49 protein-coding genes and 11 tRNA genes (1 of these 60 running past the window's edge) are annotated in these 57,671 nt (G+C 40.6%); 21 read left to right on the top strand and 39 right to left on the bottom strand.

The genetic code is table 11. The annotated features are described in order from the left end of the window. Positions 1–36: 36 nt before the first annotated feature. The 21 genes from csm6 to H5203_RS01300 form a co-directional block, all read right to left on the bottom strand. Entirely contained in the window at positions 37–1,173 is a 1,137-nt protein-coding gene (gene csm6, locus H5203_RS01200) for a CRISPR-associated ring nuclease Csm6 (RefSeq protein ID WP_182819235.1), read from the bottom strand. Positions 1,174–1,348: 175 nt separating this feature from the next. Continuing rightward, positions 1,349–1,438 (bottom strand) — tRNA-Ser (locus tag H5203_RS01205). A gap of 149 nt (positions 1,439–1,587) precedes the next feature. After that, positions 1,588–2,628 carry a quinolinate synthase NadA gene (nadA, locus tag H5203_RS01210; RefSeq protein ID WP_182819236.1) on the bottom strand — a complete coding sequence of 347 codons (1,041 nt, stop codon included), beginning with the start codon at positions 2,626–2,628 and terminating at the stop codon, positions 1,588–1,590. Between the two features lie 419 nt (positions 2,629–3,047). Then, positions 3,048–3,123, bottom strand: a tRNA-Lys gene (locus tag H5203_RS01215). A 71-nt stretch (positions 3,124–3,194) separates the two neighbouring features. Then, a tRNA-Lys gene (locus tag H5203_RS01220) sits at positions 3,195–3,270 on the bottom strand. A gap of 71 nt (positions 3,271–3,341) precedes the next feature. Then, positions 3,342–3,417, bottom strand: a tRNA-Lys gene (locus H5203_RS01225). A gap of 71 nt (positions 3,418–3,488) precedes the next feature. Beyond that, positions 3,489–3,564 (bottom strand) — tRNA-Lys (locus H5203_RS01230). A 71-nt stretch (positions 3,565–3,635) separates the two neighbouring features. Further along, positions 3,636–3,711: transfer RNA gene (locus H5203_RS01235), tRNA-Lys, on the bottom strand. 71 nt (positions 3,712–3,782) lie between these two features. Then, positions 3,783–3,858, bottom strand: a tRNA-Lys gene (locus H5203_RS01240). 82 nt (positions 3,859–3,940) lie between these two features. Next, positions 3,941–4,016: transfer RNA gene (locus H5203_RS01245), tRNA-Lys, on the bottom strand. Positions 4,017–4,184: 168 nt separating this feature from the next. Beyond that, a complete protein-coding gene (ybgF, locus tag H5203_RS01250) occupies positions 4,185–4,928 on the bottom strand; it encodes a tol-pal system protein YbgF (RefSeq protein ID WP_182730648.1) in 744 nt (247 codons plus the stop codon). Between the two features lie 12 nt (positions 4,929–4,940). Continuing rightward, positions 4,941–5,483, bottom strand: a complete 543-nt coding sequence (pal, locus tag H5203_RS01255) for a peptidoglycan-associated lipoprotein Pal (RefSeq protein ID WP_145233097.1) — start codon at positions 5,481–5,483, stop codon at positions 4,941–4,943. A 35-nt stretch (positions 5,484–5,518) separates the two neighbouring features. Next, complete coding sequence (tolB, locus tag H5203_RS01260; RefSeq protein WP_145233096.1) at positions 5,519–6,877, bottom strand: Tol-Pal system beta propeller repeat protein TolB; 1,359 nt, start codon at positions 6,875–6,877, stop codon at positions 5,519–5,521. Positions 6,878–6,886: 9 nt separating this feature from the next. Then, a complete protein-coding gene (gene tolA, locus H5203_RS01265) occupies positions 6,887–7,813 on the bottom strand; it encodes a cell envelope integrity protein TolA (RefSeq protein WP_145233095.1) in 927 nt (308 codons plus the stop codon). 1 nt (position 7,814) lies between these two features. After that, a complete protein-coding gene (gene tolR / locus H5203_RS01270; RefSeq protein WP_145233094.1) occupies positions 7,815–8,249 on the bottom strand; it encodes a protein TolR in 435 nt (144 codons plus the stop codon). After that, positions 8,236–8,940, bottom strand: coding sequence for a protein TolQ (tolQ, locus tag H5203_RS01275; protein WP_145233093.1), 705 nt, complete (start codon positions 8,938–8,940; stop codon positions 8,236–8,238). Before tolQ ends, tolR begins: the two co-directional genes overlap by 14 nt. A 947-nt stretch (positions 8,941–9,887) precedes the next feature. Continuing rightward, complete coding sequence (gene ruvB / locus H5203_RS01280; protein WP_145233092.1) at positions 9,888–10,895, bottom strand: Holliday junction branch migration DNA helicase RuvB; 1,008 nt, start codon at positions 10,893–10,895, stop codon at positions 9,888–9,890. Between the two features lie 7 nt (positions 10,896–10,902). After that, complete coding sequence (gene ruvA, locus H5203_RS01285; RefSeq protein WP_145233091.1) at positions 10,903–11,520, bottom strand: Holliday junction branch migration protein RuvA; 618 nt, start codon at positions 11,518–11,520, stop codon at positions 10,903–10,905. A 1-nt stretch (position 11,521) separates the two neighbouring features. Next, positions 11,522–12,046 (bottom strand): crossover junction endodeoxyribonuclease RuvC, encoded by a 525-nt coding sequence (gene ruvC, locus H5203_RS01290; protein ID WP_145233090.1) that lies wholly within the window; start codon positions 12,044–12,046, stop codon positions 11,522–11,524. Between the two features lie 121 nt (positions 12,047–12,167). Continuing rightward, positions 12,168–14,669, bottom strand: coding sequence for an ABC transporter permease (locus tag H5203_RS01295; protein WP_182819237.1), 2,502 nt, complete (start codon positions 14,667–14,669; stop codon positions 12,168–12,170). After that, positions 14,659–15,372, bottom strand: a complete 714-nt coding sequence (locus H5203_RS01300; RefSeq protein ID WP_145233088.1) for an ABC transporter ATP-binding protein — start codon at positions 15,370–15,372, stop codon at positions 14,659–14,661. The genes H5203_RS01295 and H5203_RS01300 overlap by 11 nt, the downstream gene beginning before the upstream one ends. Between H5203_RS01300 and H5203_RS01305 the strand changes: the two genes are divergently transcribed. Further along, positions 15,373–15,993, top strand: a complete 621-nt coding sequence (locus H5203_RS01305; protein WP_145233087.1) for an arylesterase — start codon at positions 15,373–15,375, stop codon at positions 15,991–15,993. It abuts the gene before it with no gap. A 106-nt stretch (positions 15,994–16,099) separates the two neighbouring features. Continuing rightward, a tRNA-Pro gene (locus H5203_RS01310) sits at positions 16,100–16,176 on the top strand. A gap of 51 nt (positions 16,177–16,227) precedes the next feature. On the opposite strand, the gene H5203_RS01315 is transcribed toward H5203_RS01310, so the two are convergent. The 5 genes from H5203_RS01315 to dapB form a co-directional block, all read right to left on the bottom strand. Continuing rightward, positions 16,228–17,274 (bottom strand): S66 peptidase family protein, encoded by a 1,047-nt coding sequence (locus H5203_RS01315; protein ID WP_182819238.1) that lies wholly within the window; start codon positions 17,272–17,274, stop codon positions 16,228–16,230. Between the two features lie 128 nt (positions 17,275–17,402). After that, positions 17,403–17,879 carry a transcription elongation factor GreA gene (greA, locus tag H5203_RS01320; protein WP_145233085.1) on the bottom strand — a complete coding sequence of 159 codons (477 nt, stop codon included), beginning with the start codon at positions 17,877–17,879 and terminating at the stop codon, positions 17,403–17,405. Positions 17,880–17,928: 49 nt separating this feature from the next. Next, entirely contained in the window at positions 17,929–21,147 is a 3,219-nt protein-coding gene (gene carB / locus H5203_RS01325; RefSeq protein WP_182819239.1) for a carbamoyl-phosphate synthase large subunit, read from the bottom strand. A gap of 16 nt (positions 21,148–21,163) precedes the next feature. Next, entirely contained in the window at positions 21,164–22,300 is a 1,137-nt protein-coding gene (gene carA / locus H5203_RS01330) for a glutamine-hydrolyzing carbamoyl-phosphate synthase small subunit (protein ID WP_145233083.1), read from the bottom strand. A gap of 207 nt (positions 22,301–22,507) precedes the next feature. After that, positions 22,508–23,305 carry a 4-hydroxy-tetrahydrodipicolinate reductase gene (dapB, locus tag H5203_RS01335; protein WP_145233082.1) on the bottom strand — a complete coding sequence of 266 codons (798 nt, stop codon included), beginning with the start codon at positions 23,303–23,305 and terminating at the stop codon, positions 22,508–22,510. A gap of 271 nt (positions 23,306–23,576) precedes the next feature. Here dapB and H5203_RS01340 point away from each other — a divergent pair, with 271 nt between their 5' ends. Continuing rightward, positions 23,577–24,890 carry a Na+/H+ antiporter NhaC family protein gene (locus H5203_RS01340; protein WP_145233394.1) on the top strand — a complete coding sequence of 438 codons (1,314 nt, stop codon included), beginning with the start codon at positions 23,577–23,579 and terminating at the stop codon, positions 24,888–24,890. Between the two features lie 75 nt (positions 24,891–24,965). Then, a complete protein-coding gene (locus H5203_RS01345) occupies positions 24,966–25,748 on the top strand; it encodes a nucleoside-binding protein (protein WP_182739770.1) in 783 nt (260 codons plus the stop codon). 85 nt (positions 25,749–25,833) lie between these two features. On the opposite strand, the gene H5203_RS01350 is transcribed toward H5203_RS01345, so the two are convergent. The 3 genes from H5203_RS01350 to pssA all read right to left on the bottom strand — a co-directional run bounded on the left by H5203_RS01350 (position 25,834) and on the right by pssA (position 28,290). Further along, on the bottom strand, positions 25,834–26,364 hold the full coding sequence (locus tag H5203_RS01350; RefSeq protein WP_182731288.1) for a GNAT family N-acetyltransferase: 531 nt from the start codon (positions 26,362–26,364) through the stop codon (positions 25,834–25,836). Further along, on the bottom strand, positions 26,365–26,817 hold the full coding sequence (locus tag H5203_RS01355) for a GNAT family N-acetyltransferase (protein ID WP_182819240.1): 453 nt from the start codon (positions 26,815–26,817) through the stop codon (positions 26,365–26,367). A gap of 147 nt (positions 26,818–26,964) precedes the next feature. Further along, positions 26,965–28,290: a CDP-diacylglycerol--serine O-phosphatidyltransferase gene (pssA, locus tag H5203_RS01360; RefSeq protein ID WP_149982341.1), complete on the bottom strand. Its 1,326-nt coding sequence runs from the start codon at positions 28,288–28,290 to the stop codon at positions 26,965–26,967. Between the two features lie 288 nt (positions 28,291–28,578). Between pssA and trxB the strand changes: the two genes are divergently transcribed. The 5 genes from trxB to infA all read left to right on the top strand — a co-directional run bounded on the left by trxB (position 28,579) and on the right by infA (position 34,570). Then, positions 28,579–29,529, top strand: coding sequence for a thioredoxin-disulfide reductase (trxB, locus tag H5203_RS01365; RefSeq protein WP_182717361.1), 951 nt, complete (start codon positions 28,579–28,581; stop codon positions 29,527–29,529). A 326-nt stretch (positions 29,530–29,855) separates the two neighbouring features. Continuing rightward, positions 29,856–32,669, top strand: a complete 2,814-nt coding sequence (locus tag H5203_RS01370) for a bifunctional aconitate hydratase 2/2-methylisocitrate dehydratase (RefSeq protein WP_182717360.1) — start codon at positions 29,856–29,858, stop codon at positions 32,667–32,669. Between the two features lie 178 nt (positions 32,670–32,847). Beyond that, positions 32,848–33,564: a leucyl/phenylalanyl-tRNA--protein transferase gene (gene aat / locus H5203_RS01375; RefSeq protein ID WP_145233076.1), complete on the top strand. Its 717-nt coding sequence runs from the start codon at positions 32,848–32,850 to the stop codon at positions 33,562–33,564. Beyond that, the gene (locus H5203_RS01380) at positions 33,557–34,261 is read left to right on the top strand and encodes an arginyltransferase (RefSeq protein ID WP_145233075.1); all 705 of its coding nucleotides are present in this window, start codon (positions 33,557–33,559) and stop codon (positions 34,259–34,261) included. The genes aat and H5203_RS01380 overlap by 8 nt, the downstream gene beginning before the upstream one ends. 90 nt (positions 34,262–34,351) lie before the next feature. Then, positions 34,352–34,570, top strand: a complete 219-nt coding sequence (gene infA / locus H5203_RS01385) for a translation initiation factor IF-1 (protein WP_002962494.1) — start codon at positions 34,352–34,354, stop codon at positions 34,568–34,570. A gap of 176 nt (positions 34,571–34,746) precedes the next feature. Here the strand turns inward: infA and clpA are convergent, their stop codons facing one another. Both clpA and clpS read right to left on the bottom strand, forming a co-directional pair. Then, positions 34,747–37,011 (bottom strand): ATP-dependent Clp protease ATP-binding subunit ClpA, encoded by a 2,265-nt coding sequence (clpA, locus tag H5203_RS01390; protein WP_145233074.1) that lies wholly within the window; start codon positions 37,009–37,011, stop codon positions 34,747–34,749. Positions 37,012–37,080: 69 nt separating this feature from the next. Then, the gene (gene clpS / locus H5203_RS01395) at positions 37,081–37,389 is read right to left on the bottom strand and encodes an ATP-dependent Clp protease adapter ClpS (RefSeq protein ID WP_179959204.1); all 309 of its coding nucleotides are present in this window, start codon (positions 37,387–37,389) and stop codon (positions 37,081–37,083) included. Positions 37,390–37,598: 209 nt separating this feature from the next. On the opposite strand from clpS, the gene cspD reads away from it, so the two are divergent. Both cspD and H5203_RS01405 read left to right on the top strand, forming a co-directional pair. After that, the gene (gene cspD, locus H5203_RS01400; protein WP_054204685.1) at positions 37,599–37,814 is read left to right on the top strand and encodes a cold shock domain-containing protein CspD; all 216 of its coding nucleotides are present in this window, start codon (positions 37,599–37,601) and stop codon (positions 37,812–37,814) included. A 465-nt stretch (positions 37,815–38,279) separates the two neighbouring features. Beyond that, entirely contained in the window at positions 38,280–40,502 is a 2,223-nt protein-coding gene (locus H5203_RS01405) for an NADP-dependent isocitrate dehydrogenase (RefSeq protein ID WP_182819264.1), read from the top strand. A 148-nt stretch (positions 40,503–40,650) separates the two neighbouring features. On the opposite strand, the gene H5203_RS01410 is transcribed toward H5203_RS01405, so the two are convergent. The 3 genes from H5203_RS01410 to H5203_RS01420 all read right to left on the bottom strand — a co-directional run bounded on the left by H5203_RS01410 (position 40,651) and on the right by H5203_RS01420 (position 44,169). Beyond that, the gene (locus H5203_RS01410; RefSeq protein WP_145233072.1) at positions 40,651–41,892 is read right to left on the bottom strand and encodes an amidohydrolase family protein; all 1,242 of its coding nucleotides are present in this window, start codon (positions 41,890–41,892) and stop codon (positions 40,651–40,653) included. A 12-nt stretch (positions 41,893–41,904) separates the two neighbouring features. After that, a complete protein-coding gene (locus tag H5203_RS01415) occupies positions 41,905–43,287 on the bottom strand; it encodes an amidohydrolase (protein ID WP_149982434.1) in 1,383 nt (460 codons plus the stop codon). 96 nt (positions 43,288–43,383) lie between these two features. Then, on the bottom strand, positions 43,384–44,169 hold the full coding sequence (locus H5203_RS01420) for a hypothetical protein (protein ID WP_145233071.1): 786 nt from the start codon (positions 44,167–44,169) through the stop codon (positions 43,384–43,386). Between the two features lie 352 nt (positions 44,170–44,521). On the opposite strand from H5203_RS01420, the gene H5203_RS01425 reads away from it, so the two are divergent. After that, the gene (locus H5203_RS01425) at positions 44,522–44,887 is read left to right on the top strand and encodes a DUF3718 domain-containing protein (RefSeq protein ID WP_145233070.1); all 366 of its coding nucleotides are present in this window, start codon (positions 44,522–44,524) and stop codon (positions 44,885–44,887) included. Positions 44,888–44,945: 58 nt separating this feature from the next. On the opposite strand, the gene H5203_RS01430 is transcribed toward H5203_RS01425, so the two are convergent. Next, on the bottom strand, positions 44,946–45,641 hold the full coding sequence (locus tag H5203_RS01430; protein WP_145233069.1) for a DUF445 domain-containing protein: 696 nt from the start codon (positions 45,639–45,641) through the stop codon (positions 44,946–44,948). 131 nt (positions 45,642–45,772) lie between these two features. On the opposite strand from H5203_RS01430, the gene H5203_RS01435 reads away from it, so the two are divergent. After that, positions 45,773–46,633 carry a fructosamine kinase family protein gene (locus H5203_RS01435; protein ID WP_182819241.1) on the top strand — a complete coding sequence of 287 codons (861 nt, stop codon included), beginning with the start codon at positions 45,773–45,775 and terminating at the stop codon, positions 46,631–46,633. 183 nt (positions 46,634–46,816) lie between these two features. Beyond that, positions 46,817–47,020, top strand: coding sequence for a CPXCG motif-containing cysteine-rich protein (locus H5203_RS01440; protein ID WP_182819242.1), 204 nt, complete (start codon positions 46,817–46,819; stop codon positions 47,018–47,020). A gap of 18 nt (positions 47,021–47,038) precedes the next feature. On the opposite strand, the gene H5203_RS01445 is transcribed toward H5203_RS01440, so the two are convergent. Then, positions 47,039–47,668: a riboflavin synthase subunit alpha gene (locus H5203_RS01445; RefSeq protein ID WP_145233066.1), complete on the bottom strand. Its 630-nt coding sequence runs from the start codon at positions 47,666–47,668 to the stop codon at positions 47,039–47,041. A 176-nt stretch (positions 47,669–47,844) separates the two neighbouring features. On the opposite strand from H5203_RS01445, the gene H5203_RS01450 reads away from it, so the two are divergent. The 4 genes from H5203_RS01450 to H5203_RS01465 all read left to right on the top strand — a co-directional run bounded on the left by H5203_RS01450 (position 47,845) and on the right by H5203_RS01465 (position 50,546). Then, a complete protein-coding gene (locus H5203_RS01450; protein WP_182731282.1) occupies positions 47,845–49,200 on the top strand; it encodes an MATE family efflux transporter in 1,356 nt (451 codons plus the stop codon). After that, entirely contained in the window at positions 49,178–50,248 is a 1,071-nt protein-coding gene (locus tag H5203_RS01455; RefSeq protein WP_182734306.1) for a DUF3080 family protein, read from the top strand. Before H5203_RS01450 ends, H5203_RS01455 begins: the two co-directional genes overlap by 23 nt. A gap of 111 nt (positions 50,249–50,359) precedes the next feature. Beyond that, positions 50,360–50,436, top strand: a tRNA-Val gene (locus tag H5203_RS01460). A gap of 33 nt (positions 50,437–50,469) precedes the next feature. Then, positions 50,470–50,546 (top strand) — tRNA-Val (locus H5203_RS01465). 205 nt (positions 50,547–50,751) lie between these two features. Here H5203_RS01465 and H5203_RS01470 read toward each other — a convergent pair. Both H5203_RS01470 and H5203_RS01475 read right to left on the bottom strand, forming a co-directional pair. Beyond that, entirely contained in the window at positions 50,752–51,567 is an 816-nt protein-coding gene (locus tag H5203_RS01470) for a class III extradiol ring-cleavage dioxygenase (protein WP_257326135.1), read from the bottom strand. 110 nt (positions 51,568–51,677) lie between these two features. Then, positions 51,678–52,145 carry a DoxX family protein gene (locus H5203_RS01475; RefSeq protein WP_182819243.1) on the bottom strand — a complete coding sequence of 156 codons (468 nt, stop codon included), beginning with the start codon at positions 52,143–52,145 and terminating at the stop codon, positions 51,678–51,680. Positions 52,146–52,300: 155 nt separating this feature from the next. On the opposite strand from H5203_RS01475, the gene H5203_RS01480 reads away from it, so the two are divergent. Then, positions 52,301–53,212 carry a LysR family transcriptional regulator gene (locus H5203_RS01480; RefSeq protein ID WP_145233062.1) on the top strand — a complete coding sequence of 304 codons (912 nt, stop codon included), beginning with the start codon at positions 52,301–52,303 and terminating at the stop codon, positions 53,210–53,212. 744 nt (positions 53,213–53,956) lie between these two features. Further along, on the top strand, positions 53,957–55,006 hold the full coding sequence (locus tag H5203_RS01485; RefSeq protein WP_182734307.1) for a GGDEF domain-containing protein: 1,050 nt from the start codon (positions 53,957–53,959) through the stop codon (positions 55,004–55,006). A 59-nt stretch (positions 55,007–55,065) separates the two neighbouring features. Here H5203_RS01485 and H5203_RS01490 read toward each other — a convergent pair whose 3' ends face one another. Then, positions 55,066–55,530, bottom strand: coding sequence for a GNAT family N-acetyltransferase (locus H5203_RS01490; RefSeq protein WP_257325841.1), 465 nt, complete (start codon positions 55,528–55,530; stop codon positions 55,066–55,068). 481 nt (positions 55,531–56,011) lie between these two features. Between H5203_RS01490 and H5203_RS01495 the strand changes: the two genes are divergently transcribed. After that, a protein-coding gene (locus tag H5203_RS01495) for a TonB-dependent receptor (RefSeq protein ID WP_182819244.1) crosses the window boundary here: on the top strand, positions 56,012–57,671 show its 5' portion. Its footprint extends 1,313 nt past the window's final position; 1,660 of the gene's 2,973 nt are visible here — the first part of the coding sequence; it begins with the start codon at positions 56,012–56,014; its stop codon lies beyond the right edge, outside the window.

The raw sequence follows: 57,671 nt of genomic DNA on the forward strand, positions 1-57,671 counted from the left end.
CTTATTTATTTTTATGCATTTGCAAGCTTGTGAAGTTTAAGCCGTTATATTTATTTTTATGTTATGTGTTACTGCACTTAACCAGTAGCTTGTTTCAAAACTTTGGTTATTAGAGTCAATCGCTATTTTTTTAGCAAGCTCGTTGGGTAACAAATTTTTTATTTTATTGTTTATCCGGCTGCGTGTTTGCTGTACAAACGTTTTTTCCATTACTTTTAAATTACTGTGTAAACCATCTCTAAAGTCTTCTGGTTCTACGCCAAACGTATCACGGAATATACGTAAATCACTGCTATTTTGCTGTAAATGCGTTAGATACTCTTTGCTGTAGCTCAATGTTTCTTCAAAGTTACGGTCAACAATTAAGCCAGTTTTTCCACTTTGACTATATTTGTTTAACCATAAATAAAAGGCGCATTCTTTGGCGGTAAGTTTAATTTCTACCCCTGCAAAGGTAAGTGTTTTTGCCTTAGCATTTACTTCAAGAGCTAAATCTTTTTTATGTGCTGAGTTTAAACTTGCTACTGTTTGGCTAAACGAGGCACTTTGCATATTCGTAATGAGGGTTTCGTCGATTGATTGGCGCATACGTACAAATGGTATTTCGGCAAGTGTAACTTGGGCATTTTTACAGTTAACTTGTTTGCCATTTTTACCGTCGATCATGTGGTTGTATGGTGTTGGGTAGTAAAAGTCTCTTACAAATTCAAACTCGTCGTTTACAAATACGTGGCTGAGTGAATCTTGCTCGCCCCCTAATAATGACATTGCATAACCTAAATAAAACGCCATGGTTTTCCGCCCACCCGCGATTGAGGCATGAATACTAATGTTATTTTTATTAGTAAGCTCAAATACTTTACGGGTAATAAAATCAGCCATATAAGTTTGTTCTATTTCAGATTTTGCATCATCAATAGGTTCGCCTTTGTTGTCTTCTATTAGCCATATATTTTCATCGGGAAGTTTAATATTGGGAAGTTGGTAGTCTGCTATTAATTTAGCTAAGTGACCCTGCTTAAATAGTCCATCAGTAAGCATAGCCTTTGTGCTTTTTGTAGTTATAACAAAAATCTCTTCGGGTATCGGCTTACCCTGCTGATGAAGAGCGTAAAGCGTCTCAGTTAATACTTGAGGGCTTGCACCAGTAACTATTAGTAGGATATGTTTCATCAAGAATCCTTTTGTTGAATATTTAGCATCATAGCCAAATTTGTAACTGAATGGAACTTGTTTGAGTTCAATGAATTAAGTTACTAGATAAAGGGGGGCGTATTGATATATAAAATTAGAAGCTTTATTGATAAGCACAAAAAAGGACGCCATGAGGCGTCCTAATATTGAATAATGGCGGAGGAAGAGGGATTCGAACCCTCGTTAGGGATTAACCTAAACACACTTTCCAGGCGTGCGCCTTCAGCCACTCAGCCATCCCTCCGCAGGTTACCATTTGGTAACGCGGCGTAATAGTATGAAATAGCGCGCGGCGGCGCAAGGTGTTTTTCCCTTTTGCCTGTTAACTGCCTAGTAAACAAACAAAAAAGGCCGCTGATAGCAATACCAGCGGCCTTATCTTTATAACCTAGTTTAGCGTTGGAGTGACGCTGAGAAATCGAGCATACGATTAAGCGACTTGAGTGCGCCTTCACGAAGGTCCATATCTACAAACACTTCTTTGCCAGTTACATCTAATAACGCTTCCTCAATCGCTTTGAGGCCGTTCATTGCCATCCACGGGCAGTGCGCACAACTCTTACAGGTTGCGCCTTCGCCAGCCGTTGGTGCGGCAACAAATTCTTTATCAGGGCATAACTGCTGCATTTTATAAAAAATGCCGCGATCAGTGGCAACAATAAACTTTTGATTGCTCATAGTTTGTGCCGCTTTGATCAATTGACTGGTTGAACCTACTGCATCAGCTAACGCTACAATTTCTGCTGGTGATTCTGGATGAACCAAAACGCCAGCGTCAGGGTAAAGCGCTTTCATGTCTTTTAACGCTTTGGTTTTAAATTCGTCATGCACGATACATGCGCCATTCCACATGATCATATCAGCGCCAGTATTCTTTTGAATATAGGCACCTAAATGTTTGTCTGGGCCCCAAATGATTTTTTCACCCATTTCATCTAGGTGCTCAACAATCTCAAGGGCACACGATGAGGTAACAATCCAATCAGCGCGAGCTTTAACGGCAGTTGATGTATTTGCGTATACAACCACTTTACGATCAGGGTGCTGATCACAAAACGCTGAGAACTCATCAATTGGGCAACCAATATCAAGCGAACAAGTTGCTTCTAGTGTTGGCATAACCACGGTTTTATTCGGTGTCAGTATTTTTGCTGTTTCACCCATAAAACGTACGCCAGCAACGATAATCATGTCAGCATCGTGCTTGGCACCAAAGCGAGCCATTTCTAGCGAATCAGCAACACAACCGCCAGTTTCTTCAGCAAGCGCTTGAATTTCAGGATCAGTATAATAATGGGCAACCAATACGGCATTTTTATCAATCAATAATTGCTTGATACGTGCTTTGTATTGCGCCTGCTCATCATTATTCAATGGAGCTGGTTTAGGAGGAAAGATATAACCTTCAGGCATAATAGTTTGAGCTAAACTCATTTCTCGACCACTTAATCTACAGTGCATTTATGGGGCGGATTATACGAGAATATAAAACTAAATAACAGTAGTGGTCATAAATACCAATCTACTTAAATATTTAATCATTCTAGCAGGCTAAATAAAGCGTTAACTTCGTTAGTTATTTTTTATGTACGACTGCATGGATGTAGGAGGTAGAGCAATGCAGGAGCAATTGCCGAGAACAACTACATGTCAAAATTTAAGCCTTGTTATCACTGTATTTATCTGTAGCTATAAATGGTCAGTAACTTAACACGATTGATATAATAGCAATTTGATTAACGCATTTGTATTTAGCTTGACGATGATTTTTGTAAGTGTTTTTTGCTTTTGATGTAAAGTGATGTGAATTTACTAAATAGGGGTCAGATAAACTGAAATTGAATAAACCAGAATGGTGGGTCATGATGGACTTGAACCATCGACCAATGGATTAAAAGTCCACTGCTCTACCAACTGAGCTAATGACCCGCTCTGATGTGCCTAAGCACGCTGCGTAGATCCGCCGATTATAACCACTCTACTATTCTACGAACAAAGAATGGTGGGTCATGATGGACTTGAACCATCGACCAATGGATTAAAAGTCCACTGCTCTACCAACTGAGCTAATGACCCGCTCTAATGTGCCTAAGCACGCTGCGTAAATCCGCCGATTATAACCACTCTACTATTCTACGAACAAAGAATGGTGGGTCATGATGGACTTGAACCATCGACCAATGGATTAAAAGTCCACTGCTCTACCAACTGAGCTAATGACCCGCTCTGATGTGCCTAAGCACGTTGCGTAGATCCGCCGATTATAACCACTCTACTATTCTACGAATAAAGAATGGTGGGTCATGATGGACTTGAACCATCGACCAATGGATTAAAAGTCCACTGCTCTACCAACTGAGCTAATGACCCGCTCTAATGTGCCTAAGCACGTTGCGTGAATCCGCCGATTATAACCACTCTACTATTCTACGAATAAAGAATGGTGGGTCATGATGGACTTGAACCATCGACCAATGGATTAAAAGTCCACTGCTCTACCAACTGAGCTAATGACCCGCTCTGATGTGCCTAAGCACGCTGCGTAAATCCGCCGATTATAACCACTCTACTATTCTAAGAATAAAGAATGGTGGGTCATGATGGACTTGAACCATCGACCAATGGATTAAAAGTCCACTGCTCTACCAACTGAGCTAATGACCCGCTCTGCTGTTGCAACTAAATGCAACCAAACACTAATACGTAAATCCGCCGATAAAAGACCATTCTATAACTTACTAATGAATGGTGGGTCATGATGGACTTGAACCATCGACCAATGGATTAAAAGTCCACTGCTCTACCAACTGAGCTAATGACCCGCTCTTTTTGCCGCAATTTGAGTGGTTGAACCATTCGTTTGCTGCGGGCGCTTATAATACTTATTTAAAAAATGAGTGCAACAGAAAATGTCTCTTTTTTTAAGTTTTTATGTCTAGCTGACCAATTTTAGACCGCTTATGACAAAAAGCAGTCTAATCAAGCTGATTCTACATTTTTGAAAGGCGATCAGTGGCCAATTTTGCAGCAGTTGTACTTGGGTATTGGTTAAGCAGATCCTGAAAGGTTTTTGATGCTTGATCGGCTAAACCTTGCTCTTGCAATAAAGTTCCAAGCTTTAACATTGCATCTGGACGCTTATTTGAATTTGGAAATTCATTTACAACAACTTTAAAATGTTCCGATGCTTTTACTGCATCATTTTTAATTGTCAGCAATTGCCCTAACCAATAATGAGCGTTGGACGCATAAACAGAATTTGGATACGTTGTTAAAAACGTTTGAAACTCTGGAATTGCCTGATCGTAGCGCTTGTCCTTCATAATTAATGCCACTGCACGCTCGTAAGCCTCATTCTCAGACAGATCCGAACTAATAGCTTGCGATGCAACAGGCTCTGCATATTGCTCTGTACTGGGTTGCGAGTAAGCTTGGCTCACGCGATTTTCAATTTCTTGATACAGCTCACGTTGGCGTTGCAGTACTTTCTCAAGCTTATAGGTCTGTTCTTCGGTGATCCCGCGAACTTGACTCACTTCATCTTGCAGCATATTTAGCTGTTGCTGTAACTCAACTTGTAATAAATTTCTCGACTGCATCATACTTTCAAGGGCAGCAAGGCGTTTTTCTATACTCGATTGTGAACTCGCAGCTTCTGAAACAGGAGCGGGAGCAGCCCAAACTTGGGTGCTCCCGCTCAATATCATAGCTGCCAAAATAATTTTCGGCTTCATAATGTCTCTAATTTAGTAAACTAGTACCGCACGGCGGTTTTTAGCGAAAGCAGATTCAGTGCGTGATTTAACCATCGGCTTTTCTTCACCGTAGCTCACTACTGACATTTGGCTTGCAGAAACACCTAAACTTTGAAGGTATTTTTCAACTGCTTGACCACGATGCTCACCCAATGCGATATTGTACTCAGGTGTACCACGCTCATCTGCATGACCTTCAATTAGTACTTTAACTGATGGATTCTTTACTAAAAACTCAGCATGAGCTCGAAGTAATTCACCGTACTGACCTTGAATCGTCGCTTTATCAAAATCAAAGTAAATTACTTGCTTTTCACGTAATGCTTCGTATTTTTGAGTGAGTTCTTCTTGTGCTTTTTGATCAGGTGTTAATGTTGCCACTTCAACAGTGTCATTATTAGCTGTTTGCTCAACTGTCGCTTGATTTGATTGATTTGCTGCACCTTCGTCGATATCTGAAGATGAGCTACAAGCTGCTAGAGTCATAACAGGCACAGCAATTAGCAGGCCTTTAAGTATTTTATTAAGTTGCATTGAGTAGATTCCTATATTGAGTAAACCAGCAAATATTACTGTAAATAAGGCGACCACGCGGGTGCCTTTACTTGTCCATTTAGCACAGGTAAACGTGCTTTAAAACGACCGTCCATTGATACCAGCGCTAGTACCTGCTTATTATTATGTAGCGTGCTATAAATAATCATCGAGCCATTAGGTGCGATACTCGGTGATTCATCTAGACGCGTTCGAGTTAATACTTGAAACGCTCCAGTAGCCAGCTCTTTCTTAGCAAGATGGTACTGCCCGTTAGTACGGTTAACCATCACTAATTCTTTGCCATCAGGGGTAATAGAACCTGCTAGATTCATATCACCATCAAAGGTCATTCGTTGTGACCTACCTGTTTGTAAATTTAACTTATAAATCTGAGCATTACCACCCCTTTCCGAGGTAAACACGATATCTTGACCATTCGGATGCCAAGACGGTTCAGTATCTATACTACGGTGGCGAGTAAGGCGTGTTTCTTTACGTGTAGCTAAATCTAACATATACACTTCTGTGGCACCGTTTCTGTCTTTTGACAGTACTAATAATAGTTTTTTACCGTCAGGTGAAAACTGTGGCGCACCATTGATACCTTGATGGCTGGTAATGATTTCACGCTTACCAGTGTATAAATCTTGCATATAGATTTGGCTTTGACGATTTTCAAACGTCACATAAGCTAATTTAGTACCATCAGGTGACCATGCTGGGGACATTAACGGCTCTTGAGAGCGTAATAAAACTTGTTCATTAAACCCATCGTAATCAGCAACAACAAGCTGATAAGGTTTTGGTTCGTCATCACGCACAATGACATAAGCAATTTTTGTTAAAAAGGCACCGCGCTCACCGGTAAGTTTTTCATAAATAACATCACTAATACGATGAGCGTAGCGTCTAAACCCAGATTCGCTTATCACACTTTCGCGTGCTTCTTGAACATGATCTTGATTTTTAACTAATTTACCATTGCTCATCATTTGCGTTTCACCGCCGGTGATTTGGCCGCGGATAACATCAACAAGCTCATAACGTACCAAATAACGGCCATCTGTTTGCTGTTCAACTTCACCAACTAAAATTGCTTCAACACCCTTATTTACCCACGCACCATAATCTATATCTGCATTTTTGCTTGGCAGCTGTGGCATTTCGTCAACACTAATTGGTTTAAATTTACCACTGCGCATCAAATCGGCAGCAATAACATCACTGAGCTTTTGTGGAATTGGCCCAACACCTTTATATTTAAAAGGGATGATGGCTATAGGGCGTGCACTATCAACACCTTCTGTTATGACTATTTCAAGCGCAGCATTTGCAACACTGGTAAAGCCAAGAACTAAAATTAAACAAACTGTTTTCAACTGATTGAACATATAATTCCTTTAAAATTGTGGCTTGATCGTTAAGTTAATATTTTTTAATTGCTCAAACACGTCTTGATCTTTAGATACCGGCAGTGTTTCAGCCATACGAACCGCCCTTAGCGCCGCTTCGCATACTAACTTATCACCACCTAAAGATTTCACTTGTGTGACCAGACCATTAAAACCTAAGCGAATATTCACACGGCATTGTTGGTTTTTCATTTTTTCATCAATTAATAAATTTTGCTGAATACGCGCCATAATTAATGCTTTGTATTTATCAACCTCAGTGCCGACCTGTTGCTGACGCAATTTATTTCGCGCGGCTTGCTCTGTGGCTAACTGCTCTTGCAGCATTTGCTCTTGTAATGCTTTTTGACGCGCCTCTTCAGCAGCTTCTGCGCGTTTTTTAGCGGCTAACTCTTCACGTTTACGGTCGTCTTCGGCTTTTTTTAATGCCTCTTCTGCCTGTTTACGTTTCTCAGCTGCCGCTTTTGCAGCTAACTCAGACGCTTCTTTTTGCTTTTCAGCCTGCTGCGCTTTTTCACGTTCTTTTTGCTCTATTTCACGCGCTTTTTTAGCCTGTGCTTGCGCTTGTGCCGTTTCTTTCTCTTTTGCTCGGCGCTCTTGCTCTAGCTTCTTAATTCGACGATCTTCAGCTTCACGTTGTTTACGTGCATCAGATGCTCGGCGCTCTAAATCACGAATGCGTTTATCTTCAGCACGTTTTTTATCATCTTCTTTGCGTTTCAACTCAGCAATTTTTTGTTCAACCATTTTCTGGTCAACAGTCACTGCTGAAACAGCATTTTCAGCATCAGGCATAGCCTTGTTCAAGGTGACTTCCATTACTTTAGGCGGTGAAGTATGAAAACTCGCGGTTCCTACCAGAACGCCTATTATAGCGAGGTGCAATAACACTGATTTTAATACTGAAGCACCCATATTAGTTTTTATTCCCTTCAAACGACTCAGTCATTAATCCAACTGAAGGTACACCGGCATTTTTTAAGAAATCCATCAATAATAATACTTCTTGATACGATACTTTACCTGAGCCTTTGATCATCACTGGAGTTTCTGGGTTTTTCATCAGTTGCAACTTAATAACAGCGGCAACATCTAATGCTTCCATCGGTTCTTCTGGATCAGTACCAATACTGACATAGTACTTACCTTGTGCATCAATTGAAGCAATGATCGGTGGCGTATCTTTAGTATCGACTAAATCTGATTCTTCCATTTTTGGCAAATCAACTTTAACACCATGAGTGATCAAAGGCGCAGTAGCCATAAAAATAATCAGTAGCACCAGCATTACATCAATGTAAGGAACTACGTTTATCTCTGCAACAGGACGACGCTTCTTACGCTGATACATTCGCTTTTGCCTCTATTTGGGTAGCTGCTTGACGGTGTAAAATATTTGCAAACTCTTCCATAAAGTTAATGTAGTTAGATTCTAGCTTTTCAACTCTATTAGCAAAACGGTTGTATGCAATAACCGCAGGAATAGCTGCAAATAACCCCATAGCTGTTGCAATAAGCGCTTCAGCTATACCTGGGGCAACCATTTGCAAGGTTGCTTGCTTAACTTCGCCTAACGCGATAAAGGCATTCATAATGCCCCACACAGTCCCAAACAAACCAATGTAAGGACTGATAGACCCCACTGTTGCTAAAAACGATAAACTTGATTCTAATTTTTCGATTTCACGAGATAACGCAACTCGCATTGAACGATGCGTCCCTTCCATTACAATGCTAGCACTTTGAAAAGAGTTTTTCTTATGGCGAGCAAACTCTTTAAAGCCTGCTATAAATAATGCTTCAACGCCGGTTGAGCTACCGCTACGCGATGAGATCTCATTGTAGAGCTTACTTAAATCAATGCCTGACCAAAATTTTTGCTCAAATCGCTTAGTATTGGATAATGCATCTGAAATTGCTTTTTTGCGCTGAAAAATAATTGCCCATGACATCACTGACATACCTACTAATGCCAGCATAACTAATTGCACAAGAAAACTTGCTTCTAGAATTAAATCTAAAAAATTAAGCCCTGAACCCACATTAAACTCCTAATAAGATTTCTTGTATAAATAACATTTCATTATACGCTAGGTATATGACCGAAAAAATGGCCAAAAGTTGCAACTAGTGTATCGATTCAGCTCAGTACTGACAACGCTATTGCTGTGAATTAGCAACAAAAAACGTTGAAGAGCAGGCTGACATCATTTTTATAACCTTATTAGTCAATCTTAACGCAACTATTTTAGACTGGGCTGTTAAGGTAAATACATGCTGCGGTGCTTATTTATAAACAAAAACTGTGTAAAACACCCCGTTTATTCACTCTTAATGAATAAACAAGCATAACTGACTGTAAGCATGGTCAATGCAACAGTTTAACTAATCTATAAAAAAAACACTCAAAAAAATAAAACATCACAAATTCAACAAATTAATATATTACCGTGAACTTTATGAACAAAAATAAAGCGCTCATAAAAATCTTGCTATTAGTTTTTTTTATCTGAAAATTAAATTTTTCTAGTTTGAACAAAAACCAACTATTGCGTATTATTCTCCCATACCGAGCTAGCGCAGCAATGAATACTTCATTCAGCCCAGTTCTTTGCAATATGATTCTGATTTTTCGTATTGCTATGCTTAAAGTCTTCTTGATAAAACTTGATGAATTTAAGCAGTGTTACTTAGATTACTTCCTTCAACTTGTTGTTTGCCCGCATTTTATGCGGGCTTTTTTTTGCCTGCAAATCACGCACATCACTACCTCGCTATGGCGCATACAATATCGTTTACAAACTTAACAGCATGTGAATTGTATTAGCCCAAATAACTAAATAATCTAAACTTTAAGTAATATGCTAATCACGCGATTAACTTAAACACAGCAAAATAGACATTTGAATAGTGGCTAAAAGAACAGTATAGAAGATGTGTGAGGTGGGTTTGCAGCCATACGCACGCATACAGCTACAATAAATGTACTTTATTCTTGTTTGGGTAATAAGCCAAAGTGATGATAGGCGTTATCAGACACAATACGCCCTCTTGGCGTACGTTGGATAAATCCTTGCTGGATTAGGTAAGGCTCGATCACATCTTCAATGGTTTCTTTTTCTTCACCGATAGCGGCGGCTAAGTTGTCTAACCCTACCGGACCCCCCATAAACTTTTCAATGATCGCGAGTAAATATTTACGGTCCATATAATCAAAGCCGCTTTTATCGACATCAATCATATTAAGTGCCAGCTCTGCTACTTCGGCATTTACAGTACCGTCTGATTTAACTTGCGTGTAATCTCGTACCCGGCGTAATAATCGATTAGCGATACGTGGCGTACCACGAGAGCGTTTAGCAATTTCAATGGCACCTTCATCACACATGGCTAAATTTAAATAATGAGCAGAACGCCCCACTATAGTCGATAAATCTGCCACCGAATAAAACTCTAAACGCTGCACAATACCAAAACGGTCTCTAAGTGGTGAGGTTAACGAGCCTGCGCGAGTGGTTGCGCCAATTAAGGTAAAAGCGGGTAAATCGAGCTTAATGGAACGAGCTGCGGGCCCTTCACCAATCATTAAATCGAGTTGATAATCTTCCATTGCAGGATAGAGTATTTCTTCAACTTGCGGGCTTAGCCTATGTATTTCATCAATAAAAAGTACATCGCCTTCTTCTAAATTGGTCAGTAGTGCGGCTAAATCACCGGCTTTTTCAAGCACTGGGCCCGAGGTTGTTTTAATACTGACATTCAGCTCATTGGCAACAATGTTTGCTAGTGTGGTTTTTCCCAAACCCGGCGGACCAAATATTAATAAATGATCAAGCGCTTCACCCCGACTACGTGCAGCTTCTATAAATATTTCCATTTGCTGTTTAACATGGGGCTGACCAGTATAATCGGCTAATAGTTTTGGTCTAATCGCGCGATCGACTACATCTTCATTACTTTGTTCAGTCGCATCTATTAAACGATCCGCTTCAATCATGGTTTACTCACAACATTGATTTTAGAGATTCTTTGATCAGAACCTCTGTAGACATACCAGGCTTGGCCACTGATTTTACTGTTTTTTGTGCTTGCGCCAATTTATAACCTAATGACACTAACGCAGAGATTGCATCATCTGCCGCATTATTAGCAATAAGTGCGTCAGAGGCGGGCTCTATAACTGCATTATCACTAAATGGCGTGAATAAGTCATTACCCCAATCTTTTAATCGGTCTTTCATTTCAAGTACCAGGCGCTCTGCGGTTTTTTTACCTACACCTGGCAGTTTCACTAAACTGGTGGCATCTTCGTTATTCACACAGCTAACAAATTGCTTAGCCGACATCCCTGAAAGTATTGCTAATCCGAGCTTTGGCCCAACGCCATTGGCTTTTAATAGCTCTCTAAATAATGCTCGCTCAATTTTATTATTAAAGCCAAATAATAACTGGGCGTCTTCTCTTACTACAAAATGAGTATACACAATGGCATTTTCGCCAATGTTTGGTAAATCATAAAAACACGTCATCGGCATGTTAACTTCGTAACCAACACCGCTTACTTCAAGCAAAATTTCTGGCGGTTGTTTTTCTACTAAGATGCCATTTAAGCGACCTATCATGTTATTTCCTTAATCGTCCTCTAACGGTTTTACTGGCACTGCCCGCTAGTTTTATTAAATTTTGATCGGAATGAGCATGGCATATCGCAATGGCTAATGCATCGGCTGCATCCGCTTGCGGTGTGCCTGGTAATTTTAAAATATTTTTAACCATATGCTGCACTTGCGATTTATCGGCACCACCGTGCCCTACCACCGCTTGTTTAATTTGCCGCGCCGAGTATTCAAACACCGGTAACTCAGCCATTGCCGCACCAACAATTGCAGCACCTCTGGCTTGGCCTAATTTAAGAGCTGAATCAGGATTATGCGCCATAAATACTTTTTCAATGGCAAAATGATCGGGAGAGAATTGTTCGATTAGTTGACTGATCCCCTGATAAATCATTTTTAATCGAATAGGAAACTCGTGATCGGCCAGTTTTATACAACCGCTTCCTAAATAAGTAAATTTAGCACCTTGATGGGCAATCACCCCATAACCGGTTAATCGTGAGCCAGGATCAATCCCTAAAATAATAGCCAATACTTGCCCAATCAGTGTAAATAGTTAAGTACGCTAATAATGCCAGAGCACTGTATAAATTACCAGTGCATTATTGGCATAAAAAAGCCCGTAAAAACGGGCTTGTTTAATTGCTAACCTTTTAGGCTAAAGAGCGCAGTAACCCTTGGGTATTTTTACGCATGGTTCTAGCTATCATAAAGTAGCCCAGTGACGCCACAAACACACCACCCACTAATGGTCCAATAAGCCAAATATGCGGGTGTAACTTACCAGCTAAATCAAACATCTCACGTTGCACTATTAATAAAGCCACATCACTGACCAGCGCAGCGACAAAACCAGCAGCGCTGCCCAACAATAAAAACTCATATAAAGTGGCATTTTTTATTAGCCGCCCTTTGGCGCCTAAGGTACGCAATATGACAATTTCCTGCATCCGTTCACCAAGGCTTGCTTGCACTTGCGAAATTAAAACCAAGCCACCACACATCACCACTATCGCCAGTACAAATCCAATTGCTAATGACACTTGCGAAATAGTAGAGCGTATTTGTTTGACAAAGCTGTCAACGTCGATGGCGTTGATTGTCGGGTAGGCACGTAGTAGCTCACTAAAATCGCGTTTTTGATCGGCTTCGATACGCACCGATGAAATATACGTCGCAGGAAAATCAGCCAATACATCAGGGCTTAATATAATAAAGAAATTAGGCTTCAAAGTAGCCCAATTAACTTTACGAACACTGGTGATTTTGGCATCAAATGACTGGGCGCCAATCAAAAATGTTAGCGTATCACCCAGTTTCACATCTAAACGCTCTAGCATAGATTCTTCGATCGATGCTTCAGCGGTTGCATTGTCGGCAAACCACTGCCCGTCTATGATCTCATTTTGCACAGGGACTTGCTCTAACCATGTAAGATTTAGTTCACGGCCAATACCTGCGCGTGCTTCTTCGTCTTTCTTCTCGTTGTCTTGCAATGAGACTTCGCGAGCAACTAATTCACCATTAACAGCGTTTACGCGACCACGAATAGTCGGATAGAACTCAGATACTTGAATATTTTTTTGCTCTAAAAAGCTTGTTACGTCTGGCAATTCAGTTTCGGTTATATTGACTAAAAAAGCATTCGGCGCGTCGCTTGGAAGTTGCGATTGCCAATCTGCGATCATATCGTTTTTCAGCACCACTAAAAATAACAATAGCTTTATTGCCAACGAAAAACTGATCAACTGTACCGCATTAGCATTGGCACGTTTTTGCAACGAAGCAATCGCTAATGACCAACTATTCCCCGGGCGCAATCCTAGTTTACGTCCGCTGCCAAAAATTAACCGAGATAATACAAACAGTATCGCAATCAAAACTAAAGTAGAGACAAACAAAATAGCGGTAATTTTAAGGTTATTACTAAACAACCACATTAATAAAAAGACTGTTAAGCCCGACATCGCTAAATGCACTTTACTTACTAGTAGCTTATCGCCTAAGTTACGGCGTAATACCCTAAGCGGTGGAATATCAAATAAATCTAATAACGGCTTGATTGAAAACATCACGGCACAGATAACGCCAGTACTAATCGCCACAAACCACGGTTTTATACCCGCTGCAGGAAGAGTATTGTTCATTGATTTAGCTAAATAACTAGTGGCTATCTCTTGTAAACCATAGCCAATGGCTAAGCCAAGTATGACCGACAAAGCACACACCAGTGATAAATGCAGTAAGTAAATTTTGCGAATTGTCGATCGGCTACCACCTAAGGTTTTCATCATCGCAACTGGGTCATATTGGCGTTCGCAATAACGCTTTGCAGACACGGCAATAGCCACCGCCGCTAAAATAATGCCCAATAACCCCGCTAATAATAAAAAGCTTTCAGCGCGGTTTAAGCTATTTGCAATCGGCGACTGTCTGTCTTTAACACCATACCATTGCTGGTTTTCTTTCATTTGTGGTTTTAGCCAGCTATAAAAGTCAATAAGGTTACTCTCATCCCCTGCATACAACTGGCGGTAAAAAACACGGCTGCCCGGCTGGATCACTTCAGTTTTGTCTACATCTTGGTTATTTAACAACACACGACGACTACTTGAAAAAATATTAAATGGCGCATCTGGCTCTTCCACCAATACTTTTTCAATATTAAATTGCGCAGCGCCTAGCTCAACCGTATCACCTACTTTTACATTTAGTGCATAAAATACCGATTCACTAAACCACACATTACCAACAGTTGGCCCTTGCGTGGCCACTTCAACATCACCGGTTAAACTGCTTTTAACTTTTAGTTCGCCCTTAAGTGGATAATGCTCCGACACCGCCTTTACTGAGCTTAATTGCATTTCGTCATTAGCAAACAACATAGTATCAAAGTAAGTGAGCTGTGCGGTTTGTAAGTTGTATTCGCTTGCTGTTGTTAAATATTCACCCGGTAATTCATGGTTGCTTGCCAGCACGCGATCAGCGGCAATAAAGGCACTGCTTTTTTGCGCTATGCTTTGCCCTATGCGATCAGTCACCATAGAAAGCGTTAAAACCGTCAATACCGCCAACGCTATGGCCGCACAAATCACCGTGAGTTCACCACGGCGAAATTCACGGCTAAATAATTTTAATGCTAATTTAACCCACATTCGCCACAGCCTCATTGGTATTTTTAACTAATTGACCCGCTTCAATTTGTAACACATGCTGACACTTTGCTGCTAACGCCTCATCATGTGTGACTAAAATCAACGTCGTGCCATGAAGCTGATTAAGCTCGAATAACAGTGACTCAATTAACTTACCATTTTTGCTATCAAGATTTGCTGATGGCTCATCGGCGAATAAAATCTTTGGTGTGCCAATAAATGCGCGAGCAATCGCTACACGCTGCTGCTCACCACCAGACAATTGCGACGGATAATGCTCAATACGATGACTTAAACCTACTTTTTCCAGAAGATCGAGTGCTTGTTGCTTGGCATTTTTTTCACCAGCAAGCTCTGCCGGTAACATCACATTCTCAAGTGCTGTTAAACTCTGTACCAACATAAATGATTGAAATACAAAACCGACTTTTGCAGCTCTTAATGCCGCACGCGCTTCTTCATCAAGTTCATGCAGCGGCTCACCATCTAAATAAATTGATCCCTGAGTCGATTGGTCAAGCCCTGCGAGCAAACTTAATAAAGTTGATTTACCTGAACCTGAGGTACCAACTACAGCAACTGAGTCTCCAGACTTGACATTAAAGGTGATGTCACTGAGGATGGGCAAATCCCCTTCAAGGGTATTAACCGTTTTAGAAAGACCTTTAACCTGAATGATATTTAATTGAGATAGCGCTGACATATGATGTATTCAATCCTACGTTTTATTTTCGTTTTACTATTAGTAATCAAACCACTTAGTGCGGCAGCTGACAACACAATTTTAATTTTAGGTGATAGTTTAAGCGCCGCCTACGGCTTAAAACAAGAGCAAGGCTGGGTTAAACTGTTACAAGATAAGTACGACAACGAGCAAGCACCAATCCAACTTATCAATGCCAGTATCAGTGGCGAAACCACCGGTGGCGCACTGCGTCGTTTAGACGCCCTACTTAATGAGTTTCAACCGAGCCATGTACTTATAGAGCTTGGTGGTAACGACGGCCTGCGTGGCTTTCCAATTAAACGCCTAAAAGAAAACCTAGCCAGTTTAGTGAGCAAGAGCAAACAAGCTGATGCCAAAGTAGCGATTATGGAAGTACACATCCCGCCTAACTATGGGCCACGTTATACCGGATTATTTACCGCTAGTTTTGCTGAGGTTGCTGGTGCCACAAACAGCCATTTAATGCCATTTTTTATCTTGAATGTCGCTGCTGATAATAGCCTGATGCAAAACGACAACATACACCCTAACAAAACTGCTCAACCTATACTACGAGATGTGATGTATAAATCGATCAATGACTGGATAAATAACTAAACATCCTCATAAAATGATTTATTTCACTCAGTACGTGCAATAAATGTTCAAACAAACAAAAGCTTATTGATTTTTGAAAAAATATACGTACTATTGCTTGCAACGTCGGTATGTAGCGCAGCTTGGTAGCGCACTGTCATGGGGTGGCAGGGGTCGAGAGTTCGAATCTCTCCATACCGACCATTTAACTGCCAAACCCTATAAAAATCAATCTCCGCTCAGGTTTTAAATAAATCATCCAAAATACGTTGTTATTTGCGCTTTACACATCACTGTATTTTCAAGCTTCGCGAGCATTCTTACTCTTGCACCATTAACTAAACATAAATTGGGTGCGATATGTCCGATATCAGCATCGATGATCACTGGGAATAAACATTCGCCGAGCGCTAGCGTAAGTGCTTGGTAGTAATCTATAGTTTGCTCAGGGGCGCTGATCACCCCACTTCTTCCGATAATCAACCCATTAATATCGCTAAAAACATTATTCAATTTAAGTGCTATTAAAAACCGTGCTAATGCACTGGGGTGAAGTTCAGCATTTTCTAAATATAAAACCAGTCCATGCGATGCATATTGCTTTTTAAATTCATCCAAGGCTAAAAATGGTGACGCAAGTAATAAACCGAGCGTATCTAAACACCCGCCAAATAACCGCCCAGATAGTTCCACTTCGCGATTATCTTTGACATTTAAGCAGCGCCATTGGCTCGGTTGCGTGAGTGAAAATAGTGCGTCGGGTGTCTGGGCATAATTAATCGCATCACTTTGATAAAATTGTGCCGGTGTTTGTGTAAACTCACCGCCTGCGGCTAATTCAAGCGTTTTAAATACTTGTAAGCAGTGAGTATCTTCCTCGCTTGGGTGCAATTGCATTAGGTTAGTACAATGTAATGTGGTCCATCCACATTTGGCCGTTAAAGTACAAGCGAGTGTACTAATGTCAGAAAATCCAACGAGCCATTTAGGCCGCGCTTTTTTAATTGCATTAAAATCCAGATATGGCAGTACTTCCATGGCAAGCTCACCACCCCACGGCGGCATAATTGCGGCAATGCTGTCATCAAGTAAGAACGCCATTAGCTCATCAGCGCGTTGTTTTGCTGGGCTACTTTGTTGTCTTAAGCATTTACCCTCGACTACTAGGTAGCCACGGCGTGTTAAGCCAGAAAGTACGCGTTCCAGGCGTGGGTGAAAGATACTCTCAACACCGGATGAAAATGCGCAAATGGCAATTTTATCGCCGTTTTTTAATGCGTCAGGAAAAGTAATTGCTGTCATCAACATCTGCAAATTATCAATACGTTAGCTTAACGTACCCAATTTATTAAGAAATGTCGAGATTGTTTATGGCATAAAAAAACCGATGCAAGCATCGGTTTTTAAAAACGTGAAAATGAGTAAAGTAATTAAATGTACTCAACCTCAATGATTTCGTATTCCACGTCGCCTTTCGGGGTTTTAATGATCACAGCATCATCTGCTTGTTTACCAATTAAACCACGGGCAATCGGTGAATTAACCGAAATACGGTTATCTTTAATACTTGCTTCATCATCACCAACAATTTGGTATTTAACTTCAGCATCAGTCTCAACATTAACGATTGTTACTGTGGTACCAAAAATAACTTTACCCGTATTTGGTAGTTTAGTCACATCAATGATTTGTACATTTGAAAGCTTAGCTTCAATTTCTTGAATACGGCCTTCGCAAAAACCCTGTTGCTCACGCGCTGCGTGATATTCAGCGTTTTCTTTTAAGTCACCATGTTCACGTGCAACTGCAATATCAGATACAATTTTTGGACGGGTAACTGTTTTTAATTCGTTAAGTTCTTTGCGCATTAAATCTGCGCCACGAACTGTCATCGGAATTGTTTGCATACTTTTCTCACTTAATCCCAAGGCCGATAAACGGCCTTGGCACATTTCCTTAGTTCAATCGCAGGTGTAGTTCTTGAACTGACGTCACTTTGCTGCGGTCGTCTGCTTGGTTAGCAGTACAGTTAGCAAATGCCGCATTCAAGGTCGTTGTATAGTTAGTTTTGTGTTGCAATGCACCACGACGTAACACCTTCGAATCTTCGATCGCTTGGCGACCTTCGGTAGTATTAACGATATAGCTATACTCGCCATTTTTGATTCTATCAAGAATGTGCGGGCGACCTTCAAATACTTTGTTTACACGACGTACTGCAATACCAGCATCTTCAAGTGCAGCGGCTGTGCCACCTGTTGCATCTAGTTCAAAACCTAGGTCTGTCATGGTTTTAGCTAGTTCAACAATACGTGGCTTATCGCTATTACGCACAGATAGTAACGCGCGGCCACCGCGTGGTAAAGTGTTGCTTGCACCTAATTGTGCTTTTGCAAAGGCTTCGGCGAATGTATCACCGACACCCATTACTTCACCAGTAGAGCGCATTTCAGGGCCACGGATAGGATCCACACCTTGGAACTTAGCAAATGGCAATACCACTTCTTTTACGCTGTAGTAAGGTGGTATCACTTCTTTAGTAATGCCTTGGCTTGCTAAAGATTGACCCGCCATACAACGTGCCGCTACTTTTGCAAGTGCCACACCGGTCGCTTTTGATACGAACGGTACCGTACGCGCTGCACGTGGGTTTACTTCGATTAAGTACACTTTGCCATCTTTAACAGCAAACTGTGTATTCATCAAACCAACCACGCCAAGCTCCAGTGCCATGTCAGTTACTTGCTTGCGCATCACGTCTTGCACTTCTTGTGATAACGAATGTGCTGGTAATGAACAGGCTGAGTCACCTGAGTGAACACCCGCTTGTTCAATGTGTTCCATGATGCCGCCGATGATCACTTGCTCGCCGTCGCAAATTGCGTCAACATCAACTTCAATCGCGTTATCTAAGAAACGGTCAAGTAGTACTGGTGCTTCGTTTGATGCAGATACGGCTTCGGTCATGTAACGACGTAAGTCTTGCTCGTCATACACAATTTCCATTGCACGACCACCTAGTACATACGAAGGACGTACAACCAGTGGGAAACCAATTTCAGCTGATTTTAAAATCGCTTCTTCAGTTGAAGTAACAGTAGCATTTTCCGGCTGAAGCAGGTTTAAACGCTCAACAAGTTGTTGGAAACGCTCACGGTCTTCTGCACGGTCAATCGCATCTGGTGAAGTACCAATTACTGGCACGCCGTTAGCTTCAAGTTCACGGGCAAGTTTAAGTGGTGTTTGACCACCGTATTGCACGATTACACCAACAGGCTTTTCTACACGTACGATTTCAAGTACGTCTTCAAGGGTAATTGGTTCAAAGTATAAACGGTCTGACGTATCGTAGTCGGTAGAAACCGTTTCAGGGTTACAGTTAACCATGATAGTTTCGTAACCGTCTTCACGTAGTGCAAGGGCTGCGTGAACACAACAGTAATCAAATTCAATACCTTGACCGATACGGTTAGGACCGCCACCAATAACCATGATTTTATCACGTTCAGATGGGTTAGCTTCACACTCTTCATCGTACGTTGAATACATGTATGCAGTATCAGAGCTAAACTCTGCAGCGCACGTATCAACGCGCTTGTATACTGGCACGATGTTTAATAAATGACGCTTTTTACGAATTTCAGCTTCAGACACACCGGCAATTTCAGCGATACGAGGGTCAGCAAAACCTTTACGTTTTAACTTACGAAGGAAATCAGCGCTTAAGCCAGCCATGCCCACTTCGGCAATTTTAGCTTCGTCTTTTAAGATGTCTTCAATCTGTACTAAGTACCAACGGTCAACTTTCGTTAACTGAAACACTTCTTCAACACTCATGCCGTGACGCATTGCATCAGCAATGTACCAAATACGCTCAGCGCCTGGCTCACGTAATTCACGGATGATTTTTTCTTTCGCTTTCGGGTCGTCAAGTGCCACGATTGGGTTGAAACCCGTTGCGCCAACTTCCAGACCACGTAATGCTTTTTGTAACGACTCTTGTTGGTTACGACCAATCGCCATTACTTCGCCTACAGATTTCATTTGCGTGGTTAAACGGTCGTTTGCACCAGCAAATTTTTCAAAGTTAAAGCGAGGAATTTTTGTGACTACATAGTCGATTGATGGCTCGAACGACGCAGGTGTTTTACCACCGGTGATGTCATTTTGTAGCTCATCAAGTGTGTAGCCTACCGCTAGCTTAGCCGCGATTTTAGCAATCGGGAAACCGGTTGCTTTTGAAGCAAGTGCTGATGAACGTGATACACGTGGGTTCATCTCGATAATAACCATACGGCCGTCATCTGGATTAACACCAAACTGTACGTTTGAGCCACCTGTTTCAACACCAATTTCACGCAGTACTGCCATAGAGGCATTACGCATTAATTGGTATTCTTTGTCAGTTAATGTTTGCGCAGGAGCAACGGTGATTGAATCGCCAGTATGAACACCCATTGGGTCAAAGTTTTCAATTGCACAAACGATAATGCAGTTGTCGTTTTTGTCACGCACAACTTCCATTTCGTACTCTTTCCAACCGATCAATGATTCATCAATCAATAGCTCGCTGGTTGGAGAAAGGTCTAAACCGCGTTCACAAATTTCTTCAAACTCTTCTAAGTTATACGCCACACCGCCGCCGGTGCCGCCCATAGTGAAAGAAGGTCGAATAATACACGGTAAACCAATGCGTTTGATGATGTCTTTTGCTTCATCCATTGAATGGGCAATTTCAGCACGCGGGCATTCTAAACCGATATTTCTCATTGCGATATCGAAACGTTCGCGGTTTTCTGCTTTATCGATTGCATCAGCTGTTGCGCCAATTAGCTCAACACCATGCTTTGCCAATACACCGTGCTTGTCTAGTTCTAGCGCACAGTTCAATGCGGTTTGACCACCCATTGTAGGTAGTACTGCATCTGGCTTTTCTTTTTCAATGATTTTTTCTACCACTTCCCAATGAATTGGCTCGATGTAGGTCGCATCAGCCATATCAGGATCGGTCATAATTGTTGCAGGGTTTGAGTTAACTAAAATAACTCGATAGCCTTCTTCTCTAAGTGCTTTACACGCTTGAGCACCAGAGTAGTCAAATTCACAGGCTTGGCCGATTACAATCGGGCCTGCGCCTAGGATAAGAATGCTTTTTATGTCGGTACGTTTTGGCATTGTTACTCCGGTTTAATTAGTTGTTACGCGCTTGCATCAAATCGATGAAGTGGTCAAATAATGGGGCTGCATCGTGTGGACCTGGGCTTGCTTCAGGGTGACCTTGGAAGCTAAAAGCAGGTTTGTCGGTGCGGTGAATACCTTGCAACGTTCCGTCAAATAACGATTTATGCGTAGCACGAAGGTTATCTGGTAACGTTGTTTCATCGGCAGCAAAACCATGGTTTTGCGCAGTGATCATTACTACGTTACGGTCTAAATCTTTCACTGGGTGGTTACCACCGTGATGACCAAACTTCATTTTCACTGTTTTTGCACCCGAGGCAAGGGCTAACAATTGGTGACCTAAACAGATACCAAAAATAGGAATTTCAGTTTCTAAAAAGGCTTTAATTGCTTCAATGGCGTAAGTACACGGTTCAGGATCGCCCGGGCCATTCGATAAGAAGATACCATCTGGGTTAAGTGCTAACACGTCAGCTGCCGAGGTTTGTGCAGGTACAACGGTTAATTTACAACCACGGTCTACAAGCATACGTAGAATATTACGCTTCACACCGAAATCATAAGCAACAACGTGAAACTTTTCATCGGCTGCGTTTAGAGTTTTGAACCCTGCGCCTAATGTCCAGCTTGATTCACGCCACTCGAAATTTTCCTTGGTTGATACTACTTTCGCTAAATCCATACCTTTTAAGCCTGGGAAGGCTTGCGCAGCTGCGAGCGCTTGGTTTTCATCTAATTCGTCACCTGCAATAATACAACCGTTTTGAGCGCCTTTATCGCGCAAAATACGGGTAAGCTTACGGGTGTCGATGTCTGCAATACCTAAGATATTACGTTCTTTTAAGTAATCATCTAACGATTGCTCGTTACGGAAATTACTTGCTAGCAGTGGCAAATCACGGATCACTAGGCCTTTAGCCCAAATGTGACTCGCTTCTTCGTCTTCGCTGTTAGTACCCGTATTACCTATGTGTGGGTACGTCAAAGTTACGATTTGTTCCGCGTATGAAGGGTCAGTCAGAATTTCCTGATAACCAGTCATTGATGTATTGAATACTACTTCACCGACAGACATGCCGTCAGCGCCGATTGCAGTACCGCGAAACACTGTGCCGTCTTCTAGAACTAACAGAGCGGATTTAGTCAAGTTAACCTCCTAACAGTAAAAAACGGGAGTAAAGTCATTTGCTTTACTACCCGTTTATAGCGATTGGAAACACGCAATTATGAATTTTTGGCAAATTAGCGCTATTTTATAGTAATTTGCCTTTTAGGTCTAACCCTATTTCAATAATCAGTAAAAATAAGCCCTATAAGCCAAAAAAGCCACCAAACACCCAAAAAAGTAACTAAACTACTTCAAGTCGAGGACATCTTGCATGTCATAAAGTCCTGCAGGCTTATTTTTCAACCAGCCCGCAGCTCTTACTGCGCCTAATGCAAAGGTCATTCGAGAACTTGCTTTATGAGTTAATTCAAGCCTTTCGCCAGAAGTTGCGAAATATGCGGTATGTTCACCAACTATATCTCCGCCTCGGAGCACCGAATAACCAATTTCATTTTGCGATTTTTCTGTTTCTACTCGGCTGCGATCAAATACCGCAACCTCATCATGCACCCACCCTTTTGCATCGGCAATTGCCTCACCAATGGCAAGTGCAGTGCCTGATGGCGCATCTATTTTATGGCGATGATGCGCTTCAAAAATTTCGATATCTAAATCATCACCAAATTTAGTGGCGGCGGTTTGCACTAAATTCAACAGTAAATTTACGCCTACGCTGTAATTTCGCGCAAACACAATTGGAATCTGCTTGGCAGCCGTTTGTAACGCCAGCATATCGTCGTCATTTAAACCGGTGGTGCCAATCACCATCGGGATATTTTGTGCAACAGCTGTTTTTAAATGCTCACGCATACCCGCTGGGAGCGTAAAATCAATCAGTACGTCGGTATTGTCAACGTTGCGTTCATCACTAAAATTAATTGTCGCAGGTGCTGCGCTATTTAATTGATTAACGGCAATATTTAATAAGGGAGAACTGCTGCGTACATAGGCTGCACTAAGCTCGGTATGATTATTTTTGTGAGCGGCTTCAATTAATGCCAAGCCCATTCTTCCGTTTGCGCCAAATACGCCTATTCGATTCATATTAATAACCTATGCATTTTTTGAGTTGGCTAGATTTTATCTAAAACTCGTGTAATAGTCAGGTAACCCTTTTAAAAAATAATAATAACAGATACCCATAGACTTTAGCCATCTATACATTTAAACTTCTTTCTTTGCGCCGATTTGGTCTTTGGCTTGCGGGCGCTGTTGAGGTACTTATCATTGTGGTAGGTATGACAACTAAATTCAGCTAAAAGAGGGATGTTTTGGCTGTGTTAGTTGTGCAAGAAGTTATCTAACGAGGAATATGATGCAGCCATCATTTAATAAAACAACAGCAAAACTATCTTTGCTCCCCCTATTAACCTTTGTGGCCTTATTTTTAGGCGCGGGTTTATACCTGCAATCACAAGGGGTCGATTACGCTTTTTATCAGCTCCCTGCCCCTGTTGCTATTTTACCGGCGATTATGCTGGCGTTTATGTTAAATAAAAACACCATTAACCACAGTGTAGAAACCTTTATAAAAGGTGCCGGTCACAACAACATCATTACCATGTGCTTAATTTATTTACTTGCTGGGGCATTTTCTGCCGTCGCAGGTGCAACAGGCGGCGTGGATGCGGTTGTTAACGCCGGTTTATCACTTATTCCACCAGCATTACTTTTACCGGGCTTATTTTTAATTGCAGCGGTAGTATCTACGGCCATGGGTACTTCAATGGGCACTATCGGGGCGATTGGCCCGATTGCGTATGCGGTCTCTATTAAAACCGGTATTGATCCAGCATTAATGGCCGGTACGATTGTGTCAGGTGCGATGTTTGGCGATAACTTATCAATTATTTCTGATACCACCATTGCTGCAACGCGTACCCAAGGCTGTGAGATGAAAGATAAATTCCGTGAGAATTTAAAAATCGCATTACCAGCAGCTATCCTCACTATTGGTTTATTATTCTTTTTAACTCCTGCGGCTCAAGCAGTAGAAACTAAAGATTACGATATTCTATTAGTACTACCTTATGCATTTATTTTAGTACTAGCGGTGATGGGCTTTAATGTATTTGTGGTGCTGTTCAGCGGTATTATATTTGCGGCACTGATGGGCTTTACTGGCAGTTATGAAGGAGCCAGCTTTGTAAAAGACATTTATAAGGGCTTTACTGATATGCAAGAAATATTCTTGCTGTCGATGTTTATTGGTGGCTTATCTGAGTTTATTCGCATTAACGGTGGCCTTGATTATATCGCGCAAAAGATTCAAGCCATTACTAAAGTCATTGCAAAATGGCACCGAAAAGTGGCAGATCAACTAGGTATTGCCGCGCTAGTTATGACCAGCAACGTATGTATAGCGAATAATACCGTGTCGATTATTGTTGCCGGTCCTATCGCCAAAAAACTTGCCGATGATGGTGAGATCAGCGGTAAGCGTTCAGCAAGCTTACTGGATATTTTCGCCTGTGTTACGCAAGGATCTCTCCCTTATGGTGCACAAGCGTTACTACTTGGCGCAACATTTAAAATTAGCCCGTGGCAAGTATCAACCTCATCTTACTACTGCTTTATATTGGCATTTACTGCTATAGCTGTAATTTGTCTACGCCGAAATAAGGCATAAATACTTAAGCAGATGTGCTCACGTTTGGGCGTATCTGCTATACTTTGCACTTTACTCCCCATTAAACATATAGTTATGAATATAAAATCAACATTATCTTTATTCGCCCTTTGTGCAGTTAGTACATCTAGCTTTGCTGCAAATTGGAGCACAACGCAACTACATTTAAACTACGGCGATTTTAAAAACCCATTTACTGAACAAAAATCAGGTACATCAATCGCTTCACTGCAACACGCCTCTGGCTATGACTATGGTGATAACTTTTTCTTCATAGATTACATTAATGATAATGTTGATGATGGCTATCAAGACCGTGACTTTTATGGCGAATGGTATTCAACTTTTAGCCTTTCTAAAATAACCGGTAATGACTTTTCGTTTGGCGCTATTGCTGACGTTGGATTAACAGCGGGCTTTAACGCCGCAGGTGATGCTAAGGTATTGAAGTATTTACCCGGTGTTAAAGTAAATTGGCAAGCGCCAGGATTTAGTTTTTTATCAACCCTAGTTACGGCCTATATAGATGATAACGAGGGTGTTGCGCGTGGCGGCGCGCCTATTGAAACTAACAGCTGGATGCTAGATGTTGCATGGGGTTACCCGTTTTCGATTGGTTCACAAAAATTTAATGTAACTGGCCATGTTGAATATATTGCTGAGCGCGAAAATGAATTTGGTGAAGATGTTAAGGCGTGGATCTTAGCGCAGCCTATCATTACTTGGGACTTGGGTAATGCCATCAGCATGAAAGAAAACACCTTACTACTTGGCCTTGAGTGGCAATATTGGCACAACAAGCTAGGGACCGATACCACTGAGTCGGTACCGCAATTTCATGTTGAGTGGACGTTTTAGCGAGTTAGCGAGTTAGCGAGTTAGCGATAATAATAAAGCGCGATATCAATTGTATTGCGCTTTTTTTACTTACCATGAACACAGATCACGTTAGCTTTATTTCATAAACACCTAAACGCTGCTGTTGCTGATTAGCAAGGAAGATTGATGTCTCTTTTTGATAATATTTAAATTGTGCGCCTGCGCGTTGCACAACCTTTATACTCGCTAAGTTTTCCTCTAAACAACAAAACTCAATCACTTTTGCATGACTATTATTTTTTATATAAGGCACTATTTTAGTAAGCACTTGATTCATGGCTCTTTGCCCGCGTGCAAAATCAGCTAACCAATAACCGCATTCAGCACCCTTACTGTCAGGATCAATGTGTTTAATACCAAATACACCGCTTAAGCGATCCTCTATATATACCGCAAACCACTGAGAACCTGCTTTACCGCTGTGTAGTCGTTCATATATATAACGTTTAGTTGAATTAACATCTATTACGTCATCCACCCAAGGTAAAAATTGACTCAGATTTTCCCGACTATCGGCGATAACTTGGTAAAGTTCAACTGCGTGACTAATATCTAATGGCTTTAAAGTTATTGAATCTGAAATCACCAGTTCCATTTAGTCAGCCTCAACTACTTTTGCTAAACGCATATGTAGCAGCGGAAACGGCTTTCCTTGACCATCTAATTCAGAGCGCCCTATTTGCTCAAACCCTCTACTTAAATAAAAACCATGGGCTTTAGGGTTTTGCTCGTTAACATCAACATGAGTTGCCGCTAAATTATCAATCGCGTAATTAATTAAGAACGTGCCAACCCCCTTCGCAAAGAAAGTCGGCTCAACAAACAGCATTTCAATATTGCCGCCAGCAACGCCAATAAACCCAATTATTTTTCCACTGTTGTCTTTACAACAAAAAAGACTAACAGCATCAAAATAATGTGCCAAAATCAATGGTTTCAGTTCATCTATGTGTTGTTGGGTTAAAAAGTCATGGGTATGAGAAACGGAAGCTTCCCAGATCTCAATTAAAGAGGCGTAATCTTTTTGCTCGGCGGATTTAATAAGCATTGTTAGTTCCTTTGAATATTAAAATAACCATCATCAGTTTTGCAAAAATATTGTAGCGGAGTTGGGCAACAGCTCCGAGGCTAAATCAACAAAAAGCAGCGTAAACGCTGCTTTTATAGTACTTACATTTTAGTCTCTAACTTTGCGTTAAATAAAACGCTTAATAATAAAATCAACTTTGACACGCTTAGCTTGCCCCAGCAATTTTTTAACCGCTGGCGGGTAATCGTCCATGGTTTCTAAATCTTCGGCACCGTTTAAACGACGACAGTGTTGTAATATCTCGGCTCTTTCATTGTCGATTGCTGGCATGAGACTTTGCTCAGGATCTTCTAATAAAATGCCATTTTCGATATCTAATCCCCAGGCACGAGGATTTAAATTATGACCACTCAATAAATGATATTTACGATCAGCACAAATACCTTTCAAATGAAATGAGTTACTTTCATGCTGCCACAAATACACATTTAAATTACCGTTAATAATATGGCGCTTTTGCGATTTTAAAAATTTATGCAAAATCGTTTCATACAAGTATGGCAAAGCACCTATTTTACTAAATGGTTCACTTGGTGGCAGGTAAAAATCATTCGCCGTTTTATCGCCTACTACGATTGTTACTTGCTTGCCCTGTTTTAATAAGCGGCGCAAGGAACGCATTAACGGTGCAGGAAAATTAAAGTATGGGGTATACAGCACTAACTCTTGCTCGGTGGCATCAAATAAGGATTTGATCACACGATTAAGCTCGTTATTACGTCGTCCCAGTCCTAAAAATAGTCGCACGCCAAGTGCTTGCTCATTTTGCTCCACACTGTGAGCGTAGTTAGCTTGCTTTAATGAACGCATCAATTGTTTTTGTGCGATTTTAATATCATTAAACTTTGTTAAAGGCCGCACATCAATACGTGGAACGGCTTCAGAACTCAACAATTCATGTTCAATAAAGTCAATCACAGAATCACATAGTGAGGCCTGCTCGACTAAAAAATAGCGATCTAACCGGTAGCGCTCTTGATACTGCAAATACACATTATTTAAACTCGCACCGCTGTAAAGCAGCGTATCATCAATTACAAAACCTTTTAAATGCAGCACCCCAAAAAGTTCTTTTGCTTTTACTGGTACGCCAAAAATTTGTACATTTGATTGATATTTTTCTTGATATTCACAATATAAACTGGCGTTACCATCTGACTTTGCCGCACCAATTAAACCGCGTTGGGCACGATGAAAGTCAACCAACACTTTTACATCTAATGCGGGGTTTGCTAATGAAGCCTGATGTAACGCTGCTAACACTTCACGCCCTGCTTCATCATCTTGCAGATAAAGTGTCGTAATATAAATACGTGTTTTTGCCTGCGCAATCAGTGCTAGTAAATGCGTGCGATATTCTTGTGCATTGGTTAAGACGTTAACGTCTTTTGAAGTCAACCCGTACGCGGGTTTTTCCTGCCAAAATAACATAATTGCCTATTCACTTAGGTCACCCTTAATCAGGGTCACAAATCAAAATTAGTTAAAACATATCAAAAAAACACAGCTTGGTCATGAATTAACGTCGCATGCTGAGTTAATACTGAATTAATAGCTCAGATATCATACAAATCGTACACTTATCATGATTCTAGTACACAATATTTGACAGCTTTGTGATTTAGAAAAAAAAATAATCGCCGCTTTTATTTACTTCCCTCTTGTTTCTCTTAAAATCGAGCGCATTAATACGCTATTAAACGTTTAGGATATAAAAACATGAGTGAAGTAAAACATTGTAAGTTGCTAATTTTAGGATCTGGACCTGCAGGTTACACTGCAGCAGTTTACGCAGCACGCGCAAATTTAAACCCGGTATTGATCACCGGTATGCAACAAGGCGGTCAACTTACAACAACGACTGAAGTTGAAAACTGGCCGGGCGATGCTCACGGTTTAACAGGTCCAGCATTAATGGATCGTATGAAAGAGCATGCCGAGCGTTTTGAAACTGAAATTGTCTTTGATCACATACACACTGTTGATGTAACTAAGCGCCCTTTCACGCTAACTGGCGACCAAGGTACTTACACGTGTGATGCGCTGATCATTGCAACGGGTGCATCTGCTAAGTACTTGGGCCTAGAGTCTGAAACTAACTTCCAAGGCCGTGGTGTGTCTGCCTGTGCAACCTGTGATGGTTTTTTCTATAAAGGTCAAAAAGTTGCGGTTGTTGGTGGTGGTAATACTGCGGTTGAAGAAGCGCTTTATTTATCGAACATTGCTGATGAAGTACATGTAATTCACCGTCGTGATAGCTTCCGCAGTGAAAAAATCTTAGCCGATCGCCTCGCTGAAAAAGCAGCAAACGGTAACGTAGTCATGCATTATAACCGTACGCTTGATGAAGTACTGGGCGACCAAATGGGTGTTACCGGTGTTCGTATCAAGGATGCAAACTCAGAAGCCACTGAAGAAATTGATTTAGCGGGCGTATTTATTGCAATTGGTCATAAACCAAATACTGATATGTTTGTTGGCCAACTTGAAATGAAAGACGGCTACTTAGTGGTTGAGTCAGGCCTAAACGGCAATGCAACACAAACAAGTGTACCAGGTGTTTTTGCTGCCGGTGATGTGTCTGATCATATCTACCGTCAAGCAATCACTTCTGCTGGTACTGGCTGTATGGCAGCACTTGATGCTGAGCGTTTCTTAGATAACCTATAAGTTTACACAACATATAGTAAGGGCTGAATTTTCAGCCCTTTTTTTTGGCCAAAAATTATAAAGGCTCATCCAACACCGAAAAGTACTCATTGCAGTCGCATCAACATTCACCACACTTATACTCGGAATCAATCATATTTATACAATTAATGGCTTAGGTGCGATAGGATCTAAGTCCGAGCAATGAATATCGTCAAAGTATAGTAAGTAAAACTAGCTATAATTATAGTTAGGCAGAAAAGCTTTATTCATTTAGGCATTACTAGAGACTGTAAAATCAGTTAAAATGCTTAACTTCATATCAAGTAAAATACCGAGAGTTTTCTATGAGTTTGTATACAAAATATATGGAAGAAATCCAAACCCGTAAAACGGAGCTTGGATTAAACCCACAACCAATCGATAGCGCTGAACTAGTATCAGAAATCATTAATCAAATTAAAGATACTAATAACGAGCACCGTAAAGATTCACTGCATTTCTTTATCTTTAATACATTACCAGGAACAACCAGTGCTGCGGGCGTTAAAGCACAGTTTCTAAAAGAAATTATTTTGGGTGAAGAGCAAGTTGCAGAGATCACTCCAGAATTCGCATTTGAACTGCTTTCACACATGAAAGGCGGCCCGTCAATTGAAATGCTAATTGATTTAGTATTTGCTGATGACGCAACAATCGCAGCACAAGCGGCTGAAGTACTTAAGACTCAAGTATTCTTATACGATGCAGATATGGCGCGCATAAAAGCGGCATACGAAGCAGGCAATGCTATTGCTAAAGAGTTACTAGAGAGCTTCGCACAAGCTGAATTCTTCACAAAATTACCTGACATCGAAGAAAAAATCGATGTAGTAACCTATATTGCCGGTGAAGGCGACATCTCAACTGATTTACTATCTCCAGGTAACCAAGCACATTCACGTGCTGACCGTGAATTACACGGTAAATGCATGATCACTGAAGAAGCACAACAAGAAATTGTTGCACTTCAAAAGAAACACCCTAACGCTAAAGTAATGCTTATTGCTGAAAAAGGCACGATGGGCGTTGGTTCATCTCGTATGTCTGGTGTGAATAACGTAGCACTTTGGGCGGGTAAACAAGCAAGCCCATACGTTCCTTTCATCAACATTGCCCCTGTTGTTGCAGGTACTAATGGTATTGCGCCAATCTTCTTAACAACCGTTGATGTAACTGGCGGTATTGGTCTTGACCTTAAAAACTGGGTTAAAAAAGTAGACGCAAACGGCAATACAGTGACTGATGACAATGGCGACGCAGTGCTTGAAGAAGCGTACTCTGTTGCTACCGGTACTGTGTTAACAATCAATACTAAAGAGAAAAAGCTTTATAACGGTGATAAAGAACTTGTTGATATTTCGTCAGCATTCACACCGCAAAAAGTTGAATTCATGAGAGCCGGTGGTTCTTACGCTGTTGTATTCGGTAAAAAACTACAAACGTTTGCTGCTGAAACACTCGGCATTGAAACTCCACTTGTGTATGCACCTTCAAAAGAAATTTCACATGAAGGCCAAGGCTTAACAGCGGTTGAAAAAATCTTTAACCGTAATGCAGTAGGTGTACTATCTGATACACCACTTCATGCAGGCTCAAATGTTCGCGTTAAAGTGAACATCGTTGGTTCGCAAGATACAACCGGCCCAATGACAGCACAAGAATTAGAAGCCATGGCTGCTTCTACGATTTCACCTCTTGTTGATGGTGCATATCAGTCTGGTTGTCACACTGCATCTGTATGGGATAGCAAAGCGCAAGCAAACATTCCTAAACTAATGGCGTTCATGAATAAGTTTGGTTTGATCACTGCACGTGACCCGAAAGGCGTTTATCATGCAATGACTGACGTTATTCACAAAGTATTGAACGACATTACTATTGATGACCGCGCAATCATCATCGGTGGTGACTCGCATACACGTATGTCTAAAGGTGTTGCCTTTGGTGCCGACTCGGGTACGGTTGCTGTTGCACTTGCAACGGGTGAATCAGCGATGCCAATTCCTGATTCAGTTAAAGTTACGTTTAAAGGCAAAATGGCTAAGCACATGGATTTCCGCGACGTTGTACATGCAACGCAAGCGCAAATGCTTAAGCAATTTGGTGGCGAAAACGTGTTCCAAGGTCGCATCATTGAAGTGCATATTGGTACTCTTATGGCTGACCAAGCGTTTACCTTCACTGACTGGACTGCAGAGATGAAAGCGAAAGCATCAATCTGTATTTCAAATGATGAAACGTTAATTAAGTCAATTGAACTTGCTAAGTCACGTATCCAAATCATGATCAACAAAGGGATGGATAACGAGGCGCAAACGCTACAAGGTCTAATCGACTTAGCCGACAAGCGTATTGCAGGTATTCAATCTGGTGAAGAGCCAGCACTTTCTCCAGACGATAATGCTAAATACCACGCAGAAGTTGTGGTTGATTTAGACCAAATCGTTGAGCCAATGATTGCCGATCCAGATGTAAATAACGATGATGTTTCTAAGCGTTATACTCACGATGTGATCCGCCCTGTTTCTTTTTACAACGACAAGCCTGTTGATTTAGCTTTTGTTGGTTCGTGTATGGTTCATAAAGGCGATATGAAAATTATTGCTCACATGCTACGTAACCTTGAGAAGAAAAACGGTTCTATCTCATTCAAAGCGCCATTGGTCGTTGCGCCACCAACATATAACATTGTTGATGAGCTTAAAGCGGAAGGCGATTGGGATATCCTTGCTAAATACGCAGGGTTTGAATTTGACGATGCAAAACCAAAAACGGCTGCACGTACTAAGTATGAAAATATCTTATACCTAGAACGCCCTGGTTGTAACCTATGTATGGGTAACCAAGAAAAAGCTGAACCTGGTGACACTGTTATCGCAACGTCAACACGTCTGTTCCAAGGCCGTGTAGTAGCTGATACATCTGAGAAAAAAGGTGAGTCACTACTGGGTTCAACGCCAGTTGTAGTACTTTCTTCTGTTCTTGGTCGTTTCCCGACTATCGAAGAGTATAAGTCTGCAGTTGAAGGTATTGACCTTACATCGTTTGTACCTGTTGAAGAAGCGATGACAACTAAGTTCAACGCAGGTCAAGCAGTACCCGTAAAAGTGGTTAGCTAATTCGATTAGTTAATGGTTCAATTAAGCGCGTTTTTTAACGCGCTTTTTTTATGCCTACAATTTGCCTATCATAAGTAAGCGCTGTACGAGGGGATGGATAACACAATAATTTGTGGTTTGTGAATTTAAAGCAACAGGTTACACTTTATCTTGACCATTCAGTTATTCAATCGGTGTTATGACTAAACAACTTTATCAACTCGCTAAAAGCCACTTTGCTTTTCCTGATCCCACCCATGCATTAGATGATCCAGATGGTTTACTTGCCATTGGTGGATGCTTATCTGTAACGCGATTAAAAAATGCCTATCGCTACGGTATTTTTCCATGGTTTAGTGAATACGAGCCAATTATGTGGTGGTCGCCAAGTATGCGCGGCATCATTGAACTCGATGAATTTCATATTAGCCGAAGCTTACGCAAGCATCTGAAAAAAAATCCGGTTAAAGTGACTATTAATACCGAATTTACTCAGGTGATTGAAGCCTGTCGCCAACAACGCTTAGAAACCGATGGCACCTGGATCACAAAAAAAATGCTCAACGCTTATAAAGATGCACATAAAGCAGGCTTAGCGCATAGTTTAGAAATCTGGTCAGACGACAAACTTGTTGGAGGCTTGTACGGTATTATGCAGCATGGCGTATTTTGCGGCGAATCAATGTTCCATCATCAAGCTAATTGTTCAAAATTAGCCATGTGGGCATTGGTCAATTGGTTGAAACGTCACCATGCGCATTTTATTGACTGTCAGCTTGAGAATCCTTATTTAGTCACTTTAGGTGAAAAAGTGCTACCGCGCTCAGAATTTTTAACTAAACTAAAACAAGCAGAAGAGTTTATTATTCCAACAACAATGTGGCAACCTCAGGAGCTTATCGCTATTTATGACTGAACACTTACCTGCTCGTTTAGGTTTAAGCCAACAATTTGATTGTAGCTACCTAGCCGATCGCCAAGAGCAATTATTAGTCATTTTGGATCCAAGTTGTTATACCCCGGGCAAATTTGAGCAATTACTGGCCCTCGGTTTTCGCCGTAGTGGTGACCAAATTTACCGACCACACTGCCCTGTTTGCAGCGCATGTAAGTCTGTGCGTGTATTAGCTAAGGCATTTTTACCGACAAAATCACAAAAACGTAAACTTAATAAAGCAAAAAATGCCTTTAGTGTGAAATATTCAGACCAACAACGCCCTGAATACTTTCCGTTATACAGTAAATACATTACCGAGCGTCACCAAGACGGTTCTATGTACCCACCAGAACAAAGTCAGTTCAACAGCTTTATATTTTGTCACTGGTTACCAATTACTTTTATTGAATTATGGGACCAAGAGAAACTGGTTGCAGTGGCGGTAACTGATTGTATGCACAACGCTGTTTCTGCTATTTACACTTTTTTTGATCCTGATTATGAGCACTTCAGTGTGGGCACAATTATGATTTTAGAGCAGCTCAAATTCGCCAAACAATACGATAAAGAATTTGTCTATTTAGGTTATCAAATTGATGAATGTGCAAAAATGCGTTACAAAACCCAATTTTTACCTGCCCAAAATAGGGTTGCAGACCAGTGGCTGGCTATTTAATTTACAAAAATGCCTACTGCGGCTTTACTTATTGGTGTATTTTCGGCAGAATCTGCATCGTTTAACTATTAAAGAGGTGTTACGCTAAACATGGCGAAAGAAGACGTAATCGAAATGCAAGGGACGGTCCTTGATACTTTACCAAATACAATGTTCCGAGTTGAGCTTGAAAATGGTCACGTAGTTGTGGCTCACATTTCAGGTAAAATGCGTAAAAACTATATCCGCATTTTAACCGGCGATAAAGTTACCGTAGAAATGACCCCATACGATTTATCAAAAGGTCGCATCGTATTCCGTGCTCGCTAAGTTAGTGCGTTAACGAAATATCAAGTTTTTAGCTAAGTTGTCTGAGTAACTTAGTTACTTTCTACATTAGCTTGAAGCGTTTATTAAATGTAATTGATAGCTAAACTAACAATTACATTTAATAAACAAAAAGCCCAGCAATTGCTGGGCTTTTTGTTTTCTATTTAACGCTGCAATTATGCAGGCGTTAAATTCGTTTCATAATCAAAACGTAATTTTTTATCTTTGATAGACACTTTCACTGTGCCACCGTCGATAAGTTGCCCAAATAAGATCTCGTTTGCCAGCGGCTTTTTCAATTGCTCTTGGATCACGCGGCCCATTGGACGTGCGCCCATAGCTTTATCGTAGCCTTTATCTGCCAACCATTCCCGCGCTTTATTAGTAAGCTCAAGATTAACTGACTTTTTATCCAGCTGCGCTTGTAACTCAACAATAAATTTATCAACAACCAGTAAAGTTACATCACGATCAAGGTGGTTAAACCAAATGATGTTATCTAGGCGGTTTCTAAATTCTGGCGAAAATACTTTATTGATTTCGCTCATCGCATCATGAGAATGATCTTGATCAGTAAAGCCTATTGATTTACGTACTGTTTCTTGTACGCCCGCATTAGTAGTCATCACCACCACAACGTTTCTAAAGTCAGCTTTACGGCCGTTATTATCGGTCAGCGTGCCATGATCCATCACTTGCAGTAAGATATTGTAAATATCTGAGTGAGCTTTCTCAATCTCATCCAGTAATACAACCGAATGTGGATTTTTAATCACAGCCTCAGTTAACAAACCACCTTGTTCAAAACCAACGTAGCCTGGAGGCGCACCAATTAAACGGCTTACCGCGTGGCGCTCAACATACTCAGACATATCAAAACGGATAAACTCAACACCCATACATTTTGCAAGCTGTTTAGTTACCTCCGTTTTACCTACACCCGTTGGTCCTGCAAACAAGAACGAACCGACTGGTTTATCTTCATTTGATAAGCCTGAACGTGATAAGCGAATGGCCGAGGTTAGTGCATCGATTGATTGATCTTGGCCAAATACCAACATCTTCAAGTTACGATCAAGATTTTTAAGAGTCTCTTTATCGCTTGATGACACACTTTGCTGCGGAATACGCGCCATTTTTGCCACGATCAATTCGATATCTGCCACACCAATGGTTTTTTTGCGTTTAGAGATCGGTTGTAATCGTTGGCTAGCACCCGCTTCATCAATAACATCAATGGCTTTATCAGGTAAGTGACGCTCATTAATGTACTTAGCACTGAGCTCTGCCGCCGCTTTTAACGCTTTTTGCGTATAGCGAATGCCATGATGCTCTTCGTAACGTTCTTTTAAACCATTAAGTATCTTAGTGGTATCAGCGACACTTGGTTCAAGTACATCAATTTTCTGAAAACGGCGCACTAACGCACGGTCTTTTTCAAAGATATTTTTATACTCGTTATAGGTAGTTGAGCCCATACAACGTAACTTACCGCTCGAAAGCAGTGGTTTAAGCAGGTTAGATGCGTCCATAACGCCACCAGAGGCTGCGCCGGCACCAATTATGGTATGGATCTCATCAATAAACAAAATAGCGCCAGGTTTCGCCTGAAGCTCTTTTAGTAATGCTTTAAAGCGCTTTTCAAAATCACCGCGGTATTTAGTACCTGCAAGTAATGCCCCCATATCTAACGAGTACACCACAGCATCCGCAATCACTTCGGGTACTTGTTCATGCACTATGCGATACGCTAGACCTTCAGCAATAGCAGTTTTACCTACCCCAGCTTCGCCAACTAATAACGGATTATTCTTTTTACGACGACACAGTACTTGTACCGTGCGCTCTACTTCACTATCACGGCCCACCAATGGGTCGATATTCCCTTCACGGGCGAGTACATTCAAATTAGACGTGAAGTTTTCTAATTTACTTGGCTCTTCGCCTTGAACGGCTTGTACTTCTTCATGGATGTCATCAGCATCTTCACCGCCCATGTCATCGTCTGCTTTAGAGATACCATGAGATATAAAGTTCACAATATCTAGTCGCGAGATATCAGCTTTTTTCAGCAAGTAAACCGCTTGGCTTTCTTGTTCTGAAAAAATGGCAACCAGCACATTGACGCCTGTTACTTCGTTTTTACCCGATGATTGCACATGAAATACTGCGCGTTGCAATACCCGCTGAAAACCAAGTGTTGGTTGAGTTTCACGTTCTTCTTCTAAATCAGGAATGACTGGAGTGGTCTCATTAATAAACTCTGATAGCTCAGCTTTTAATGCTGCCATATCAATCCCGCAGGCGTGTAGCGCTTCTCCAGCCGATGGATTATCAAGTAGGGCAAGTAATAGGTGCTCTACAGTCATAAATTCATGGCGACGTGTACGCGCTTCGCGAAACGCCGCGTTTAAAGTTAGTTCTAAATCTTTGTTTAGCATTAGCAACCCCTTACTGAGATAATATTTTTATACCGTTGTGATGGGTATTTTGATCACCCTACCTTGGTATTATTCCTGCTCACAACTACATAGCAGTGGATGCTCGTTATCTCGTGCATAACGGTTAACTTGTTCAACTTTGGTATACGCTACATCTGCGGTATAAACACCGCAAATTGCGCGACCATTTTGATGAACTTGCAGCATCACATCTGTTGCTCTATCGCTATCCATATTAAAAAACGTCGTTAGTACTTCTATCACAAAGTCCATTGGCGTGTAATCATCATTATTTAAAATGACTTTGTATTTTCGCGGTGGTTGCAGTTTTTGCTTCTCACTATCGCGAACCGTATCTAAAACACCTGAATCTTTCATGCCACTCATAATTAAATATAGTCTTGTCTTTGGAACTCAAGCAAACTTGAATAAAAAATAAATTAAATGTTAAAAAAATAGTTTAAAACACTTGACTGATCGGCGAAATAAACTACAGTCAGTTGTAGATTGATTAAACCTTAGTCAGTCTATCAAACTATACGGTTTAGAATAACTAAATTAGTCAACTTATAGAAGGATGTAGAAGTATGGCTTGTGGTAAAGTCAAATGGTTCAATAATGCCAAAGGTTTTGGTTTCATCGTAGAAGACGGCTGCGAGAATGATATATTCGCCCATTACTCAACGATTGTAATGGACGGTTATAAAACACTTAAAGCTGGTCAAGATGTAACATTCGAATTGCAGCAAGGCCCTAAAGGCATGCATGCGACTAATATAGCGCCTAACGAAGAGTTAGTGTAGTTGTTTAGACGTTCGACTAAAGCGAGCGACCTGTAAAGATCCTCGCTTAATTCCTCTAAACTATTTAATCTCAATTAAATTTTACATTCAGATTCAAAGCTGGCATTTCTAATCTATTAGAAATTAAACGTACAGAATGAACAAAAACTGTCCTTCCTCTTGAAATTCTTTTTTAATACCCCCATGTTATATTTGTTATTAGCCCTTTGTTGCCAAGCTTGTTACACTCTTAGGTGCTTAAAAGCAGCCTCAAAAGGCCCTTTAAACACTAATAATTAGGCTAATGGCTAATTTACTTAGTTTATAAATAACATAAAATTAAATACAGTTCGTCAGGTGTGATTATTTAATCAACAGTATTAACACCTAACTGACTGATCATTGTCACGTCGTGCACGCATGATGGCGATGATATTTCTTTGCATTGTTGAATATGGCTCTTACGCCTACTATCTAGGAATGATGATGACATCAAAAATTATCTACACTAAAACAGACGAAGCTCCGGCACTAGCAACATACTCTTTGCTGCCGATCATCCAAGCATACACTAATGCCGCAGGCGTTGAAGTTGAAACACGTGACATCTCTTTAGCGGGTCGTGTTATTGCTAACTTCTCTGAGTATTTAACTGAAGAACAACGTATTGGTGATGCGCTTGCTGAATTAGGCGAGCTGGCTAAAAAACCTGAAGCAAACATCATTAAATTACCAAATATCAGTGCATCAGTTCCACAATTACGTGCTGTTATCAAAGAATTACAAGTAAAAGGTTACGCACTGCCAGACTACCCTGCTGAACCTAAAACAGATGAAGAAAAAGCAATTCAAGCAACTTACGACAAAATCAAAGGTAGTGCTGTAAACCCAGTATTACGTGAAGGTAACTCTGATCGTCGTGCTCCTGGCTCTGTAAAAGAATATGCACGTAACAACCCACATTCAATGGGTGCATGGAGCAAAGATTCTGCTTCAAATGTTGCGAGCATGAGCGAAGGCGATTTCTTTGGCTCTGAGCAATCAGTAACGCTTGATACTGCTACTGATGTACGTATTGAGCACGTTGCTGAAAATGGCGACGTATCTGTTCTTAAAGCAAGCACGCCATTACTTGCTGGTGAAGTGATTGACGCATCTTCAATCAGTATTACGAAACTACAAGCTTTCTTAGCGGCTGAAATCGATGCTGCAAAAGAAAAAGGCATTCTGTTTTCATTACATATGAAAGCAACCATGATGAAAGTATCTGATCCAATCATCTTTGGTCATGCGGTAAAAGTATTCTATAAAGACGTTTTTGCTAAGCACGGCGCTTTATTTGCTGAGCTAGGTGTTGATGTTAATAATGGTCTTGGTGATGTTTACGCTAAAATCCAAACATTAGACGATGCTAAACGCGCTGAAATCGAAGCTGATATTGACGCTGTATACGCTACACGCCCTGCAATTGCGATGGTTGATTCTGATCGTGGTATCACTAACTTACACGTACCAAGTGATGTGATCATCGATGCGTCTATGCCTGCTGCAATTCGTTCAAGCGGTCAAATGTGGAACAGTGAAGGTAAATTACAAGATACTAGCTTTGTCATTCCTGATCGTTGTTACTCTGGTGTTTATCAAGCAACAATTGATTTCTGTAAAGAACACGGTGCATTTGATCCAACCACTATGGGTAGCGTTCCTAACGTTGGCCTAATGGCACAAAAAGCTGAAGAATATGGTTCACACGACAAAACATTTGAAGCACCAGCAAATGGTGTGATCCGTGTTGTTGATAGTGCTGACAACGTATTGCTACAACACACTGTTGAGCAAGGCGATGTATGGCGCATGTGCCAAGTTAAAGATGCACCAATTCAAGATTGGGTAAAATTAGCTGTAAACCGTGCACGCGCTACCGGTAACCCTGCTATTTTCTGGCTTGACGAAAACCGTGCACACGATGCACAGTTAATCAAAAAAGTTAACGCATACTTGCCAGACCACGATACATCGGGCCTTGATATTCAAATACTTGCACCACTTGAAGCAACCTTATTCTCTCTTGCACGCATTAAAGATGGCCTAGATACTATTTCAGTAACAGGTAACGTATTACGTGATTACCTAACTGATTTATTCCCAATTCTTGAGCTTGGTACGAGTGCAAAAATGCTTTCAATCGTACCACTTATGAATGGCGGCGGTTTATTTGAAACTGGCGCGGGTGGTTCAGCACCGAAGCACGTTCAACAATTCGAAAAAGAAAACCACTTACGTTGGGATTCTTTAGGTGAGTTTTTAGCACTTGCGGCATCACTTGAGCACCTAGCTGTCAATACTGGTAACAACAAAGCACAAGTGCTAGCTGATACCCTTGATAAAGCAACAGGTACTTTCCTTGCTGAAAACAAATCACCGTCTCGTAAAGTGAAAGAAATTGATAACCGTGGTTCTCACTTCTTCTTATCTTTATTCTGGGCGCAAGAGCTTGCCAAGCAAAACGATGACAGTGAACTTAAAGCACAGTTCACACAAATCGCCAGTGATTTAGAAACCAACAAAGAACAAATCGTTAACGAACTTAACGATGCACAAGGCCCAGCTGTAAACATCGGTGGTTATTTCCAACCAAATGATGATGCTGCATTTAAAGCAATGCGCCCTAGCACAACATTTAACGATATCTTAGCTAAACTAGTATAAGTATCGATTTAAATTTAAAAGGCGCTCACTGTTAAAGTGAGCGCCTTTTTTGTGGTTTTTAAATAATGTTTTATTTTTCACTGATACAAAAAGCAAAAAGGCCGCAAATGCAGCCTTTAAATTGTTCAAGTTACTAAGCTGAACGTAGTTACTTAGTATATGCGCGAGGCATATCTGAGTCAGTAGTATAACGCTTACGGAGTTTATCTTGGCGTGCTTCAGTTGAAACTTCTTCGCCGTTAATAAACATTTTAGTTACGTGACTAGTAAAATCAAATGGGTCATCGTTCCACATCACTAAGTCAGCAGCTTTACCTACCGCCACACTACCGGCATTAATTCCAAATACATCAGCAACATTCGCTGTTATCGCTTTTAATGCACCCGCTTGTGTCATGCCATAAGAAACCGCATTACCCGCGTCAAAACGCAATTGATAAACATTGTGACTGGCATCGCCTGCGATCGACAACAACACCTTTACGCCTGCTTTTTCGAGTTTGCCTGCATTATCTAAACTCGCATGTAGCGAATCAAAACTGCCTGGCAAGCTCTCCATAGAACTTACAATGACTGGAACATTTGCTTGCGCTAATTGCTCTTTTACAACCACGGCATCTTGTGCGCCTGCAATCACTAAATTAAGTGAAAACTGTTGTTTTACTTTGATTAGCTCAATGATATCTGCGGCTCGAGAAGCCGTTACTAATAGTGGCATTTCACCCGCTAATACTTTATCGAGCACTTTATCTTCAGTGCTTGGTACAGCATCGTCTTTTTTATCTTTTTTGCTGGCTTTTTGTTGATGTGCTGCTAACTTATCAATCAAGTTTTTCAGCGACATTGCGCGCGAGCCTTTGCTTTTCTCACCTAAATTAACTACCAGCGCGACTTGCGTTTGCTTAACACTGTCAAACTCACCGCTTAAATCAACTACGCTGGCAAGGCCTGCAAAAATACTTTCTCCGCCATGAGGGGTGATCACATCACGGGTGATGCCACCTTTACGTGCATACGGGATCAAGCTTGAGTGAGCATTAAATGCTAGGCTTGGATCAAAATCGATCCCCGCTTTATCATCGCCAGCATCGCGAGAGCCAGCAACAGCGCCCACTTCAACTAGACCTAACTGATTCATGCTGCCAATAAAGCCAGCTGTAACAATTTGCCCTTTGGCATCAATAATCGTATCAGCTTCGACTGTTGCAGGATTAATAGCAATAATTTTGCCTTCATCCATGATGATGCTAGCGCCTTGTAAAATACCTTGCTCAGTTGAGGTATGAACAGTGGCGTTGATGATCGCGACTGATTGGGCGTTCACCGCAGTACTTGCTAACAAACCAGCAGCAACTAGCGAGAGTGAAAATGAATGTGTTAATTTTGTCATCCTAGTTACTCCTTATTTTTGACCTAACATAAAATCGCTTTGTGCTTGGAATGTATCATCGTAGCGATCATACACTTTCGCACCATCAACAAATACTTGCTCAGCTTTAGCATAAACACTAAACGGACTTTGATTCCAAATTACCACATCAGCCTGTTTGCCAGCTTCGAGTGAACCGGTTTTATCAGCTATACCTAGCGATTTTGCAGCATTCGAAGTGATCCATTTGATTGCGTGCTGTTCAGAGATATTAAAACCATTGTCGTTGGCGCGGTACATTACTTTACCGGCTTCTTGGTTTAAGCGCTGGATTGTGGTGTCAGAATCTGAATGAACAACAGCACAAGAATTTTTAACCGCATCAACAATCGCTACGTTCTCTTGTACCATGTCGTAAGCTTCCATTTTAAAGCCCCACCAATCAGGCCAAAGCGCAGCACAGGAGCCATTTTCAGCGAGTAAATCAGCAATTTTGTATGCTTCAATACCGTGATGGAAAGTACCCGCGTGATAACCAAACTCTTTTGAAAGGTCGATCATCATTGCCATTTCTTCTGCTTTGTAACAATGATTGTGGATCCTAACTTCGCCCTCTAATACACCACGCAATGTATCGTATTTAATATCACGATGCGGCACCTCTGGATTTTTACCTGCTGCATAATCAGCATCGTATTTATCCCACGCACGTTTATACTCAGCGGCGCCTATCCAAGCCTCACGATAACCGGCCATATTGCCCATTCGTGTTGATGGTAATACCCCTTTACGCCCGTAAACACGCTTAGGGTTTTCACCACAGGCCATTTTTAAACCATACGGTGCGTCAGGGAACTTCATACCCTGCATCGTGTGCGATGGAACATTTTTTAAAGTAACCCCACGACCACCAAATAAATTAGCTGAGCCGGGTAAAATTTGTAATGCGGTAATACCGCCTTCACGCGCGCGGTTAAAGCCAGGGTCTTGCGGCCAAATTGAATGCTCAACCCACACTTCGGCAGTATTTGGGCTGGTCATTTCATTGCCGTCCTGATGAGATTCAACAGAAGGGCTTGGGTATGCTCCTAAATGTGAATGTACATCAATAAGCCCAGGTGTAACCCATTTACCTTGTGCATCAATAGTCAAATCAGCTTGTGCAGTTAGATCTTTACCGACTTGTTGCACTTTTCCGTCAACAAGTAATACATCGGCTTCTTCTAAACGCTCACCTGTACCTGTTAGTACTGTTGCATTGGTGATAAGCGTCGTGGTTGATTTAAGTACCTTATAGGTACTTGGATATGGATTTTTATTGATTGTTACTTTGTCGTCTTGTGGGCCGTTGTCTTGGCAGCCGGCAATCGCCACACCAAGTGCAACAACCAACAATGAAGGAGCAAATTTTTGCATCATATTAGTCTCTGTTGTTGTTTTTTTGTTACTTTATATAAACACACAACATAAAGCTAAAAAATCAGCTAGAGCTGCATTTATATAAGATGAATGTTATTTCTTAATATAATTGTTATACAGTTGCTCAAGTGCAGCTTCTGTTGTCAAACTTGGATCTTTACTAATAAAGTGCTTAACAGTTCGAGTTACGAAGTCTGAATTTTGTTTATGCAATTTTGAAAAATCCTTAATTAGGCAATCGCCATCTTTAGCGGCAGTCACTTTATCGTGACGATGACGATACTGACTCAAGGCTTTATTAAAATCACCTTGGTAGTCTTCTACTAAAATTTTATAAAAATCACTTTTTTGTACTTTTAATTCGCTAATACAATAATTTAAAGCTTCTTTAAAATCAGTAAAAATGGCGCCTTCGACATCAAACTCAGCCGTTTTTTCTCGCACTGTGACCTTGGCTTCTTCGGTTGCATAACTAAAACCACTAAACGCCAAGCGCTCTGCGGCTTCTTTTCCTAACGCCATACCCGCTTTAATGCTATGTGCAAACTCATCACTCATATCGCTAAGTTCATTCTCATGCCACATATTATAAACCCGCAGTGGTTTAGCATATTTGGCACCGAGTTTGTTTTTTAACTTAGTAAAGCGTTCATCAATCGTCATTAAGCGCTCGTTATGCAATATTGCATAGCATTCATAGCACGCTGGAATACTAATAAACTCAGCTTCTTCACCTAAATCAATAATGCTTTGTAGCATATGCAATGGCGGGCAATGATCGCGCTCAGTCGCTTCACAGCCACAATAAAAGCAACGGTTAAAATTATGCTGTTCACAGGCGTATGCTTGCTGATAATAACTCGCCAATGTTTTACTCACAGAGTCTCCTAATAGACAGGTATTTGATAATCAAGACGATCATAACAGGGTTGAAAAATATGTCAGTAATGCTGCACAACAAAGTGCAATGACTCTAAAGTAAATAGCATGTAAAACCTATGAAAGCAGATTGAAAAACAACCAAAAGCAATAAAAAAAGTGAAAAATAATTTGTTTGAAATATGTCAAAATACATACATTAAATCATTTATTATCAGATGGTTAATTATTATAAAACACATCCACACACGGTGTTACATCTTGTCGATTTTCATTTACAGCTTTATTTAAAAATAAAGCTGATAATTAACTCATCAACAAGCAGACATACCCAAACCATTGGAGAATGATGATGAATACTTTATCAACAACGATTTGTACAACATTACTTTTAAGCTCTGCAGCACTTACTGCAACAAATACTGAGGCTGCACAATTTGTTGCAGCTGATAATAGTCCAAGTACCCAAATATGCATGGCGGTGAGCTCCAATAGGCCTTCGCAACTTTATGCAACGATGAGAGACTTACGTATTAGCAAAACAACCACAACCGATAAACTGCGTTGTAACGACATGAGTATCGCAAAATTTGCGGGAACTTACGGTTTTAATAAAACGGCAAAATATCTAAACCTTGAAACGACAACGGGTACCTCAATTCAAGATTTAGCAAAACTAGACCAACAAACAATTATGGTTGTTGCCGGTTCTAAGTAGTATGGCTAAGCAATATCAAATTTAAGCAGGCGAGTCGTTGGCCTGCTTAAAAACTAATTTATATGATTGCAGCAATCAGGCCAAACAAACCACCGAATACCCCGCCCCATACAACTAACCAGCCTAAATGCTCACGGATCATGGTTTGTATAATATCTTTGACCATTTTTGGTGTCAGCTCGTCTAAACGCTCATCAACTAAGCCAGAAACCGTGTTAAACAACGAATCACTTGCGAGTCCTGATTGCGTTAATTTTTCATTCACCAAGCTTTTAAACTCATCGGTTTCGCTCATATTAAGTAATGAACCACGCATTTTGTCAATAAATGCTTCGCGCATCGGCTCAACCGCGGTACTACCACCAAACATCGCTAACATGCTACCAAATTGGGAGTGCTCAATAACGTCAAGTAAGCTATCAAAAGCAGGATTTAAATCGACTTCATTGATCACTGGCTGTAGATCAACATTGATATTTTTGTTGCCTAACAATTGAGATATTTTTTGCTCTGAAAAGAACTCGGTTAAAATAAGATTTTTAATCGCCACTTTAAACCCTGCAAACTTCAGCTGGATCACGCCCGAACCATATAACAAAGGTACTTTTTCAAATAACATATGCACTGCGAGTAAATTAGTCACTGCGCCTGAGAGTGCAAATAAGCCGATTGACAGTACAATTGCTTGGTCAAATAGAAAACCCGCCACCACTAAAATCCCGGCAATTACATTGGTAATAAGGCTTTTATTCATCATTCTCTCCACTTGGTTGTTGCATAAAGCTAAGCGCGCGCTTATAAAACATTAATTTTACTCTCAAGAGTTTGTTTATTTAACTACTTTTTGCCATAGTTTAATTATCTGTACAAAAGGCGAACAATGCTATGTGGAATACGGTTAACGAACAGATCAGCCAAGCAATGCATTTTGACTTTAAACACACTATAAAACGCCAACTGCAAAGCCCTAATAGCGATAAATTATTTCAACTCAGTGATGGTATACACCAGTATTTTGTTAAAGTAGCCCATCGTAGTGACTTAGAGCGATTTGAAAACGAAGCCCACAATTTACAACTGCTCACTAAAGAGAGCTTATTTATGGTGCCAGATTGTATCACTACAGGTGCTAATATTGAGTTTTCATTTATCGTTTTAGAATGGCTTGAACTTGACCAACAACCTCATACCAACTGGCATATTATGGGTGGCCACCTTGCAAGCCTGCATCTGAAACATCGCCAAGCCATGTTTGGTTTTGATCAGGATAACTTTATTGGCCCAACAACTCAGCCCAATCGCTGGCATAAAAAATGGAATATATTTTTTGCCGAAGAGCGCATTGGCTGGCAGCTCCAATTACTGCATGAAAAAGGCATTGATCTCGTCGACAAAGATTACTTTGTCGCACTGATAAAAGACATGCTACATGGTCATACCGTAAAGCCATCATTGTTGCATGGCGATTTTTGGCGTGGCAACATGGGATTTATTCAATCAGTACCGAGTGTATTTGATCCGAGTTGCTATTATGGTGATCGGGAAGTTGATATTGCCATGAGCGAGCTGTTTGCTCCTTTACCTGACGCTTTTTACATCGCCTATAACAAGCATTACCCACTAACACAGGGCTATGAGCAACGTAAGTTAATTTACCAGCTTTACCCTATTTTAAATCATGCAAATATCTTTGCCGGCCACTATCTTACTGAAGCTAAACAACAAATAGAACTACTACTGAAATAAGGTCGTTTTTATTGTCAAATAGATGTCATAAATGAATAAAGCAGACTATATTTAGGTATCGCCTAATGTTGAACAACCCCAGCAATGACAGGCGCTAGCGTTCAATTATGGGGTGCATAACCATTTATCAGCAGCGATAAATAATTACCTTTTATTGCTCTGCTTTGTAAGGTTGAATCATTTATGAAAAACCAACTCTCACAACGGAACTGCTGCCCACATTGTGGCCATCATATTCATATTACCCTTGATGCTAGTGATGGCGATCAAGATTACTTCGAAGATTGCGCAGCGTGCTGTAACCCTATCCATTTTAATATGCATATTGACTATGCAAATAGTAAGGTAGAGTTACATATTGATAGCGATGACGAACAAATATTTTAGCCTAGCATTTATATTTGACTACGAAGCCTGCTGTCGTAAGTAATTTTCGACCGTATTGATGATGGTATAAGTTTGTTGATCAACCTCGATATTTAGCGCATCACCAATTGCAGCCTTACCAATATTGGTAATAGCTAACGTCTCTGGGATCAAATGCAGCCAAAAGCCCTGCTCATCGGTTTCACCTACCGTGAGACTAGCGCCATTGACTGATACAAAACCTTTATACATCACATACTTTTGCCATTGACTTGGTAAGCATAACTGTATTTTACAATTATCTTGTGTATGAATAATATTTTCAATCTGGGCGGTGCAGTGAATGTGACCAGATACAATATGCCCACCTAACTCAGTACCAAAAGTCATAGAGCGCTCATAGTTAACGGTACTGCCAGCAATAAGCTTTCCTAAATTAGTTAACTGTAATGTTTCGTCAATTACATCATAGTGAACCTGAGCAAGCGGTTGATCAGAGATATTATCTACTTTAACAACCGTTAAACAGCAACCATTAATGGCAACGCTGGCGCCTAACTCAAGTTTTGTAACATATTGCTTTGCTACAGCGAGCACTAAACGCATCACACCTTGCTGCTGGTTAGTTGAAATCACCGTCGCTTGTGTTTGCACAATTCCTGTAAACATAAATCAATTCACCTTTTATTACCTAAAGTAGATACCTTTCATATTATTTCACGCTTTAGTTTACCCGATCCACGTTATTATTACTGTAACCAATAACATTGACTCATCGCTATAATTTTTGATTCTGTGCTTTATCGATTACACTATCTGCCTCTTCAGTTTACGTAGTAAGTGATATGACTTTTTGTAGTTGGGAAGCCAAACGGTTAGTTTCTCTGGCAATCCCCGTTTTTTTAGCACAAGTAACCTTAGTTTTAATGTCAGTGGTCGACACCATCATGGCAGGACAAGTGAGTCCTACCGATTTAGCAGCATTGTCAATTGCAACCGGCGTATGGAACCCCGCCATGTTGGCTCTGCAAGGCATATTATTAGCCCTGACTGGCATAATTGCGCAATTTTCCGGCGCTAACGATAAAACCGGCATCAGCCATTACTTTCAACAAGGCTTGTACCTAGCTGGTGTATTGAGTGTTATCGGTTTATCTATTGCCTATTTTGCCGATATTATTATTCTCAAACTCGATACCAGCCCTGCTATCGCCAATATGGCCTATGACTATATTCATTTTGTAAAATGGGGCATTATTGGATTTTTAGTGTTCAGTGTTTATCGTAATATTACCGAAGGCATGGGGATGACAAAGCCGGCTTTTTATATCAGCTTAATTGGTTTAGCCATCAATATCCCAGCCAACTATGTGTTTATTCACGGTATGTTTGGTATGCCCGCACTCGGTGGTGCAGGCTGTGGGATTGCCACAGCATTAGTATTTACTGCTATGGCCATCGCACAAGTTATTTATTGCCAATTAAGTAAAAAAGTAGATGCCAAAACATTATTAGCAAACTTTCAAGCACCGCAATTACCAACCATGTGGGCAATTACTAAGGTGGGCATACCAATCTCACTTGCTACATTTTTTGAAGTCACTTTATTTGCCTGTATTCCTTTATTTATTGCGCACTTAGGTGCGGTTGCGGTAGCCGGCCATCAGATTGCTGCAAGTGTCACAACCTTGCTGTTTATGATGCCACTGAGTTTATCTATTGCGATCAGTATTCGGATTGGCAATTTATACGGCCAACATCATTTTGAGCAGCTTAAAAAAGCTATTTCAACAAGCTATATTCTAGCCATGATCATTGCCATTCTACTTGCTGCCATCACCTTCTTTGGCCGAAACGTGATCAGTCAACTTTATACAGATGATGCACGTGTTATTGCCTTAGCAACGTCAATCATGATTCTAGCGTGTATTTATCAGCTACCTGATTCCTTACAAGTAGCTGCCAACGGTATATTAAGGGGTTTAAAACACACAGCACCGATTTCGTATATAACCTTTATATCTTACTGGTTGATTGGTTTTTCACTGGGTTTTGTTTTAGCACGCACCGATTTAATAGTGCCAGCAATGGGCCCGCATGGTTTTTGGGTAGGTATCATCGTCGGCTTAAGTGTAGCCGCAGTGTTATTAATGCTCACTGTCGCGAATAGATTCAAACATGAACCACTTAAAAGCGCTTAAAAAATCGCACCAACAAGGTAACCAAACGTCACGGTTTGGTTACCTTTGTAGTTTACTGTGCTGTTTACTGCTACTTTGTGCATGCACAGATAAACCCGCTGATGTGTATTTAGAATATCAGCAGCGGCTCGCGAATGCGTTAGATAAGCCAACTCCTGATACAGCAAAACTTACCAATGTTGCGCTATCAGTTGTTAGCAACAATAAACCAAAAAATGCACAACAGTTGAGCATATTGCAACTGGCACAACTTTCACACTGTAAACTCAATACCCTTATTGCTGAACATAATAGTCAACTAGGAAAACTCGCCTCTCCTGCTAGCCAGTTAATATACCAGATTCAATTTATTCAATTTGCACCACAGTGCTTAGATAGTCTAGAACCTGATTCAAAAAGTTATCAAGCCATAAGTAACGAATTACATAATAAAAAACAACAGTTATTAGAGCAGTTCAAGCAGCTACTTTATAAAGACCCAGAACTAAAACGCACATGGCAGCTAACCGGCTATACACTTGATACAAACTTAGCCGGCCTTGTAGAAACCGAACTTGCGCTGCAAAGCCTAGTGAATTTAAAACAGCAAATAATACAGCAGCAATATGCACAAATAGACTCTCAAGCGCTCTATCCGCTACTGGCACAATTGCGCCAGTTTAACTTCAATCAAGCTTTAATAAGCGCAGTACGCCAACAAACACAGCTAAATAATAGTACTAGTAACTTTTTAGCGAATATTGAGCTAAGCACACTATGCAACCCGCTAAAAAATAAACGCAAAGCACAGATCCTCAGCAACGTATTCAAGAAATATTACTTGCAGCAGTTACAACCCTATCAGGCTCAACTATCAGGTGCTTTAGAGCGCCTAATGCCGTTGTATCGAGCATTATGGCAAGACTCCAGCCCAACACAACCGCAACTAACGGCATTACTAAGCCCAGCGCAGCCAAGTAATATACTCACAGCATTTAAAGACTCCACCAAAACACACGTTATTTGGTGGCAAAAATTTTATAAAACGTGTGAAATCAGCCCAATATGAATAAAAAAACGGCAAACGAACTAAAAAAAGCGTTTCTCGCTTGATTCACTTCAGCGCACGCTATATATTAGCGACCGTTGTTAAGCAATTAGCACAACTTAAATTTATGATACGACCGTAGCTCAGTTGGTTAGAGCACTACCTTGACATGGTAGGGGTCGGTGGTTCGAATCCACTCGGTCGTACCAAATTTAAGGAAAAGTCCTATTAAAATATATTGTACGACTGTAGCTCAGTTGGTTAGAGCACTACCTTGACATGGTAGGGGTCGGTGGTTCGAATCCACTCAGTCGTACCAATTCAAGTAAAAACAAAAATCAGCCTAACCTACTTTATAAATCTTAAGTAAACTACAACTCAGCTGGTTAGAGCACTACCTACTCTTGATCACCCGGTCCAAAGGTCAGTGGTTCGGGTCCACTCAGTCGTATCAATTCTGAATAAATAAATTAAAAAATGCCCGCCACGATTTGACTCTACACAGAAGATCAATGATTCAAATATTAAATACCCAGCTCTTTCCTTCGCCATACAAATGCGCTTGATTGCTTATTGAAAATAGTAACATTTTCATATTCATCACTTGCTCTGCCAGCTAAGCCATAGCATACATGCAGTGGTAATAGATGCTCTTCTCGCGGATGACAATAACGTGCATGAGGCGCTTTATGCCAGTTTTGCATCATTAAATTACGCTTTGGTTCAGGCACGGTGTTATCACTTAAGGTCGATCGTAGCCACTGTTCAAATTCGTGGTTATTGATTTGGCTCTGCTGATTATCCTGCGCGAAAAATGCCTGCATGTTATGAAACGAAAAACCAGAGCCAATAACTAATAAGTTTTCATAATCCAAAGATTGCAACGCTTTACCGATTGCTAAGTGCTGTGCAGCATCTAAGTTATTCACTAGTGATAGTTGAATCGCGGGTATATCGGCTGCTGGGTACATTAATGTTAAAGGCACATACAAACCATGATCGTAACCGCGATGATGATCTAACTTCGCTTCAATACCAGCATGTTGTAACACTTGTTGTACTTTTTCAGCTAACTTGGGCTCTCCCTGACTTGAGTATTGCACTTGATAGGCAGCTGGCGGAAAACCATAATAATCGTAAATCATTCCCGGTGCAGCATTGGCAGTAATAGTAGCTACTGACTCCTCCCAATGAGCGCTAATCAATAAAATGGCACTTGGTTTTTTTAGCGTGCTTGCAAGTGATTTTAAATAAGCAACCAATTGTGTATGGTTTGGTTCATTTAACAGTGGCATTGGGCCGCCACCATGAGAGATAAATGCAATGTCTACATTATTCATAGTTACTCCAAACAAGCTCACTTAACATGAGCAAGTAAACCTTGATAGTTAAACTAACGCAAAGCTAAGACGCGGATTTATCCGTAATCCACGTCATTTCATAATAGTGATTAAACATGCTTGGACTGTAACTGCCTAGACGTTAATTTATTCGCTATAAAGTTATCAATACTAAAACGACCACCACCTTGTAATGTTAGCGCAATCAGTACTACAAACAGTGTCAGTCCATATTCGTAGCCGTTATTTGCCATAAACAAGCCATTGTCTATATGTACTGAAAAAATAGCCACTAGCATGGTAAATGCTGAAATAAGTGCAGCAGGACGAGTCAATAACCCAAGTAATAATGCTAAACCGCCAAAAAATTCAGCACTGCCTGCGAGTAATGCCATTAAATAACCTGGAGTAATACCGATACTCGCCATCCATTGACCTGTTCCTTCCAGACCATAACCACCAAACCAAGCAAACAATTTTTGTGATCCATGTGCAGTTAAAATCAAACCAATTGGCGCGCGAAGTATTAAAGCGGCAAGTCCTGCATCTGATTTTAGTATCGTGTTTATTAGTTTCATTATTTGTTCCTCTTTAGCAAAGTATTTATTTACGTTTTAATTAGACCCTGTTGGGATAAGTACACTTTACTATCAATGTCATGGCGGAGTAAGATGACAAATAAAGAATGATTAACAACAAAATGTTGTTAATCAATTTAAATATGAGAAAAATTATGGATAGAATTGATGCAATGCGAGCCTTTGTATCTGTGGTGATCGAAGGTAGTTTTAGCAATGCGGCAACAACCTTACAACTTTCACCACAATTGGTTAGTAAGTACGTTTCTAAACTAGAAGAACGCCTTGCTGTACGGTTACTAAATCGCACTACCCGTAAAGTAAGCCTCACTGAAGCTGGCACACATTATTTTCAGCATGCGCAACAGATATTGTTAAGTATTGATGAAATGGATTCACAATTAGGGGGCTTACAGCAGCACCCAACCGGAACTCTGAGAATAAGTGCTCCAGTGTCATTCGCGTTAAAACACATGGGTAAATTAGTGACTGAGTTCCAATCACATTACCCTTTTGTTAATGTTGATTTGCAACTGAACGACCGCAAAGTTGACATTGTTGATGAAGGTTATGATGTAGCACTGCGTATTGGTCGACTCAAAAGTTCGTCTTTGATTGCCAAGCAGGTTGCGCCCATTAGATTAATTTTATGTGCCTCACCTGACTACCTTGAAAAACATGGTACTCCTGAAAAACCTGAAGATCTAAAAAACCACCGATACTTGCATTATAGCTACACAGAAATGGATACTAAAGACGAAATATATCAGTGGTTACGGGTAAAAAACACGCAACGTAGTAGCGAGTTTCAAAGTAATAATGGGGATGTATTAGTTGATTGTGCTATCGCCGGTGCAGGGATCGCATTACAGCCTACATTTATCGCCAGTGAAGCCATTAATAGTGGCAAGTTGATCGAAGTTTTACCTCAATTTGCAACGGGATCTGTTGGTTTATATGTTGTTTATGCCCACCGAAAATTACTACCACATAAAATCAGGTGTTTTATTGATTTTATAAACGGATACTATGGTACGCCACCATATTGGGACAAAGTAGTAACCTAATAATTAATGAGTAATGTCGATTGAATTATATAAGTTTAGCCATGTGGATAAAACTACGGTAGTGCTACCGTTTAACAATTATTACACGTCATAACTCTTATACAATTTTAGCGGGTACTTTACTTACTGTAAAAAGCTTACCTGAACAACTAAGCCAATGATCACTCCTTATCCTGCTGTGCTCTAACGCCTTTTATACCTGTGACGAGTTTGGAACAGGCGCTTAACAATATAGCGCGATTAATTTGATCTTACTGAACAAAATTAGAGCTCTATCATTATTAACTTAGCAACGTAATAACCTCGTTTACTATATGCTAGTACCAATTTTAAAAACGGCGATCTTAATGAGCAGTAATTTAATTGTGTTGCAATTTTACGATAACAACACCTCGCGTAAATAATTCCAATCTGATATCTTTACTGCTAGCTCATTGGATTATAACTGATGGTAATATACTTATTAGTTTAGCCACTTTCGAACCTAACAAGTTTAGCTTTGATGGCCTATCACCCGTTAATCATAAATTGCGCACTAATTATGTTTATTCGTGAATACCAATATATAATAACTATACCAATAGTTGCTGAAGCAGCACGATTAAACAAGGCAGATTCATAATGCTACATTTACCCACTGTGATTAGCATCTCGTTACTTTTGAATGTCCTGATCGGCGGCTTTTTTTTTACCGTTTATAAGTATAAAAAACAACCCTGCTATTTATACTTAGGCGGGTCGTGTATGATATTTGTGGTCTCGCAAATCTTAGCATGTCTACGGATAGTACTTGATAGCCCTTTTATTACGCACTATCTGGCAGATATGTGCATCATAATCAGTCCTATACTCGCTCTTATTGGTTTGCAGAAAGTAACTAATCTAACTAGAAATACTAATCGGCACTTTTTAACCTTAGTGATTGCCAGTGCAATTGTGTTACTACCAATCTATGCGATTACAGCAGGCCAATTGGTGACAAGTCTCGTTATTGCAACACTCTTTATTTACGGTGCATACTTAGTCTATAAGATGAAATGCGTAGCACCAATGCAACAAAAAATCTTGTCCGGCTGTTTTATTAGCCACTCTCTCATCATGTATATACAAGTATTTATGTTAGCAGCTCCTTTGGTTAGTAATTCTGCAACTGATTATAGTCTTTGGCTACAAGCAATTTTAGTAAGCCATATAATACTAGCCACTGCTACAGCATTGGTATTGCCGTTTTTATTATTTGTAAATATTGAAGAAAACCTTCAGCGTCTAGTTAATCACGATGTATTAACAGGTCTGTTAAATCGACGTGGTTTTTTTATGCAAGGTGAAAAACTTCTCAAACAAGGTGTTGCATATCAGCAATCATTTTCGGTAGTTATGATCGATATTGATTACTTCAAAAGTGTTAATGATAAATATGGTCACAGCACAGGTGATACCGCTATAAAATGGATAGCGCAACATATCATGGCACAATTAAATGATAACGATATTGCTGCGCGAATTGGTGGTGAAGAGTTTGCTTTATTACTTCCAGATCAATCACTTAATCAAGCTCAGGTAACTGCTCAAAAACTCTGTGATGCAATTAGAGGGCATAGCTTACGTTTTAAAGGTAACACTATAAATTTATCAGTAAGTGTGGGAATTAGCAGTAGTTATGATGCCAATGCTTCAATTAAAACACTGTTAGACCAAGCCGATAAACGCTTATATATTGCTAAAGCAAAAGGCCGGGATCAAGTGGTTATTAGTGATCAACAAACCGACCATGTTGCCAACGGTGTTATGTAACCGAACTGAATTGTAATTTTTTAAACACTGAATCCACTGAGTATAACCACTGATTAAACTTAGCCTGGTGTCTTTGTCATATACAAACAATTAGCAAGTGGTATTGGCTCTGGGTAATCAGCAAGTACAAAGCCAAGTTTCTTATACGCTTTAATCGCACTTTTGTTATGAGCTAATACAAATAAAGAACATGTTTGCGTAGCTAAAGTTAATTGACCTAGTTCACTGAGCTGGGTAATTAGTGTTGCTACAATGCCACCGCCACGATACTCAGGGTTAACCACTAACCTACCTAGATGACAACAGCCAATACGTAAATAAAACTGACCAAAAGCCATTAGCGTATTATCATCAGCAAGCAATACAGATGAGTTTATTTCATCAAGTTTTAAACCCTTTTTGAAAGAATTAAAATCGTACGGGTATCTAAAATTAGGCCCAGCCCATGCATGAACTTCTTCTTCATTTAAAAACCATGACATGATTTCTTTTATGTGGGTATTTCTGACGTGAGTTAACAACATAACGACTCTTACACAATCGCGGGAAGTACGATATATTCCATTTTAATTGATAATAAACAATACGTTATAAATATACAAAACGCAATTAGATAATAACAATAAGGTACTTTTTACTTACGCTAATTGCTACTCCATTATTCACTTAGCCTCCCGTTTAAGTTCAGTTGTTTTCATATTTATGGCCATAAAAACCATGCGAACACCCATTTACCTAATAAAGTTACAAAAATAAAATAAAAATAATTGACTGATAATTATATATAAAACAATAAACACCACATCCAATTAAACAAATTTAATACATTTTAGCTGCAATAAATTAAACACAGTAGTTGACGCAACATAAAAATTACACTAGCCTTTCTGGAAGCGCTTCCACAGAAATTAACACAAGCCACTATGGAAGCGCTTCCACACACAGTGATACCGCCGCATTTTTTTGGTGAGTAAATAATAATGATAACAGTACGAGGGAAGTCTAATGTCCAAGCATATTTTAATGAAAACAAAGTTAGCCACCAGCTTATCTTTGATTTTAGGTGCCGCAACCACTATGTCTGCGTTTGCCGCCGAGGTTGAACAACAAAGTGAATTAGAAGTGATTCAAGTCACCGGTTTTAAAGGCAGTATCAAAGAATCAACTCAGCTTAAGCGTTACTCATCTGGGGTTGTTGATGCCATTTCTGCAGAAGACATTGGTAAATTTCCAGACACTAATTTAGCTGAATCGCTGCAACGCATTACCGGTGTTTCAATTGACCGCAGCAATGGTGAAGGTTCTAAAGTGACAGTGCGTGGTTTTGGTCCAGATTATAATATGGTGACATTAAACGGACGTACAATGCCTGCGGCCTCTCTTCCTGCTGGTGGTGGTGCTCCAAACTCTCGAGCCTATGATTTTGCTAATCTTGCCTCAGAAAGTGTGAAATCAGTGGAAGTATATAAAACAGGTAAAGCAAGCATCGCATCTGGTGGCATTGGTGCAACCATTAATATCAATACCGCTCGTCCACTTGATAACCCTGGCCTAGTTGCCAATATTGGTGTTAAAGCACAGCACGATACAACTAACCGTGTCGGCGATGACGTTACTCCAGAAATTTCAGGGATCTTTAGCTGGACAGATGAAGATGCTAAATTTGGTGCTTCACTCACAGCAAGTATGCAACAGCGTGATAGTTCAGCAACCGGGGCATTTGTTGGCGAATGGCGCACCACAGAATATGATGGCACCATCCCTCAAGCAGCAGATGACATTGTATTAGAAAATGCTCCTGCGATGGGCCAGTATTATTCAATGCCATCAGACTTGCGCTACACCATTGCAGATCGTGAGCGAACTCGTACTAATGCTCAATTAACATTGCAATACAGCCCTATTGACTCGTTTACCGCAACACTTGATTATACTTACTCACAGCAAGAGTTATTTGAAGCCCGTGCAGAGCAATCAATTTGGATGGACAACTATAAAACCCATTTAACATTTGATGACAATGCTGTTAAAACACCTATTTATTACCGTGAAGAACGCCGCGACTTATCCACTCGCGACTTAGGCTTAGCATTACAAGAGCAAAATCAAGTAAACGAAAATAATTCAATCGGTTTAAACCTTCAATACTACTTTAGTGATCAACTGAACTTTACGTTTGATGCCCACAGCTCAAAAGCCACCAGCAAACCCGATGCGCCTTATGGTAGTTGGATAAATGCAGGCTTAGGTGCCAATGTCGTGGCCGCACAACAAGTTGACTTTAGCCGTGACTTACCCTCTATGGTAATAGATTTCGATGACTGTAGTCGCACAAATCTAAACTGCTCAGGAGCGCTTGATCAAGCTGATGTAGGTAGCTCAATTTTAGATGCAAACTTTGCAAGTCAAGAATCAACCGTTGATGAATTTCGACTACACGGTAGTTATCTCATAGACAACGGCAGTATCGACTTTGGTATTGAGTCACGCTCAATGGAAAGTCACTCTTTACAATCGCTAACACGTAATACAATGGGTAACTGGGGCATTGAAAACCCTGGAGAACTACCCGATGGCTATTTAGATCCAACTAATTTTTTAGCAGAATTTGATGATTACGATACCAGTGGTTCATTTGATCAAGGCTTTACCGGTAGTGCTTCAC

The organism is Pseudoalteromonas sp. SG41-1 (assembly GCF_014164575.1).
GTDB classification, from domain to species: Bacteria; Pseudomonadota; Gammaproteobacteria; order Enterobacterales; family Alteromonadaceae; genus Pseudoalteromonas; species Pseudoalteromonas rhizosphaerae.

Coding starts and splice junctions, on each gene's coding strand:
- csm6 (WP_182819235.1), bottom strand. CDS start 1,173: ATGAAACATATCCTACTAATAGTTACTGGTGCAAGCCCTCAAGTATTA.
- nadA (WP_182819236.1), bottom strand. CDS start 2,628: ATGAGTTTAGCTCAAACTATTATGCCTGAAGGTTATATCTTTCCTCCT.
- ybgF (WP_182730648.1), bottom strand. CDS start 4,928: ATGAAGCCGAAAATTATTTTGGCAGCTATGATATTGAGCGGGAGCACC.
- pal (WP_145233097.1), bottom strand. CDS start 5,483: ATGCAACTTAATAAAATACTTAAAGGCCTGCTAATTGCTGTGCCTGTT.
- tolB (WP_145233096.1), bottom strand. CDS start 6,877: ATGTTCAATCAGTTGAAAACAGTTTGTTTAATTTTAGTTCTTGGCTTT.
- tolA (WP_145233095.1), bottom strand. CDS start 7,813: ATGGGTGCTTCAGTATTAAAATCAGTGTTATTGCACCTCGCTATAATA.
- tolR (WP_145233094.1), bottom strand. CDS start 8,249: ATGTATCAGCGTAAGAAGCGTCGTCCTGTTGCAGAGATAAACGTAGTT.
- ruvB (WP_145233092.1), bottom strand. CDS start 10,895: ATGATTGAAGCGGATCGTTTAATAGATGCGACTGAACAAAGTAATGAA.
- ruvA (WP_145233091.1), bottom strand. CDS start 11,520: ATGATAGGTCGCTTAAATGGCATCTTAGTAGAAAAACAACCGCCAGAA.
- H5203_RS01295 (WP_182819237.1), bottom strand. CDS start 14,669: ATGTGGGTTAAATTAGCATTAAAATTATTTAGCCGTGAATTTCGCCGT.
- H5203_RS01300 (WP_145233088.1), bottom strand. CDS start 15,372: ATGTCAGCGCTATCTCAATTAAATATCATTCAGGTTAAAGGTCTTTCT.
- H5203_RS01305 (WP_145233087.1), top strand. CDS start 15,373: ATGATGTATTCAATCCTACGTTTTATTTTCGTTTTACTATTAGTAATC.
- H5203_RS01315 (WP_182819238.1), bottom strand. CDS start 17,274: ATGACAGCAATTACTTTTCCTGACGCATTAAAAAACGGCGATAAAATT.
- greA (WP_145233085.1), bottom strand. CDS start 17,879: ATGCAAACAATTCCGATGACAGTTCGTGGCGCAGATTTAATGCGCAAA.
- carB (WP_182819239.1), bottom strand. CDS start 21,147: ATGCCAAAACGTACCGACATAAAAAGCATTCTTATCCTAGGCGCAGGC.
- dapB (WP_145233082.1), bottom strand. CDS start 23,305: ATGAATCGAATAGGCGTATTTGGCGCAAACGGAAGAATGGGCTTGGCA.
- H5203_RS01340 (WP_145233394.1), top strand. CDS start 23,577: ATGCAGCCATCATTTAATAAAACAACAGCAAAACTATCTTTGCTCCCC.
- H5203_RS01345 (WP_182739770.1), top strand. CDS start 24,966: ATGAATATAAAATCAACATTATCTTTATTCGCCCTTTGTGCAGTTAGT.
- H5203_RS01350 (WP_182731288.1), bottom strand. CDS start 26,364: ATGGAACTGGTGATTTCAGATTCAATAACTTTAAAGCCATTAGATATT.
- H5203_RS01355 (WP_182819240.1), bottom strand. CDS start 26,817: ATGCTTATTAAATCCGCCGAGCAAAAAGATTACGCCTCTTTAATTGAG.
- pssA (WP_149982341.1), bottom strand. CDS start 28,290: ATGTTATTTTGGCAGGAAAAACCCGCGTACGGGTTGACTTCAAAAGAC.
- trxB (WP_182717361.1), top strand. CDS start 28,579: ATGAGTGAAGTAAAACATTGTAAGTTGCTAATTTTAGGATCTGGACCT.
- H5203_RS01370 (WP_182717360.1), top strand. CDS start 29,856: ATGAGTTTGTATACAAAATATATGGAAGAAATCCAAACCCGTAAAACG.
- aat (WP_145233076.1), top strand. CDS start 32,848: ATGACTAAACAACTTTATCAACTCGCTAAAAGCCACTTTGCTTTTCCT.
- H5203_RS01380 (WP_145233075.1), top strand. CDS start 33,557: ATGACTGAACACTTACCTGCTCGTTTAGGTTTAAGCCAACAATTTGAT.
- infA (WP_002962494.1), top strand. CDS start 34,352: ATGGCGAAAGAAGACGTAATCGAAATGCAAGGGACGGTCCTTGATACT.
- clpA (WP_145233074.1), bottom strand. CDS start 37,011: ATGCTAAACAAAGATTTAGAACTAACTTTAAACGCGGCGTTTCGCGAA.
- clpS (WP_179959204.1), bottom strand. CDS start 37,389: ATGAAAGATTCAGGTGTTTTAGATACGGTTCGCGATAGTGAGAAGCAA.
- cspD (WP_054204685.1), top strand. CDS start 37,599: ATGGCTTGTGGTAAAGTCAAATGGTTCAATAATGCCAAAGGTTTTGGT.
- H5203_RS01405 (WP_182819264.1), top strand. CDS start 38,280: ATGACATCAAAAATTATCTACACTAAAACAGACGAAGCTCCGGCACTA.
- H5203_RS01410 (WP_145233072.1), bottom strand. CDS start 41,892: ATGACAAAATTAACACATTCATTTTCACTCTCGCTAGTTGCTGCTGGT.
- H5203_RS01415 (WP_149982434.1), bottom strand. CDS start 43,287: ATGCAAAAATTTGCTCCTTCATTGTTGGTTGTTGCACTTGGTGTGGCG.
- H5203_RS01425 (WP_145233070.1), top strand. CDS start 44,522: ATGAATACTTTATCAACAACGATTTGTACAACATTACTTTTAAGCTCT.
- H5203_RS01430 (WP_145233069.1), bottom strand. CDS start 45,641: ATGAATAAAAGCCTTATTACCAATGTAATTGCCGGGATTTTAGTGGTG.
- H5203_RS01435 (WP_182819241.1), top strand. CDS start 45,773: ATGTGGAATACGGTTAACGAACAGATCAGCCAAGCAATGCATTTTGAC.
- H5203_RS01440 (WP_182819242.1), top strand. CDS start 46,817: ATGAAAAACCAACTCTCACAACGGAACTGCTGCCCACATTGTGGCCAT.
- H5203_RS01445 (WP_145233066.1), bottom strand. CDS start 47,668: ATGTTTACAGGAATTGTGCAAACACAAGCGACGGTGATTTCAACTAAC.
- H5203_RS01450 (WP_182731282.1), top strand. CDS start 47,845: ATGACTTTTTGTAGTTGGGAAGCCAAACGGTTAGTTTCTCTGGCAATC.
- H5203_RS01455 (WP_182734306.1), top strand. CDS start 49,178: ATGAACCACTTAAAAGCGCTTAAAAAATCGCACCAACAAGGTAACCAA.
- H5203_RS01470 (WP_257326135.1), bottom strand. CDS start 51,567: ATGAATAATGTAGACATTGCATTTATCTCTCATGGTGGCGGCCCAATG.
- H5203_RS01475 (WP_182819243.1), bottom strand. CDS start 52,145: ATGAAACTAATAAACACGATACTAAAATCAGATGCAGGACTTGCCGCT.
- H5203_RS01480 (WP_145233062.1), top strand. CDS start 52,301: ATGGATAGAATTGATGCAATGCGAGCCTTTGTATCTGTGGTGATCGAA.
- H5203_RS01485 (WP_182734307.1), top strand. CDS start 53,957: ATGATATTTGTGGTCTCGCAAATCTTAGCATGTCTACGGATAGTACTT.
- H5203_RS01490 (WP_257325841.1), bottom strand. CDS start 55,530: ATGTTGTTAACTCACGTCAGAAATACCCACATAAAAGAAATCATGTCA.